Here is a 50,928-nt window from a genome sequence, read left to right on the forward strand (position 1 = left end):
GGGTAGACGTGGGTGGAGGCGGGCCCCGGGTGTCGTGGGCTCGGGATCGTGGTCTTTTGCCCAGTTGTGATTGATTCTGGGGACTGCGGGCCCGGCCCGTTGGTGTTTTGGTGGGTGTTGGACATTCCCGGTGATGTCGTCACGGAGGTGTGCGTCATGCCCGAAGCCGCGTCGCGGCTCCAGAGCCTTGCCGAACAGTTGCTGGGGGCCCCGCTCCCGGTGCGTATCCGCGCCTGGGACGGTTCGCAGGCCGGGCCGCCCGGCGCTCCCACCCTGGTCGTCCGCAACCGCCGCGCCCTGCGCCGGCTGCTCTGGAAACCCGGCGAACTGGGCCTCGCCCGGGCCTGGGTCGCCGGTGACCTGGACATCGAGGGGGACTTCTACGCCGCCCTCGATCACCTGTCCGACGTGGTCTGGGAGCGCGAGGAGGACGCCCGGAGTCTCGCCGAGGCGCTGCGCGACCCCGGCGTACGGGCCGCCGCGCGCGGGCTCGTGAAGATGGCCGGGCTGCCGCTGCCCCCCGTACCGCCCCGCGAGGAGGTGCCGCGCCGCCGCCGACGGCTCCACACCAAGCGCACCGACAAACGCGCCGTCAGCCACCACTACGACGTCGGCAACGACTTCTACGAACTCGTCCTCGGCCCGTCCATGGTCTACTCCTGCGGTTACTGGGAAGCCCCCGGCGGAGACCTTGAGGCCGCCCAGCGCGACAAGCTCGAACTCGTCTGCCGCAAGCTTGCCCTGGTGCCCGGCCTGCGTCTCCTCGACGTCGGCTGCGGCTGGGGGTCCCTCGCCGTCCATGCCGCCCGTGAGCACGGCGTCCAGGTCGTCGGCGTCACCCTCTCGCAGGAACAGGCCGCGTACGCCCGTAAGCGCGTCGCGGAGGAAGGGCTCGCCGACCGGGTCGAGATCCGGGTGCAGGACTACCGGGATGTCACCGACGGGCCGTTCGACGCGATCGCCTCCGTGGGGATGGCCGAGCATGTGGGGACCGAGCAGTATCTGACGTACGCGCGCGATCTGTATGCCCTGCTCAAGCCGGGCGGGCGGCTGCTCAACCACCAGATCGCCCGTCGGCCGCGGTCGGACGAGGACGCGTACAGCCTCGACGGGTTCATCGACGCGTACGTCTTCCCGGACGGGGAACTCGCGCCCGTCGGCACCACCGTCACCCAGCTCGAACGGGCCGGGTTCGAGGTGCGTGACGTCGAGTCGATCCGGGAGCACTACGCGCTGACCCTGCGCCGGTGGGTCGCCAGTCTGGAGGCCGGCTGGGCGTCGGCCCTGCGGCTCGTCGGCCCGGGGCGGGCCCGGGTCTGGCGGCTGTACATGGCGGCCTGCGCCCTCGCCTTCGAACGCAACCGGCTCGGCGTCAACCAGATCCTCGCCGTGCGCACCTCCGCCTCCGGCGCCTCCGGGATGCCCTTGCGCGCCCGTACCTGGAACTGACGGTCGTACCTGGAACAGGAACTGACGGTAGGGGGAAGACAGGGGGCCCAACTCCCCCTGTCTTCCCCCCTCTTCCATGGTTGCCGTTACTCCGACTTGATCGCCGTCAGCATGTTCAGGCCCGCCGCGCGGCGGGCCGGCCACAGGGCCGCCAGGACGCCCACCGTGCCGGCGAGGAGCAGGAAGAGCGCCATCCTGGCCCAGGGCAGGACGAGTTCGTACGTCGGCATGCTCGTGCCCAGCAGTTCGCCGGCCGCCCAGCCGAAGAACACGCCCAGGCCGATGCCCAGGACGCCGCCGAAGAGGGAGATGACCAGGGACTCCAGGCGGACCATCCGCTTGATGCCCTTGCGGTCGAGGCCGATCGCGCGGAGCATGCCGATCTCCTGGGAGCGTTCGAAGACCGACATGGCCAGGGTGTTGATGACCCCGAGGACCGCGACCAGGACCGCCATGGCCAGCAGGCCGTAGAGCATGTTCAGGACCAGCGTGAACATGTGCGCGATCTCGTCGGAGAGGTCCTGCTTGTCCTGGATCTTGATGGCCGGGTTGGAGCCCAGGGCCTTCTCCAGCCCGTCCTTCGTCGCGTCCGTCGCACCGGCGGAGGTCTTCACCATGACCTGTGCGTCGGTGTTGCCGGCCGGGCCCGTCCGGTGCGCGGCCAGCAGGGTGCCGTCGAGCAGGATGCCGCTCATCACCTCGTTGCCCTCGTACACGCCGGCCACCGTCAGCCGCTGCTTGCGGCCGTCCTCGTAGCCGACCGTGAAGTCCGAACCCGCCTTCCAGCCATGGGACTTGGCGGTCGAGTCGTCCACGACGACCTGCGGCCCGCCGACCTTGAACGTGCCGTTGTCGACCGTCAGCCTCGTCAGCTCGCCGATCGTGGCGCCGTTGACGCCGGTCACGGACTCCGTCGTCCTGTCGATGCGTACGGGGGCCTTGCTCAGGGCGCTGACCGCGCTCACCCCGGACGTCTTCGTCAGCGTCCGGGCGACATCGGGGGAGAGCGCGTTGCCGTTGGCCATCGAGACGATGTAGTCGGCCCGGATCGCGGCCGTGGCCATCTTGTCGATCGACGTCTGGAGGCTGCCCGCCATCACCGTCATACCGGTGATGAGGGTGAGTCCGATCATCAGCGCCGAGGCCGTGGCCGCCGTACGACGGGGGTTGCGGACCGAGTTCTGGCGGGCCAGCTTCCCGGCGACGCCGAACACGCGCATGAGCGGGCCGGCGGCGGCGATCAGCGGGCGGGAGAGGAGCGGCGTGAGGATGAAGACGCCGATGATGAGGAGTACCGCGCCGATGCCCATGGGGGCTTGGCCGTCCGTGCCGTTCATCGTCGTGGCCGCGAGGACCACGGCGACGCCCGCGCCCGAGAAGAGCGCGCCCAGCGTGTTGCGCAGCACCAGGGACTTGGTGGTCGCGGTCGCGTGGACGCTGCTCATGGCGGCGACCGGCGGGATCTTCGCGGCGCGGCGGCCGGGCAGCCAGGCAGCCAGCATGGTGATGAGGATGCCGACCGCGAGGGCCGCGCCGACGGTGCCCGGTGTGACGACCAGCGGTCCGTCCGGCATGGTCGCGCCGATCGTGCCCATCAGGGCCTTCAGACCGACGCCGATGCCGATGCCCGCGATCAGCCCGGTCACCGCCGCCACCGCGCCGACCACGAACGCCTCGATCAGCACGGACCGGGTGACCTGGCCGCGCGAGGCGCCGACCGCCCGCATCAGCGCGAGTTCCTTGGTGCGCTGGGCGACCAGCATGGTGAAGGTGTTGGCGATGATGAACGTACCGACGAAGAGCGCGATGCCCGCGAAGACCAGCAGGCCCTGCTTCAGGCCGCTCATCGAGGCTGAGATGGCCTTCGCCTGGTCGTCGGCGAGCCGGGCGCGGGTCGTGGTCTCGACCGTGTCGCGCGGCAGGGCCTTGTCGAGGGCCGCCTTGAGCGCGCTCTGGCTGGTGCCCGCCGCCGCCTTGACGTCGATCTCGTCGTACGTGCCCGCCTTGCCGAACAGTCGCTGCGCGGTCGCCGTGTCGAAGAGGGCGAGGCTGCCGCCCGCCGTCACGTTGCCGTCGTCCGTGGTGAAGATGCCGGAGAGCGTGGGGGAGAGCACCGGGCCGTTCACCGACAGGCGCACGGTGTCGCCGACCTTGTAGCCGCCCCGGCCGGCGGTCTTCGCGTCGAGGGCGATCTGGCCGGCGCCCTTGGGCGCGGCGCCGTCCGTGAGCGGGTACCGGGCGTCCTTGGTGCCCCAGTAGTTCCCGCCCTGGGACTGGAAACCGCGGCCGATGAGCTTGCCGTCCTTGTCGGCGACGGCCGTGAAGCCGTTCACGACCCCGATGACGGACGCGGCGCCCTGGACCTTGGCGCTCTTGTCGAGCAGCGCCTGGGTCAGCTCGGGCGTCCTGCCGATCGTGTCGCCCGCGTCGTCCCGGGCCCGCGGCTGCACGGCGACGTCGACCTGGTCGAAGCCCTTGGCGGAGCTGTTCTGGAGGGCGTTCGAGAGGGTGTTGGTGAAGACCAGCGTCCCGGACACGAAGGCGACGCCGAGCATCACGGCGAGCACGGTCATCAGGAGTCTGGCCTTGTGCGCGAGCACGTTGCGCAGGGCGGTACGGAACATGGGTGTGTGTCGTCTCAGTCCGTCGGGATCGGGATCGGGATCGGGATCGGGATCGGGTATCAGGCTGGGGGGCGAGGTCCCCTGCCGAGAGGGCTGCGGGCGTACGGGAGTTGACCGGACGTCAACCCGGAGCGCGCCGGGCGGTGGTGATGCGTCAGTTGGTGCGGATCTTCCTGGTGTCCAGGCGCTTCATGAGGTCCAGGACGCCGTCCGCCGTCGGGCCGTACAGCTCGTCCACGATCCTGCCGTCGGCGAGGAAGACCACCCGGTCCGCGTACGCCGCCGCCACCGGGTCGTGGGTGACCATCACGACCGTCTGCCCCAGTTCCCGTACGGAGTTGCGCAGGAAGCCGAGCACCTCGGCGCCCGCGCGGGAGTCGAGGTTCCCGGTCGGTTCGTCGCCGAAGATGATGTCGGGGCGGGAGGCAAGGGCGCGGGCCACGGCGACACGCTGCTGCTGGCCGCCGGAGAGCTGGGACGGGCGGTGGGAGAGGCGGTCGGCGAGGCCGATCATCGAGATCACCGAGTCCAGCCACTCCTTGTCCGGCTTGCGGCCCGCGATGTCCATCGGGAGGGTGATGTTCTCCAGGGCGGTCAGGGTCGGCAGCAGGTTGAACGCCTGGAAGATGAAGCCGATCTTGTCCCGGCGGAGCTTGGTGAGCTGCTTGTCCTTGAGGGAGCCGAGCTCGGTGTCGCCGATGCGCACGGAGCCGGACGAGAAGGAGTCCAGGCCCGCCACGCAGTGCATCAGCGTGGACTTGCCGGAGCCGGACGGGCCCATGATCGCGGTGAACTCCGCCTGCTTGAAGTCGACGGAGACGCGGTCGAGGGCGACGACCTGGGTCTCTCCCTGTCCGTAGACCTTGGACAGTTCCGTGGCGCGGGCGGCCACCGTGGTGGTGGTCCGGTCGGCGAGGGGCGTTGAGGTCACGGGTGGGGCTCCTGTCGGGACGGCGACGGTGCGCGGCGATGGGCCATGGACGTACACGGATGTACTGGGTTCGATCAGAGGTCCGAGTCCGGAACGAAGGTCCGAGTCCGGAACTGGGAGGTCAGAGTCCGGAACTGGGAGGTTCGAGTCCGGAACTCTGAGATCCGAGTTCTGAGCTCAGAATTCGGAGTTCAGACCTCGGAGCTCCGAACCCGTGAATCCATCGTCATGGCCAGGAGCCGCCGTGTAGTCAGCCGCTGTTCCGGTTCCGGAGACAGCCTCGGGAGGTAGCCGGAGAGCCCGTGTCATACCTGGGGATGACGGTCGTCCCCTAGGTCCTCCTGTCGCGGGGTGGCAAGAACAGGTGGAGCCCCCTTGTTCGGACGGTGAAATTCCGTCATTCCGCATGCACGCCGAGCCGCCTCACGAAAGGCTATTGGCAAGTGCGGATGGCTCGTTCCAGGTGCTGATGCACCCTCAGAAGTCAATAAAATAAGACAACATCGCGACCCTCACCCGCAGTTCGGGTGGGGTGTCCCGATAGGCTCGGAACCTCGATGCGGAGCCCAGGGCCTGCCCGGATGGTGGAATGCAGACACGGCGAGCTTAAACCTCGCTGCCCCTTCGCGGGCGTGCCGGTTCAAGTCCGGCTCCGGGCACCACGCATGCCTTACTACCCTGACCTGGCGGAACGGCGGGAGGGGCGTCGCACCTTTTCCGTGCCGTGGGAGCATGGCGGGAACGCCGGCCCCTGATGTCTCGTCAGACATCGGTGCGTTCCCGTGAAAACGATGCCTGCGCGGGTGACATGCCGTCCACGGTACGGTCTGCCACTGGCAGCCGGTCAGGCGTGGGCGGCCTGCCAGGATCGGGCCCGCTCGTCGAGGTCGCGGGCGGCCTGCACGCCTCGCTGGTCGAAGACGCGGAGCAGCCTGCGGATGCTGCTGATCTGTTTGGTGGCGCGGGAGGACCGGACGCCGCCGAACATGTCGAGGCTCCGGGACCAGGTGGAACACGCGGCTTCGAGGTGGCCTTGGGCGGCTTGCGCCCGTCCCTGGGCAGCGAGGTCAAGTGCGGTGATCCGCTGGTGCCCGCCATTGGGTCGTGCACGAGTCGAGTCGGCATAGTGCTTTTCGGCGTGGGCGTGGTCGCCCAGAGCCTCGAAGGTCTTCCCTGTGTGGCTGGCCACTGTGGCGCGGGGCGCACCCCACAGGGCGGCCCAGAAGGGCATGTCGGCGGGGTCGCCGGTCAGGGCGAGGTCTTGTGCCCGGCGGATCTGGGCGGTGGCTTCCGGGCCGCGATCGGCGGTGGCGAGGGCACGGGCCCGGGTCACGGCGAAAAGAGACTCGGTGACCGGGCTGACTCGGCCGCGTACCCGGTCGAGTGCTGCTTCGGCGAGGTTCAGGGTGTGCTGGGGGCGGCGCAGATCCATGCCGTTGTGCGCCATGATCCGCATCATCCACGCGGTGTGCAGGTCGTTGTCGGCCTCGCGGGTGAGGGCCAGGCCCTGAAGGTAGTAGCGCTGGGCCAGCCCGTGCTCGTTGGCGTCGTAGGCTTTCCAGCCGCACAGGTAGACCAGGTTGGCGGCGAGGGAGAGCGCCTCCCGGTGCTCGTCCTCGGTGGCGAACGTCGCGCGGCACAGGTCGGCTACGTCGGATCGCAAGTACTGGACGACAGCGCTGCGGCCGTGCTGGCCGCCGTGGCGTTCGTCGAGGGCGGTGAACACGCTCGTCATGTCGCGCAGGGCGTCGAGTTCGGCGCGGCCTGCGCGCGTCCCGCCTGCCGCACGGGCGCGGTATGCAAGAGCCTGGTCCAGGCCGAGAGGAAGGGCGGCTGCGACGACGGAGTACGCGGCTCCGGTGAGGAGTTTCCGGCGCTGGATGTCGGCTTCGCCGATGCGCCGCAGGGTGTCGACCGGGTCCGGTCCCAGGTGCGCCCCAAGCGCGCTCTGGGACTGAGCTGTCTCTGGGGCCGCCAACTCCAGGTCGTGCGGTTGCAGTTGGCGGCCGAGCCGACGACTCAACGCTTCAGCGACGAACGAGGCGGTGCGGGGCTCGATGGTCCGTCCGGCGACCCAATGGGCGACGGCGGACCGGTTTGTGCGGAGACTGTCGCCTGATTCGGCGGCGATGGCGCGCACGTCGGTGGCGAGCTGCTCGTACGTCAGCCGCGCTTCTCTCAGGGCTTCGAGGAGCGCGTCGTTGCGCGCGCGGGGGTGATTCATCGGCTGTCGCCACCCTCCCAAGCAGGGCGTTAAACACGCTAAACAGGTTCGCGCCCGCAGGCACTAGCTCTCTCACCATACGGCCCGCTGTACTCGCCGGGACCACAAAGGAGCTAGCCGCTTGGGGGCTGCCCAGCCATGCCGAATGCACGTTCCAACCCTGTGGGAAATTGGCTGACCTTACCGGGAGGCCCCGGGGAGAACCCGGCACGGCGACGCTCCGGCCATCGTGAGCCGCTCGTGACGTCCCGTGCGGAACGCCTGCTAGTCGTAGAGCAGTGGCTCATGTCCACGGCGCAGGACCCGATGACAGCTCGCGAGCACTGGGCGGCAGGTCGTACCGTGCTCCTCAGGTGCGGGGGCCTGTTCACGGCCGTCCGTATTCCGGGGGACGTCGTCCGTGCCGCTGCCGGGAGCGACGACCGTACGACGGTTGATGCCGGCCTCGCCGACATCCTGCGCGGCCCGGTGTTCACCGACTCCGGCCTGACCCGCTACTACGTGCTTGTACCGGCGAGCACCGCCCGTCACTGGCGACTGCCGGAAAGCGAGTGCCTGCAACGGAATTACTACCTGGGCGTGCCCTCGCCGCGCTGCACCGAGTACGAGGAGGGGTTCGCGTACTGGCCTGTCCCGATGGACAGTGCCGGTGTGCTGTGCGACCCGGTCCGCGTGAGCAACCTCGTGCTCCGAGGCCGTCCGCCCGCTACCGCGAGGGCAGCCCAGTGAGCAACGCCATCACCGACCACAACATTGCCGTACGGACGTGGCTCGTGAGGGCCGCACAGGATGAGATGAGCGCCCGTCGGGACTGGGCGAATCGTGGGGTGACGCTGCTGAAGTGCGGTGTTCTGTTCCGTGCCGTTCGTATGTCCGCCGGTCTGGTCCATGCGGCCGTCGGCACGACGGATCCCGCCGAGACGGACGAGCGTCTGCGCCGGGCGCTCCTCGGTGGACCTGTCGTGCACGACATGGCCGCCCGGAACTACTCCGTGCTGCTCCCGGCCTGTGCGGGCCCGACGCCTGCCCTGAAGCCCCATGCCCTGTAGCCCCCCGATGTGTGGTTCCTCGGCAGCGACTTCATCGGGCTTCCCGATCCCCGCCTGACGCGGGCCGGGGAGGGCCTCCGCTACTGGGCGGTGCCGATGAACGAATGCCTCGACCTGTGCTCTGGTCCGGCAGTGGCTCAGTTCGTGGAGATCGGCCGGCTTCGACTCCTTTCCGGACAGCGGGTGCAGGCGTGACAGACACCACCGAAGCCACCGCGACCGAAGGCAACGCGATCGACTTCGACGCGATCCGACATGCCGCCAAGGGCGTGCCGAAGTTCACCGACGACCAGGCCGACGAGGCTGCCGCGTGCGCCGAACGGCTGTGCGGGTACGTGAGGCAGCTCCTGGTCGTGGTCGAGACCTCGCCGCAGCCCGTTGGCGCGGACGCGGCTCACCTGCGTGAGGCGCGCGGGAAGCTGGTCCAGTGGGCCCGCGACACACTGGAGGGCGACGAGCCCACCAGCACCTTCTACCTCGAAAACCTGGCACTCCACTGCCGGCTGCTGGTGAGCCTCGCGGCCAAGGCGGCGGACCGCGTGGAGTACTGCTGCTGGTGCAACTCGTACAAGACCGGCACACGCGTCATCCACTCCGTCGAGGCCGGGACGGGTCCGGGCGCTGTGCTGTCCGCGTGCCCGAAGTGCAGGGAGAGCTACGGCCTGATCCCACTCTCGGAACGACCCGCCGCCGTGTAGCGGCCGGCCCCTCAGACCTCCGGTCGTCCACCGTCCCCCGTCGGCGGGCGGCCGGAGCCCAAGCTCTCACGTCCGGCTGTCTTCACGCACGCGTCTTCCCGCCTGCGGCCGGGGGCGGGGTTTCCCTGCTGGTCTTCGGAGGACCGTATGAGCGCACGACCGATCGGCACCGACGCGCAGGCCGCGTCCTGCTAGTTCAGGACGACCGTCACACACCCCTACCGGAAGGCACTCCTCCAGATTTGTGAGCCCTGCAACGAGCGGTGTCCACATGGACGGGCGCCGACCGGGTTCCCGTAGTAACCGGACTGAAGGAGACAGGCATGACCATCCCCACCCCGGAGCGGGCGCTTGAAGCGTTCCCGCTTTCCGCAGGCAGGCTTTCCTACAGCGCTGAGGAACCGTCTGGGCCGCGGACCCGGCCGTTCGTGCTGCGGTTCGCCCGCACCCCCGACTCGACCGGGGCCGCTGACATCCCGGCTCACTTCTATGACACCGATCGGCAGGTCAACCTGTCCTACGACGGGGGTCTGCTGACGTGTATGGCCAACACCCACAGCCCGACGGTGCCGGACGGCTCCACAACCAACCCGCCGCCGTTGGACGAAGGACCGAAGGACTGACCCATGTCTCTGCCCGTGCTGGTGATCGCGGCGAATGACGACTGGCCGACCGATCGAGTCGTGACCGAGCTGACCGGCCGGGGAGCCGAAGTGTTCCGCATGGACACCGCCGACTTCCCCCAGCAGCTGTCACTGACCGGCCGGATCGACCGTGCACACGGATGGAGGGGCGAACTGGCCACCGTGCACCGCACGGTGGCGCTGCCCCGAGTCGGCGCGGTGTATTACCGCGCCCCCGGGGCGTTCCAGTTCCTCAAGGCCATGACCGGACCCGAGGAGCGGTTCGCTGCCGCGCAGGCCCGCGCCGGACTCGGCGGCGTCCTGTCCGTGCTGGACTGCCGATGGGTCAACCATCCGACGTTCATGGCCCGCGCCGAGTACAAGCCGGTGCAGCTCGATGCGGCCCGCGCGTGCGGGCTGCGTATCCCGGCCACCCTGATCACGAACCGGGCGGATGCGGTGCGGCGGTTCGCCGCCGACATTTCCGGCCCGCTGATCTGCAAGCCCGTAGCCTCCCCGGTGCTGATCGAGGACGGCCGGCTCAAAGCCGTCTACACCCACCGCCTCACCCCGGACGATCTCGCCGATCTGCGAGGCATCGACACCACTGCCCACCTCTTCCAGGCCTGGATCGACAAGAGCCACGAAGTCCGCCTGACGGTCGTCGGCTCACGCATGTTCGCCGCCGAAGTACACGCCGGCAGCGACGCCGCACACGAGGACTGGCGAGCCGACTACGGCTCCCTCACGTATGCCACCACGACAGTTCCTCCCGACGTGGAGTTCGGAATGCGCCGTCTGATGGAACGACTCCAACTCGTCTACGGGGCAGCCGACTTCGTCGTTGACCCCGCTGGCCGGTGGTGGTTCCTTGAGGTGAATCCCTGCGGGCAATGGGACTGGATCGAGGGTGCCACCGGGCAGCCGATCGCCGCGGCCATCGCCGATGAACTGCAAGGAGTCTCCTGATGGAGTGGAAGAAGCACGCTGCCGCACTCGCCCGTACGGCGGTGCACTCCACGTCCCGCTGGTACCCGCCGGTCATGGCCACCCCTCGTCACCTGTGTGTGCCTCGCTGGTACGCCGCCGGCCCCGAAGGCTGGACACCCGTGGACGGCCCCGCGGACGAGGAAGCGTGGGCGCGAGGGGCGTACGGGGACCAGACCCTTGTGACCCGAGTCGGTCCGGTGCACGCCGACCACGCCCCCGACGGCGAAGCGGTGACCGGTCGGCCCACCTCGTCCAGCACCCTGCCGAGCCTCGTGGTCAAGATGCTCTCGTACGGGCGGCTGGACGAGAGCCGAGATCTCCTGGACGTCGCGACAGGCTCCGGCTACAGCGCCGCCCTCGCGTGCGCGCGGATCGGGGACGACCGCGTGACCACGGTGGACGTCGACCCCTATCTGAGCGAGGCCGCCGCCGAACGGCTCGATGCCCTCGGCCATCACCCGAAGGTGCTCACGCAGGACGCGGCCGCACCTCTTCCCGGCGAGTACGACCGGATCGTGTCCATGGTGTCCGTGCCCAGCGTCCCGGCATCGTGGCTGCCCGCGCTGCGGCCGGGCGGGCGCCTGGTGACCACGATCGCCGGAACCGGACTGATCCTCACCGCCGACAAGACCGACGACGGGGGCGCTGCCGGACGGATCGAGTGGGACCGGGCCGCGTTCATGGCCACCCGCACGAGCGAGGACTACCCGCCGTTGCTCGACGAGCTGTACAGGCAGGTCGGCGATCAGGATGGTGACGAGGTCACAGTGTCCCCGTTCCCGGTCCTCGACGTCATGCAGGCATGGGAGGTGTGGTCGATGCTCTCCCTCGCCGCCCCCGGTATCGAGCACCGCACCGGCACCGACGACGAGGGCGGCCGGATGGCATGGATGCTGCACCCGGACGGCTCCTGGGCGCGCGCACGCACCACCCCGGGCAGTCGCACCACGACCATCCACCAGGGCGGATCCCGCCGTCTCTACACCCTGCTCGAGGACATTCGGTGGCGGTGGATCGAAGCCGGTGAACTGCCCGTGTACGGGGCCCGGGTGACCATCACGCCGGACGGCGCGACCACTCTGGCCCGAGGCGGCTGGACCGTCACCGTCTGACCCGCCGGGGTTCCGGCGCCGGCACCGGCCCGGGCAGACTGGCACGACGAGCGGGGAGACGAGCAGGGAGGGGAAGCCCATGGGCAAGGATGACGAGCCGTTGGCTGAGTGGACCGCGCGCCGGGACGCACGCCGGCCTGCACCCGGCGACCGCAAGGCCGTCCCCCTCGGCGACGGCCCCGGGAGAGGCGGCCATGTCGACCCGGACGCCCCACGCGGGGTGCTGGAGTGGGACGGCCACCAGTGGACCCCCAGCGCCGTGGCCGACGACCAGGCCACGGCCGTACGGGAGACCGGTCCGTGGGACGCGGCGGGGCGGGTATGCCTCCCGCGTCTGGCCGCCCTGCCTCCCGCCCCGGAGCGGCCGTTCCGTCCCACCGAGGTGTTCCGCCGGCCTTGAGCCCCCGGAACCGTTGACAGCGGGCGTGTGCGGTCGGACACTCGGCACAGAATATCGTGAAGAAAAGTTCACCACGCGAACATGAATGCGCTGGGTGACCGTACCGCATGACCACGCCACTGCATGAAGGGAACGACCGATGCGTACCACCGTCGGCATCATCGGAGCCGGGCCCGCCGGGCTTCTGCTCGCGCGGCTGCTTCACAACGCCGGTATCGAATCGGTCGTCCTGGAGAGCCGCGACCGGGAGTACGTGGAGCACCGGCAGCGTGCCGGGATCCTGGAGCAGGGGACCGTGGACGTGCTGCGCGCGGCCGGGGCCGGTGCGCGTATGGACCGGGAGGGGCTCCGTCACGACGGCATCGAGTTGCGTTTCGATCGGAAGCGGCACCGCGTCGACTTCCCCGCCCTCACCGGCGGCCGGTCCGTGATGGTGTACGCGCAGACCGAGGTCTGCAAGGACCTCATCGCCCTTCAGCTCGCCGAGGGCGGTCCGTTGCTCTTCGAGGCGGAGGCCTTGGCGGTGGAGGGCGCCGACAGTGGCAGCCCCCGCGTTCGGTTCCGGTATCAAGGGCGTGAGGACGTGCTGGAGTGCGATTACGTCGTCGGGTGCGACGGGTTCTGGGGCGTGGCGCGTGCGGCCGTCCCCGCTGAGCTGACGCGGGTGTTCGAGCGGGCCTATCCCTTCGGGTGGCTCGGCATCCTCGCCGATGTGCCGCCCTCCCACGACGAACTGGTCTACGCACGCCACGATCGCGGTTTCGCTCTCCTGTCCATGCGGTCTCCGTCCGTCTCCCGGCTCTACCTCCAGGTGCCCGAAGGCACCGACGCCGAGGACTGGAGCGACGAGGAGATCTGGGACGAGCTGGAACGGCGCTTCGAGACCACCGACGGCTGGCGGCTCGACCGGGGGACCATCACCCAGAAGTCCGTCACACCGATGCGGAGCTGGGTCCATGAGCCGATGCGGTACGGACGGCTGTTCCTGGCCGGGGACGCCGCGCACATCGTGCCGCCCACCGGCGCCAAGGGGCTCAACCTCGCCGTCGGGGACGTCGTGACCTTCGCGCGCGCACTCACGTACGAGAAGGAGACGGGGTCGGCGGAGCTGCTCGACGCCTACTCCGAGACCTGTCTGCGCCGCGTCTGGCAGGCCGAGCGGTTCTCGTACGACATGACGACCCTCCTGCACCGGACCCCGGACGCCACCCCCTTCGAGGACCGGCTCCAGGTGGCCCGGCTGGATCGGATCGCCGGCGCCCGTTCGGCGGAGACCGACCTCGCCGAGGGGTACACGGGCTTCCCCCTGGAGTGAGCTGGAGAGCGACCGGAGTGAGGGGCCGTCACCCGCTGGTCAGGGGGCGGTCTCGGGTCTGTACCGGGTTGGTCCCGGTATCGGGGCTTCCTGGCAGGGAATCAGGGGGGCGCGTAGCGTGTTCGCGACAGGACGAGGGAAAGATCCTCCCCAAGCACTAGGGTCAATCCTTTGCCCACCTATTACTCTTGAGCCCAAGGCCACGCACAGTGTCCATGGAGGAGTGAAATGAGGAGCAGCAACCCGGTCTTCTCGCGACGGGGGTTCAGCCGCGACAACGGCTACGCGGGCTTCAACACCGCGCCGCAGGCCGGGGGCACCGCTGTCGGTACGCAGCCGGGCAACCCGTACGCGGGCCAGCAGGCCGGCAACCCGTACGCGACCAACCCGTACGCCCAGCAGGACCTTCAGCACGGCGCACCGCCGCAGGCCCCGGTCTCCACCGGCCGGATGACGATGGACGACGTCGTCATGCGGACGGCCACCACGCTCGGTGTGCTGATCGTCACCGCGGCGCTCGCCTGGGCGCTGCTGCCGGTGGACGACGCGAACATCGGCCGGTCCTACGGCATCGCCATCGGGTCCGCTCTGGTCGCGATGGTCCTGGGCCTCGTCCAGTCCTTCAAGCGCAAGCCCTCGCCCGCGCTGATCGTGACGTACGCGGCGCTGGAGGGTGTCTTCCTCGGCGTCGTCTCCAACGTCGTCGACAACCGCATCGCGAGCGGCGCGGCCATGCAGGCCGTGATCGGCACGCTGGCGGTCTTCGCCGCCGTACTCGTGGCGTACAAGGCGGGCTGGATCCGCGTCAACCGGCGCTTCTACGGCTTCGTGATCGCGGCGGCGCTCGGCTTCATGCTTCTCATGGCCGTGAACCTGCTGTTCGCCGTCTTCGGCGGCGGTGACGGCCTCGGCTTCCGCAGCGGCGGCCTCGGCATCCTGTTCGGCGTCATCGGCATCCTGCTCGGTGCGTGCTTCCTCGCCCTCGACTTCAAGCAGGTCGAGGACGGCATCGCCTACGGCGCGCCGCGCGAGGAGGCCTGGCTCGCCGCCTTCGGCCTCACGATGACCCTCGTCTGGATCTACCTGGAGTTCCTGCGACTCGTCGCCATCCTCCAGGGCAACGACTGATCAGGTTTTTGGATCAACGGGTCCGGCCCCTGTCGCTCACGCGGCAGGGGCCGGACCCGTTGTGCGGTGCCCTTGGCTCAGTTCAGCGTGTCACCGGCCAGGGCGAGGTTCTCGATGGCCGCGAGACCGTACAGCGCCGTGGAGTTGGTGCTGATCCAGGGGGCGTCGGTGCCCGCGTTGAGCACGGTGGGGCCGTTGACCGGCGTGGTCGTCCACGGGGTGCTCGCGTCCGGATAGCCGTCGCCCGTGGTGAACTTCTTCCAAGCTCGGGCGGCCAGCGCGGACTCACCGGTCAGGCTCGCCGCGTACGAGTCCAGGCGTGAGTGGCCCTGGACCAGGCTCACCTTGAAACTCGCGCCGTAGCGGGCCTTCTGCTCGGCGGAGGTGGCGTTGAAGTAGCGGCAGTAGTCCAGCCAGGCGGCCCGGAAGCCCGGGATGTCGCTCTCGTCGAGTGCGCCGATCAGCTCGGCGGCGAGTTCGGGCAGGCCGAAGCTCGCGGAGAGGTGCGAGACGGCGATGACGGGCGCGGTCTGGATGGCGAAGGCGCCCGTGTCGAGGTCGTACAGACCGCTGCCCTGCACGAAACCGTTGGGCTGGGCGGCGATTGTCGAGGCGCTGGCCAGCAGCTTCCTTCTCGCCGTCTGCCATTTGGGGCCGCGCCGCTCCCACTCGGTCCACCAGGCCCAGCCGAGGCCGCTCCAGTCGGTGCCGAAGCCGATGGACAGGGCATGGCGGTCGCCGGCGGTGTAGCCGTCGGTGCGGACCTTGCGGTTGGGGTCGAGAGTGAGGAAGGTCCTGTCCGCGTCGACCTGGGCGTGCATCAGGTCGCCCGTGCGCTCGTCGGCGGTGAGGTAGTAGAAGAGGCGGCGGTAGACGGGCGTGGAGATACGGACCTGCTTGGCGCTGTCACCGAAGTGCTGGACGCCGTGCCGGGTGCCCAGGCCCGCCCATTTCCCGAGGTGATAGACGTCGACCTCGCCGGTGTGACGGGTCATGGCCTCGGCGAAGCGGTAGATGTCGGCCCGGCCCGAGCGCAGATAGGCGAGCCAGAGCCACAGGTCGGTGGACAGCTCGGAGTTGTCCCAGCCGTAGCCGCCGACGTCGTAGGCCCAGGTGTGGCGGGCCGGATCGTAGGTGTGCTGGACGTCGCCGTAGTCCAGGAAGCCGTACCAGCGGCGCTGTTCGCGCTGGTCCCGGTAGTAGGTGAAGAGCAGGTCGAGACGGTCCTCGAGCTGCTTCCTGGCGGGAGTCGAGCGGTCCACGGGGGACCAGAGACCGGCGAGGACGCCCGCCTTGTGCAGGGTCTCGGGGGCGGCGACGAGCTGCGGCGGGGCAGTCAGCGCGTCCTTCTGCGCGACCAGTGCGGCGGCGGTGGGGGTGGCGGCGTTGGCCCACAGGTAGAGCTCGGAGGTGCGGGCGATGCCGTACGGGGTGCCGAACCCGGGTTCGTAGTCCTCGTAGGTGATGTTGAGCCCGGCGGTCTGCTCGTCGTAGGTGTCCTGGCCGAGGCCGTCGTGGTAGAAGCGCAGGTCGAGCGGCTGGGCCTCGGGCGACCAGAGCCACAGGGTGACGGTCGCCTCGTCGGAGGTGGCGCCGCGGATGTCGAGCTGGGCGGGGTGCTTCTGCCAGAAGTCCCGCAGGCCGAAGGAGAGCCCGCCGCCGGCCCCGCCGATGTAGCCGAAGCCGGGGGCGCGGGTGCCACCGGTGGTGTGGATCCAGCCGTGGCCGGCCTTGGTGCGCTTACGGACGGTGAAGCCGTCGGCCGACAACTGGGCGAGGGAGTAGTCGCCCCAGGTGGGGACGTACTGGAGGGCGGAGGAGACCCGGGTGTCCCAGGTCGAGATGTCCGGCAGCCGCTCACCCTTGACCTGCGCGGCGCGCACGGCCGGGCCAGGGTCGCGGCGCAGACCGGTGACGCCCTGGACGGCCTCGGTGAGGAAGCCGTCGTCGGCGCCGGCCAGGCGGACGTGGCGGTTGTAGAGCTCGTCAGTGAGGGGGACGCGGATGCGCAGGCCCAGGCCCTTGATGAAGTCGCCGCCCGCCTTGCCGGCTCTCTGGCTGCCGTCGTACGTGATGGTGTGGACGACGCGGATCGCCTCGGACCCGGCGTACAGGTAGAGGCGGAGGACGAAGGGCAGCCAGGAGCGTTTGCCGCGCTCGTGCTCGCCCTCGATACGGATGACGGCGCGCACCGGTCCCCGCTGCTCGACGGTGACGGAGTGGACGCGGCCGGTGCCGCCTCCCTGATCACCTTCGCCCACCCCTCCGACTCCCGCGCCGCCGCCTGGACGGCCGGCACCTACGTCATCGGCTCCTCGACGGCCTCGGCCTGGCCCGCCTACCAGTTCAAGGAGATCAACCAGGGCCTGCTGGTCTCCTTCACCCTCACCGCTACCCAGGCCGCCACCGACCGCACCCTGCGCATCGGCATCACCACCGCCAAGGCGAACGGCCGTCCCCAGATCACCGTCAACAACACCTGGACCTCCGCGCTCCCGGCCGCGGCCCCCGAGCCGTCCACCCGGACCCTGACCGTCGGCAACTATCGCGGCAACAATCACACGTACGAATACGTCATCCCCGCCGCCCAGCTGCTGACCGGCACCAACACCCTGCGCATCGGCGCGGCCAGCGGGTCGGCGGGAGGCGGGGGCTACCTCAGCCCGAGCTACGGCTTCGACGCGCTCGACCTGCTCTGAGGGCGGGGCCCGTAGGCAGCAGGCCGTAGGGCAGTGGAGAGGGCCCCGGGGTCACTTCCGGGGCCCTCTCCGTGGTGTCGGTGCGCGGCTTTCTCCCTCACAGGAACTTGCGCGCGGCCCTCCTCAGGTCGTACTCGTGAATGATCGCCTTGGCGTGGCCGTACGCGAGATCGTGCTCGTGACGGAGCCAGCTCACCTTTTCCTCGAAGCGGAAGAGCGAGGGGCCCTCGTCCACGGTGCGCAGCCAGTCGGCGACCTCACGACCGGTGCACTCGGGGATGCGGGCGAGCATGTTGCGGTGGGTCTCCTCGGAGAGGACGTGGGACATCGGCGCCTCCGGACGCAAAAGGGATGTAAGCCGGTCCTTCATGTCACCGTGCCTGTTCGTTGGGCCGTTGGCAACAGTGCCGCCACGACGGTTAGTCTCACGGCGTGCTGGATACCTCGTCTTTGACGCTCGCAGTGGATCACTTCGCCGAACGGTTGCGGGCGGCGCCGCAGAGCCGGCTGCAGCGGGGAGCCGCGGCCGAGGCGCTGGGGCTGGCCAGGGAGTTGGCACGGCGTGCCCAGCTTCTGGAGTCGCCCGGCGACGAGCCCCGGGTGATGCCCGACGTCGGCATGTTCGCCGCCGCGGACCAGGTGACTCTTGCCGCGCACGATCTGGCGCTCGTCCTGCGGAACGAGGGGGAGCTGGCCTCGGCGCTGGCCCTTGTCGCGGAGGCTCAGCAGCGGGCCGCGGTGTAGGTACGGCGGCTGCGGCGACGTACGGCTACAGGGAAGCTATGACCCTGTCCGCCAGTACGTACACCGTCTCCTCGCCGCATTCGAAGGTCAGGGCGTAGGCGCCCGAGATGCCCGAGCCGCCGAGGAGGACCGGGGCCTCGCCGGAGCGCAGGGCGGCGGAGAGACGTTCCGCCGTCTCGCGGTGGCCCGGGGTCATGCAGAGGGTCGTACCGTCGGTGAAGACGTAGACGTCGAGGGTGCCCAGCGGGCCCGGGCGGACGTCGGACAGGGCGGTGCGGGACTCGGCGAGCTCCTCCAGGCAGGCGACCGTGCGTTCGTGGTCGTTCACGACGGGCGACTGGGCCGGGACGAAGTCGGGGTGCGAGGGGTGCCGGCGACGGGCGGCGGCCAGTTCGGCGGACTCCCCGGCGAACTCGTCGGCGTCCGTGCTGGGCTCGGTCACCGGCTCCAGGGACTCCAGGCCGGCGAAATCCGCCGGGCGCGGCAGGAACAGCTCGCTGTCGGGGAGGCCGAGCAGCGAGGGCGCGTCGGAGGCGTCACGGGCCTCCTGGGCGGCCCAGAAGGCACGCGCCTCGGCGAGCTCACGCTCCCGTTCCTCGGCGAGCGCCTCGGCCACGGCGGCGCGTATCCGGTCGGTGTCGCCGGATGTACGGGCCTGCGGCACGAGACCGTGCGCGCCGACGGCGAGACTCTGGGCGGCGAGCTCCGCGTGCAGGGCCGCGATCTGTCGGCGCAGCCCCAGCAGGGTGCGCAGAACGGCGACGCCCACAGCCGTGGTGACGGTGGCTGTGGCGAGCAGCAGAGCAAGAGGGACAGCGCTCACTGACGTACTCCCGGTTCAAAGTCGGCCCCCGACTTCCTACATCAGCTTGAAGGATGGACTAACCACCTGTCAGTGCGTAACGTCACGAAACGGACAGGACTTTGGGCCCGGGGGTGGGTGTCGAACCTACTGTGACCTGCGCATATACCCCGCCGGAGCGAGATAGGTCACATCCTGGGGGAGATTGGATCACAAAACAGCCCAGAACCCCGTTGGTTACGGGGCTCCGGGCTGTTTTCTCACGCAGCGCGTTCGCTCGACTACCGAGGCGATTCCGCCGGTTGGGGATCCTCGGGACGGCCTGGGTCGCCGGGTCGGCGGCCGGTGAGGTGGGTCAGCTCAGGCGCTCGATGACCATCGCCATGCCCTGGCCGCCGCCCACGCACATCGTCTCCAGGCCGAACTGCTTGTCGTGGAACTGGAGGGAGTTGATGAGCGTGCCGGTGATGCGGGCACCCGTCATGCCGAAGGGGTGGCCGACCGCGATGGCGCCGCCGTTGATGTTGACCTTCTCCAGCGGGAGGCCGAGGTCGCGGTAGGAGGGGATCACCTGGGCGGCGAACGCCTCGTTGATCTCGGCCAGGTCGATGTCGTCGATGGTGAGGCCGGCCCGGCGCAGGGCCTGGCGGCTCGCCTCGACCGGGCCGAGGCCCATGATCTCGGGGGAGAGGCCGGAGACACCGGTCGACACGATCCGGGCCAGCGGGGTGAGGCCCAGCTCGCGCGCCTTGGTGTCGCTCATGACGACGACGGCGGCGGCGCCGTCGTTCAGCGGGCAGCAGTTGCCGGCCGTGACCAGCCCGTCCGGACGGAACACCGGCTTCAGGCCCTGGGTGCCCTCCAGCGTGATGCCCGCGCGCGGACCGTCGTCCTTGCTGACGACCGTGCCGTCGGGCAGCGTCACCGGGGTGATCTCGCGCGCCCAGAAGCCGTTCTTGATGGCTTCCTCGGCCAGGTTCTGCGAACGGACCCCGAACTCGTCCATGTCGAGGCGCGTCACGCCCTTGATGCGGGCGAGGTTCTCGGCGGTCTGGCCCATCGAGATGTAGGCGTCCGGCACGAGACCGTCCTCGCGCGGGTCGTGCCAGGAGGTGCCCTCCTGCTCGGCGACGGCGGCCGTACGGGCCTCCGCCTCGGCGAAGAGCGGGTTGTGCGTGTCGGGCAGCGAGTCCGAGTTGCCCTTGGTGAACCGGGAGACCATCTCGACACCGGCCGAGATGAAGACATCGCCCTCGCCCGCCTTGATGGCGTGCAGCGCCATGCGGGACGTCTGGAGGGACGAGGAACAGTAACGGGTGATCGTGCAGCCGGGCAGGTGGTCCATGCCCATCTGTACGGCGACGATCCGCCCGAGGTTGTTGCCCTGCTCGCCACCGGGCAGACCGCAGCCGAGCATCAGGTCGTCGATGTCGCGCGGGTCCAGCTCGGGGATCTTGGCCAGCGCGGCCTGGATGATCGTGGCGGTGAGATCGTCCGCGCGCAGTTCCTTGAGGGAGCCCTTGAAGGCGCGCCCGATGGGGGAGCGGGCGGTCGAGACGATGACGGCTTCCGGCATGACGGCTCCATTGGCGACGTGGGTGTAAAGCGGAGTGTGCGGACTACGCAGACCTGCTTGGGAAGTTACCCGTACGTATGGCCTCGGTCACGGGTGTGGCGGTGTGACGCGGGCCGCACTTTTCTAAGCGCTTGCTCAGGGGAGCCCGGGGGGTCGGGGGAGTCCCGCCGAGTCGGTCGGGACCCGGCCCCTGCTCTCCAGCCACTCCCAGTACACACCCGCGCGCCGCGCCTCGGCCCAGTACGCCTTCGTGAGCGTCTCGTGCAGCGCGGGCGCGTGTTCGGCGAGGGGGCTGCGGGCCGCCCACACCAGCCGCTGTCGTATGTGCATCGGGTCGCCGGTCAGCGGCCGTACGACGACACCCTCCCGCTCGGTCACCAGCGGGTGCGCGAGGGCGACCCCGTGCCCCTGCCCGACCAGCGGGAACACCACGCTTCCGCTCAGCCGCTGCACCCGGCGCGGGGTGAACCCGGCCCGTCGGCACGCGGCCCGGAACTGCGCCCGCATCCGTACGTCCTTGTACTCCCCGGTCAGCCAGGGCTCACCGGAGAGCGCGGCGAGGGGGATGTCGGGCCGGTCGGCGAGCGGATGCCGCTCCGAGATCAGCACGAAGATCGGGTCCACGGCGACGAGGGCGTCGCTGAGTCCGGGGCGCGGGGCCAGCTCGTACTCCGGGTAGTCCACGACCAGCCCGAAGTCGAGGCGGCCGGTGGCCAGCAGTTCGAGCTGCTCCTCCTCGGTGTCGCAGGTGTGCAGGGTGATCTCGGCCCGGGGGAGCAGCCGGCGCGCGGTGGTCACCAGTACGGCGGTCAGCGGGCCGGGGACCGAGCCGAGCCGTACGGCGGTCAGGTCGGAGTCGCCGGGCCCGCGCTGCCGTACGTCACGCATGAGATCTTCGTGGGCCGTGAGGATGCCGTGCGCGTGCGAAAGCACCATCGCGCCGAACGCCGTCGGCCGGGAGCCACCGCCGTCCCGTACGAACAGGGGGCCGCCCAACAGCCGCTCGATGCGCTGGAGTTGGGCCGTCAGCGCGGGCTGGGTGAAGCCGAGGACGGCGGCGGCACGGGTGATGGAGCCGGTGTCGGCGATGGCGTTCAGGACGCGTAAGTGACGGACCTCCAGATCCATAGCGCGATGTTATGGGCGGTTGGGAGTACCGGGAAGATCGCGCCGGGCGGAAAGTCGGTCGCTACCCGAGTCACCACCGTCACCACCGCACCAGTGGAGGCCCTATGTCCCGCATGTCCCGAAGACTGAGCGGCGCACTGGTAACCGCCTTGTTGGTACAGGGAGTTGTGGCGAGCACGCCGGTCGCCGCCGCGACGGGCGAGCCCGCCCCCTCCGCCTGGACCTCCGGCACCGGACGGCAGGCCGTCACCCACACAGTCACCCTCGTCACCGGCGACCGTGTGAACCTGTCGGGCACCGCCGTGGCCATCGAGCCCGGCGCGGGCCGCGAGGCGATGGGCTTCCAGCAGTTCGAGCGCGACGGCCACCAGTACGTGGTCCCGAACGACGCCCTGCGCCTGGTCGCGGGCGGGCAGGTGGACCGGCGGCTGTTCGACGTGACGGGCCTGGCCGCGGACGGCTACGACGACGCCGCCACGGCCGTACTGCCGACGATCGTGACGTACACCGACGCGGCCCTCGCCCGCCGCAGCCTGCGCGCGACCCACGGCGCCCGCGTGACCCGCACCCTGCGCACGGTCGACGGCGCGGCGGTGGCCGTGGAGAAGAAGGCGGCGGCCGGCTTCTGGGCCGGTGTCACCGCCGGTACCGGTACGAGAGGACTGCGGACGGCCGGCGGTATCGCCAAGCTGTGGCTGGACGGCAAGCGGCGGATCAGCCTCGACAAGAGCGTGCCGCAGATCGGCGCGCCCGTCGCCTGGCAGGCCGGGTACGACGGTACGGGTGTCACGGTCGCCGTCCTGGACACCGGTGTCGACGCCGGCCACCCGGACCTGGCCGGGCGTATCAAGGAGGCCGTGAACTTCACGGACGCGCCCGACACCGACGACAAGGTCGGCCACGGCACCCATGTCGCCTCGACGGTGGCGGGCGGCGGTGGCAAGTACAAGGGGGTCGCGCCCGGGGCCTCGCTGATCGTCGGGAAGGTGTGCGTCGACCGGAACTGCGCCGAGTCGTCGATCCTGGCCGGTATGGAGTGGGCCGCGCCGCGCGCCCGGGTGATCAACATGAGCCTCGGCGGCGACGACACCCCGGGCGAGGACGTCCTTGAGGAGGCCGTGAACAAGCTGACGGCGCGGACCGGTGCCCTCTTCGTGCTGGCCGCGGGCAACGACGGCAGCGCGGACGGCTCGGTCGACTCCCCGTCCACCGCCGACGCCGCGCTCTCCGTGGGCGCCGTCGACAAGCGGGACGTGATGGCCCCCTTCTCCAGCCGGGGCCCGCGTGAGGACGGCGCGATCAAGCCGGAGATCACCGCTCCGGGCGTCGACATCGTTGCCGCCCGTGCCGTGCACGCGAGCAGCGAGTACGTGGAGGTGGAGCCCGGCTACACCTCCCTCTCCGGTACGTCCATGGCCACCCCGCACGTGGCCGGGTCGGCGGCGCTGCTCGCCGGGCAGCACCCGGCCTGGCGGGCGGCCGAGCTGAAGGCGGCACTGATGGCGTCGGCGACGCCCACTCCCGGCGCCAACGTCAACGCGCAGGGCGCGGGCCGGGTGGATGTGGCCCGCGCCGTCCACCAGGCCGTCCTGCCCACGCCGGGTTCTCTGCCCCTGGGCACCCAGCCCGCCCCGGCCGACGACGACGTACCGGTGGTCAGGACGGTGACGTACCGCAACGACGGCACCGACCCCGTGACGCTCGATGTCACGGCGAAGGTGACGGGCCCGGACGGTTCGCCCGCCCCGGCCGGCATGTTCGAGGTCAGCCCGGACAGGGCGACCGTCCCGGCGGGCGGGGCGGCCACGGTGACGGTGACCGCCGACACGCGCGTGCCGAGCGACTCGGGCGTGTTCGAAGGCGCGCTGGTGGGGGTGGACTCGGCCTCCGGAACCTCGGTGCGCGTACCGCTCAAGATCGCCAAGGCCGCGTCCGTTCACAAACTGACGGTCAGGGCGTTCGACCGCACGGGCAAACCGGCGTCGTCCTACTGGACCGACATCACGAGCCTGGACGGCTCGGTCTACCGCTTCGTCTACAACCCGTCCGGCTCGGGCACGGTCTCCCTCCCGGAGGGCCGCTACACGGTCGACGCGTCGGTCATCACACCGGCGGACGACAGTACGACCCTGCTGGTCCGCCCCAGCCTCACGGTGACCGGTGACAGCGAGATCGTCCTCGACGCACGCAAGGGCACGCCCATCTCGGCGACCGTCCCGCGCAAGGACGCGAGCCTGCGCTTCGCGGCGGCCGGCTTCCGCCGCGAGACCACCAACGGCATGGGCTTCGGCATCCGGGCCACCGCCAACACCTTCGGCAAACTGTTCACGGCCGCGCTGGGCGACGACGTCGGCCCCGGGGAGGGCACGCTGGTCGCGGACGTACGCGGCTCCTGGGCCAAGAAGGGCGCGGACGGCACGTACAACGACTCGCCGTACGAATACGTGCTGGCGTGGTTCGAACGGGGCCACCTGCCGACGAACTTCAGCCGGGTGGTCAGGCAGAGCGAACTGGCGCAGGTGACGCACCGGTTCCACTCGGTGACGCCGTCGAAGCCGGGAGCGCCCTCGCGGGCCTTCCTGTACCACTTCGGCTACCCGCCGGAGAGCGGCACCGCGATGTCGGCGGGCGCGATCTGGTTCGACAACCCGGGACGGCAGACCGTCTACTACAAGGCCGACGACGTCACGTGGCAGTCGCGCTACACCCAGAACGCGCCCGGCGGCACCTTCCAGACCCAGTTCTGGTCGGACGACGCGGTCTACGAGCCCGGCAAGCGCTACACGGTGACCTGGCAGAAGGCGGTCCCCGGCCCGCGCTTCAGCGGCCTGACCTTCGTCGCCCGTGAGGGCAACCGCCTCTCCTTCAACGTCCCGATGACCGGCGACCAGGCGGGCCACACCGGCTACTCGGTGTTCGACAGGAGCAAGGTCTCCCTCTACCACGGCGACCAGAAACTCGTGGAACTCAGCTACCCCTGGACCGACGCCTCGGGCTCGGTCCCGGCGGCCGAGGCGACCTACCGCCTGGAGTACTCCGCCGTGCGCGGCGCGTCCGACGGCGCCTTCGACATCGGTACGAGCGTCAGCGGGTCGTGGACCTTCCGCTCGGGCGAGACGAGCGGGCGTACGGCGGCCGGTCTGTCGGCGTTCGACTTCGCGCCGGCCGTCGACCGGACCAACACCGGGAGCCTGTCGGCTCTGCCGATGCGGTTGCTGAGGCAGCCGGGGGCGACCGCCTCGGCGGTGCGGTCGGTGTCGGTGGACGTGTCGTACGACGACGGGGACAACTGGCGCGAGGCGCGGCTGGTGGAGACCGGACGGGACGCGTGGGTCGTGGAGTTGCCCGAGGAAGGGCGGCCCGAGGGCGGGGGGTACGTGTCGCTGCGGGCGAGTGCGGGGTTCGCTGATGGGGGCGCGGTGGACTACCGGGTGATCCGGGGGTACCGGGTGAGGTAGGGCACAGAACGGCGATCGACCCGGCACCTTGGCCAAGGTGCCGGGTCGACAAACCGCCTGAACCGGTTGACATCTGAACAATCGTCGGAACGAAGTAACCAGCCTCTCCCGCCACAAGGGCCTACTCCCGGGTTCCGGTTGCCTATGCTGAGCGCCCAACTGCTCCGCAGGGGAAGGGGACCGGGTCGGTGGCTCTGCGCAAGGACGACCCGAGCACGCTCGGCGGCTATCGGATAGTGGACCGGCTCGGGGCCGGCGGCATGGGTGTGGTCTACCGCGCCCAGTCCCGCTCGGGGCGCGAGGTCGCGCTGAAGGTGGTGCACGCGCAGTACGCCGAGGACAGCGTGTTCCGCGCCCGCTTCCGGCAGGAGATCGAGGCCGTCCGCAAGGTCAGCGGCGCCTTCACCGCCCCGGTGCTGGACGCCGACGCGTATGCCCCGCGCCCCTGGATGGCCACCCAGTACGTGCCCGGCCCCTCGCTCTCCGCCCGGATCCGCGCCGACGGCCCGCTGCGCGGCGCGGCGCTGCGGCACCTCGCACTCGGGCTGGTGGAGGCCCTGCGGGACATCCACCGGGCCGGAGTCGTGCACCGGGACCTCAAACCCGGCAACGTCCTGATCGCCGAGGACGGCCCCCGGGTCATCGACTTCGGGATATCCCGGGGCGCCGAGAACCTGACCCTCGCCCTGACCGAGACCGGGGAGATGATCGGCACCCCGCCGTTCATGTCCCCGGAGCAGATCACCAACGCCCGGTCGGTCGGCCCCGCCTCGGACGTCTTCTCCCTCGGCGCCCTGCTGACGTTCGCCGCGACCGGCCACGGCCCCTTCGACGCGGAGACCCCGTTCGTGACGGCGTACCGCGTGGTGAACGACGAACCGGCCCTCGACGCCGTCCCCGAACCACTGCGCGCGGTGCTGCTCCGCTGCCTGGTGAAGGAGGCGGCGGACCGGCCGGGACTCGACGAACTCGCCCTGCGGTTCGCCGAGGTCCTGCCGGAACCCGTCCCGGGCGAACCCGACACGATGTTCCTGGGCCCGACGGGCCCGGGGACCGACGACCAGACCTTCGCCCTGCGCTCGGGGACGGCGTCTTCCGGCCGTTCGGGTTCGGAGACGTCCTCCGGCCGTCACCAGCGCCGAGAGCGCCGGCAGCAGCGCAGACAGCGCCGACAGCGGCTCCCGGCGGTGCTGGTCGGCGTGGCAGCCGTCACGGCGATGACGCTCACCGGCTATCTCCTCTTCGGCCCGCTGACGGGCGACGGCGCCGCGCAGGGCGTACCGGGGGGCGACCGCTGGGCAGGCCTCCCGGCCGACTGGAAGCCCTGGCAGACCACCGTGTCCAACAACGCGGAGACCGGTGTGCGCAAGGCCCCGGAAACGAAGGACAGCTTCCCGTCGCCGTCCTGTCTGGTGGACCGGGGGGCCGTGTACTGCGGGGGCAGCGCGCTCCTGCCGGAACGGATCGACGGGGCCACCGGCCGGACCCTGTGGCGCGCCGACATCAGGCCCGGCAATGCCCCGGCCGGGCAGTACGTCACGTCCATCCTCGGCGCGTCGGACGGCGTACTGGTCGTACAGCTCCTGGTCACCGACGCGAACGGCGTGACGCTGTCGCAGACCGTCGTCGCCCTGGACGGCGGCACCGGCCGCACGGTCTGGAGCCGCCAGGTGACCAACGAGAGCAGGGGGTCGGTGTACGCGGCCGGGCTGGTCTTCCTTCAGGAGGACGACGTCCGGTCGGTGACCGTACGCTCGGCGCGCGACGGCACGGCGCGCTGGAAGTTCACGCTGCCCGCGCAACGCGAGTGCACGTTGACGGCGGTGGCGGACCGCCCGTACGCGGAGTGCGTCGCGGAGACCGGGAACGGGGCCGGGGCCGGGGGTTCCGGCGCGGCGGATTTCCTGGTCGTGGACCCCGCGGGCAAGTCCGTACGGCGGCTGACGGCGCCGTCCGCCGGGAGCAGCTTCGTGGGCACCCTCGACGGGCGGCTGGTCTTCGCGGAGACGGACATCGACGCGAGCGCCAACGGCGCCGACTCGCTGTACACGTCCGTCGTACGGATCGACCCCAGGAGCGGTGAGCGGAAGGTGACCGAACTGGACGGCGGCGACGGGTACCGGGGGAACGTGACGCTGGGCGGCGGACGGCTCTGGTTCTCCCGGTCCGGCGGGGCGGTCACCGCCGTCCTGCCCAGCACGGGCAAGCGCGTGTGGGAGAGCCCCACCACCCTCGAATCGCCGGGGACGATCACGGCCGACAGCGGCAGCGGCACGGTGTACATGGCCACCGGCAGCGGCAGGGTGGCGGCCCTCGACGCGGCGAAGGGCACCGTCCTGTGGGAAACGACCTCACGCGCCGACCTCCCCCTCTCGGGCGGCCAGCCGACCGTCCTCCTCAACGGCGGCGCCCTGGTGGTGACGACCACGGACGGCACGGTCTTCACGCTGGACCCGGCGGGGCCGGACCGGAAGGCGGTTCTGGTGAGGTGAGGACGGGCCGGGGGCGAGCGCGGGAAGGGGCGAGCCGACCGGCAGGGTGCCGATGACCGACGCCCGCAGCCGCTCAATACACTCCGACGATGAACAACATACGGTGCAGCCAGTGCGGTGCGGTGGGGCTGGAGCCGGGCTTCGTCGAGGACTCCGGACAGGGCGCTCAAGGGTTCTCGCGGTGGATCGCGGGGCCCCTTGAACGAGGCCCGTTCGGCGGCGCCAAGAGGATGGGGCGACCGCGCTGGCAGATCGACGCCTATCGGTGCCCTGTCTGCGCACACCTGGAACTGTTCGCCGCGCAGCCGGACTAGAGGCTGTCCCGGCGATCGCGGGCGGAGCCGGATGACGAGTGCTGCTGCGGCGGCGATGGTGCCGAGGCGGACGCAGGCGTGCACTCCCCTGGCCGCCGCCGCCGATAAATTGGCTGTCCGGCGGCCGGAGCGCCGTGATACACAACCGCCGTGCGAAACAACTTGGAGTTCCCCGAGGTCCTGCGGCTGATCGAAGACCGCTCGGCCGCGTTCCGCGCCGCGATCGCATCCGCCCCCGACCTTGACGTCCAGGTCCCGACCTGCCCGGACTGGACGCTGCGCGAACTGGCGCAGCACCTCGGTGACGGCCGCCGCCGCCAGGCCGCCATCGTCGCGGCCGGCCCGGGCGCCGAGCCCCCGGCGAGGACGGACCCGAAGGGCGCCCCGACCGCGCCCCGCGACCGCGAGGCCCTGGACGCCTGGCTCGACGAGTCGACCGAGCTCATGCTCGACGCGATGCGCGAGGCCGGCCCGGACCGCGGCTGCTGGACCTGGTGGGGCCGCTCGCAGGCCCCGGAGACCAGCGGAGCCGTGGCCCGGCACCAGATCCAGGAGATCGCCGTCCACACCTACGACGTCCAGCTCACCCAGGGCGCCGCACTGCCGCTGCCGACGGACGTCGCGGTCGAGGGCGTCGACGAGTTCCTGACGACCGTCTCGGCGACGACCGTCCCCTGGCCGTTCAAGCCGGCAACCATCGACCTGCATACGACCGAGGGCCACTCCTGGCGCCTGACCCTCAACGCCGACGGCGTCCGCTGCGACGACCTCGCCGCCGACGCGGAGCCGGGCGACATGGCGATGCGAGGCACAGCGAGCGAACTGGTCCTCTACTTCTACGCGCGCGTCCCGCTCGATGGCCTGGAGCTCACCGGCGACACCGAGCCGATGGAGCAGCTCGCGGACTGGGACCCGAACGAGTAGAACGCGCACCCTGGCGGCGCGGTGGTGTACCGCTTCGCCGCGGACGTGGTCGTGTTCGCGGACGCCGACGCCTTGATCGAGGCGGACGCGCTGTACTGGATGCTGTTGCAGCCGGGGAGCGACCTGGACGAGTTGCTGGCGATGGGCGCGGTCAAGGCCCGCAGTCGGGCCCGGACCGTGCTGGAGCAGGTACGCAAGGCCATCGGGATCGGGTGACCGCACTTCGGCTTCGTCGCCCTGGTCATCCCCGAAGGTGAGCCGGAGGTGGTGCAGCGGTGACCGGCCACACCACCCCGTCGCTACGGGGGACTCACGCAGCGGAACGACGTGTCGTTGTCCTTCATCGCGGCGTTCGCCGCATTCCGCAACGAGGGCGCCGCGCGCTCGAATGGGCTGGTGAACGCGGACCCCTTCAGCTCGTACCGTCCGGTCTCCTCCTCGGTGGAGCACCATTCCCAGGTGTTCCCGCACAGGTCGAAGACTCCGTACACGCTGGCTCCGGATCGGTAGCGTGAGACGGGAGTCGTCCTCCCTATCTCGGCCTCCCCGACATTGCACTTGGCGGCCGTGGGCTCGTCCCCCCAGGGGAATGTGCGGCCCTTCGAGCCGCGGGCGGCCTTCTCCCACTGCTGGGCGGTGGGCAGTTGTTTGCCGCACCAGCGGGAGTATGCGGTGGCGTCGTGCCACGTCACCCACACCACGGGGTGGTCGAACAGGTCATCGGGGCATCGGCCGTTCGGCCAGTGTCGCGGCGGCCGGTGGCGCGTGGCGTGTACGAATCGCGCGTAGTCGAGGTTGGTCGTCGGGTAGACGTCGATGCGGAAGCCGTCCAGCCAGGTCGGCGTGTTCGCCGGGCCGGACAAGTAGATGCCTTCCGCGACCAGCACCATGACTTTGCCGTCCATGGGGTGCTTGACGGTGCGTGGGTCGCTGCGCAGGAGTTCTTCGGCACGCTCGTCGTGCTCGACGGCGGCCCTCTCGGTGAGGAACTGCGCGAACCGCTGCTGGACGACGGGGGCAGCACGAGCGAGGAGCGTGTCCAGGGCCTCCTGAGTGCCGGGGAAGGGAGTGATGGTTTCTCCCCGGCCCTCCCAGGTGGTCAGTTGTCGTTGGCTCACGGGAACCATGGCGGCGAAGTCGCGCTGGTTCTTCCGCATGGCGGTGCGTAAGAGGAAAATCTCGCGTCCGGTCCACCTATTGACCCCCGTCATGCCGGCGCTCCTTTACAACTCCTCGCCGCGGACGGAGAGGTATGTCTCGCGCAGCATGCTCAGCACCGGGTGCTCGACCTCCATGGGTGTGTCATCGATGGCCGAGAGGGAGCGGACACCGATGGAGGTGTTGGTGGCGAAGGCAACCGGCATGGCCTTGGCCTCGTCGAGGGTGACGGAAGCGACCTTGTACTCGGTGCGTTGCTGGAGCAGCGCCGCGGTCACGCCAGGCAGTACTGGGCCTTCGGGCCAGATGATGGTGCCGTTCTCGTCGATGAAGCCGACGTTCCACGTTCCGCCCTCGGACACCCGATTGTCGGGGCCGTAGAACAGGGCGTCGTCGAAGCCCTTGAGCCGTGCCGTGCGCCGGACGTGGAGGGCACCGAAGAGGCCGCAGTGCTTGACCTCGGGAAGGTCACGCTCGTACTGCACGCTCATCGCGGTCAACGGCGGCGGGGGAAGTTCGCCGGCTGCTCGCACGGTCACCAGGATCTGCGGATTGGTGGCGCCTTCGGGGTGCCCCATCTCGACCATTGGGTCGAAGTGGGTGACGCGGACGACGCAAGGACCCTCCTGCCCATCCAAAGCCCTGCCGACCAGGTCACGGACTCGACTGGTGTCCACGTCCGCACCGAACACGATCCTGCTGTCCCGTACGAGTCGCTCCAGGTGCAGGGAGAGACCGCGGACACTGCGATCGGCATCGACGCGCATGGATGTGAAGTGCCCGTACGACGTCAGCGCCAAGGGAAGCAAGTGCTCGGCTGTTGCGGGCTGTTCGTTCAGTGTCGCCATGTCCCTCAGCATGTCAGCCCCTACGTGGCTGTTGGCACCCCGTCGCGGGTTACTGACGGGTCAACGTCGTCAAGACTTCCTTCCCTCTTCCATCCTCCTGCTGTTCTCTTGTCACCATCCGGATACGTTCGGTGACAGGAGAGGTGGCGAGACCTCCGCGCAGAGCTCTGCCCTCGACCGGTCTTCGCCGTCACGAACCGGCCCACTGATCCGCACCCCGAGGTGATCAGCCCCAGCGCCGTATGAAACGCCTGCCCCGGCTCCCCGTGTGCAACCACAGCTTGGGGCGGGTCTCCTGCCCGGCGGCCCGGACGACTTCCGTTCCAGGTCGTTGCGCAGGTACACCACCGCCCTCCGATTGGAGCCTCATGCTCACCACCCCCGAGTTCACCAGTGTGGAAGGCGCCTACCTGGCCCTTCTCCGGCTGGCGGCCGAGGACGCCGAACACCACATTGCTGCCCGCGGTAACGAGGCCAGCGAGGTCATCGGTGTGGGATTCCGCCTCACCGACCCCCGCCAGCGCCTTCCCTATCTGTCTGAGCGCAAGGTGAACCCGGTGTTCCAGTTCGCCGAAGCGCTCTGGTACCTCGCCGGACGCCGCGATCTGGAGATGATCGGCTACTACGCGCCGTCCATGCGCGCCAGCAGCGCCGACGGCATCCACCTCGGCGGATCTGCGTACGGTCACACCCTGTTCAGCCAGGCCGACGGCGCCCAGCAGTCCCCCTTTGACCAGGTGATGCGGCTGCTGCAGAGAGAGACGGACAGCAAGCGCGCCTACATGCCGGTGTTCGCGGCGCACGAACTCAGCGACCGCGACAACCCCGACGTCGCGTGCCTGGCCGGCCTCCACCTGCTATTGCGGGACGGGCAACTGCACATGGTGTGCAACATGCGTGCGAACGATCTCGACTGCGGCCTGCTGTCCGACGTGTTCTCCTTCACGATGATCCAGGAGTACACCGCCGTCCAACTCGGCCTGCGCCCGGGAACGTACACGCACTTCATCGGCTCCGCTCACGTCAACGACCGCAATGCCGAACGCGTCAAGCGCGTCCTGGACGAGGCCGACTCCCGCCCCGCCGTGCCCTCCTTCGAGTTCCCGGAGATGCCGGCGAGCACCACCGTGGCGACCATCGCCGACGTACTGGACCACGAAGAGGCACTGCGCAGGAACGAGGTCCAGTACAGCGCCGACCACATCCGGAACCTGGGCCTGGAACCGTACTGGCAGCAACCGGTGGTCCTGTTCGAGCTCTACCGGCAGATCACGCACGACCAGACCGCGGCCGTCGCCCCCGACCTGCTTGCCGCACTCGATCCGGGCCTGCGATGGCTCATGGCCCGCAAGTGGCCGGTCTGCGCCGTTTCCCCCGAGGGGAGTGTGCGATGAGCGGGAACGGAAGGCCCATGAGCGGCGCCGTGGCGGAGGGCGTCGACTTCGAGCGCTGGGCGGTCGTCCTGTGCAAGCCGGACGCTGTGGCACGCGGTCTGGTAACCCGAATCCTGGGAATGGTCTCCGATGCGGGTTTCGCAGTCTCGGACCGCATGGACGTGGTTGCGCAGCCGTGGCAGCCGCACGTCGTGTACCGGGACATGCTCGCCGACACCGGTCGCCGGAATCTGCGTGACCTGCCTGCCTACATCGATGCCGCGTACGCGAACCGGACGGTCGCCGTCGCCCTGGCGCACGGCGAACCCGGTATCCACGCCAAACTGCGGCAGCTCATCGGCCACACCGACCCGACCCGGGCGGTGCCCGGCACCATCCGCGGTGACCTCGGTGATGACAGCCTTGCCGTGGCGAATGCGGAGAACCGCCTCATCCGCAACCTGGTCCACACGTCGGACGATCCGGCCTGCGCCCGCCGCGAGTACGGCACTTGGTGGGGACCCGGCCGCAGGCTGCTGGAGTCCGACTTCGACACCTGCTCCGTGATCCTGTGCAAGCCGGACGCGGTGGAGCGCGGCCTGGTCGACGCCGTACTGGAGCGGATCGAGGCCGCCGGCGTCTCCGTTCGTCGCCGGACCGACGTCACGGTGCAGCCGTGGCAGGCCCATGTGCACTACTGGGATCTCCTCGTCGACGCCGACTACTTCCCCGACCGCGATATCCCCGCGTGCCTGGACGATGCGTACGCGGGCAAGAAGGTCACGGTCGCGCTCGCGTACGGCGAGCCGGGCATCCACGCCCGGCTGCGGCAGGTCATCGGGCATTTCGACCCGATCCGGGCCGCCGCCGGCACGATCCGCGGGGACTACGGCAACGACAGCCTCGAAGCCGCCCTCGCGGGGCGACGCCTGGTGCACAACCTCGTCCACACGTCGGACGACCCGGATGCGGCCCGTCGTGACTTCGGGACCTGGTTCGGCGCCGACCGCCGCCTGCTGCTCACCTCTCCGGCCGGCGTGCCGCGCCAGCCCACGCCCGCCGACCGCTGACCCCCATTCCCCTGGAGGTTCCCCGTGACTGCGCCCATCGTCGCCCGTCGCCCGCTTCCGTTCCTGACCCCGGCTCAGATCAGCGGGCTCAAGCCCGGACTTGCCGATGTGATCGAATACCGCAAGTCGGGCCTGTCGGTAAACCACATCGTCGGCTGTCCGCTGGAGTGCGGATACTGCGTCCGTCACCTGTTCGACAACTTCAGCATGAAGACCCCGCGGCGGCTGATGAGCGACGTGGCCGCGGTCGCCCAGCTCGTCAATCACCCGTACTTCCGGCCTCACAGGACGCCGATTCAGCTTCTGAACCGGGCCACCGACCCGATGCTTCCGCAGGTCAAGCCGCACGTCTTCGCGGTGCTTCGACTGCTCGATCAGCAGGGCCTGACCAACCACGTTCTGATCATCACCCGGTGGCGGGTGAGCGCTGAGGACTGCGCTGTCCTCAACTCCTTCGAGAAGCTGCGGCTGACTGTCCTCGTCACCCACTCCGGCATAGAGCACCCCGCCATTGAGCCGGTGAACTCCTCGATCGCCGCCGACAGCCTGCGCACGCTGTACGAGCACGCCGAGCGGTACAAGACGGTGCTGTACTGGCGGCCGATCGTGCCGGGACTCAACGACTCCGACGAGCACATCGAGCGGGCCCGCGAACTGTCCCTGCACGCGCACGCCACGGTGTTCACGGGCCTGTTCTTCCGGGAGGAGATGGCCGCGTACTACGAAGAGCATGGGCTGCCGATGCCGTACGAGGGCACGGCTCGGCGGAAGATCATGCCGGAGGACGCGGAGCAGCGAATCCTGGACGCCTTCGACTCGGCGCAGTCCCACGGAGGAGCGCCGTGGGGGGTCTTGTTCCGCAAGACGAGCTGCGGGGTCGCCCACGCCCACGGGGAGGCCGACTACAACGGCCATTACGGGGTGCGGGAGTTGTGCGACATCTGCCCGCCGGAACAGATCGCCCTGTGCGCGAGGGCGTGGGTCAAGCCCGATCTGGCAGAGGTCACCCGCGAAGCGCACGCCCTCGGGGCGGTCGGCGACGTTGAGGTCAACGACCGTGCCATCGTCGTGGAGGGACTGGACGAGCCGCCCCGCTACTACCTCCAGCACGGGTTCGGCTACCAGTGTCACGACCGCGCCAAACCCCACCTGTACCGCCAGCACGGCCGGGCCCCCATCGGCTGGGAGGCGGAGAACGGACCCGACACCCCGTGAACGACTTCTCCTCCTGGCCCGCGCTGCTCGTCGTCGATGTCGAGGGCAACGGGACCAACCCGCCTGACCTCGTCGAGATCGCCGCACTGCCCGTACGCGCCGGACAGCCGGACACCAGCGTGGCCGGGGCGTGGCTGATCCGCCCCGCGCGGCCGGTGACGGCACGCGCGGCCGGCATCCACGGCCTGACCAACCCCGTCCTCGCCGACAAACCGGCCTGGGCGGAACTCGCCGACCAGGTGCACGACTTCCTCGGCCAGGAGTGGATCTGCGCTCACAACGCGCACGTCGACTACCGGGAATTGCTCCGACACCTTCCTGAGTGGGAGCCGGCCGGGGTCATCGACACCCTTCGCCTCGCCAGGGCGACCTACAAGAACTTGCCCTCGTACACCCTCGACGCCCTGATCGAGCACGTGGCGCCAGACCTGTCACAGGCCCCGCTCGTGGGCCGACACCGCGCGACCTACGACGCCTACGCCACGGCGCAGCTTCTGCTCGCCATGGCTGACCACTACGAGACCTGGGACCAGGTGGTTGCCGCGGCTGTGCCGCCCGGCCTGCCCGGCGCCCCCGAACCAGAACAGGAACCCACCCTGTGGTGACCACCGTCCGGCCCATCCGTATCGGGGTGCTCGGCACCCACTCCACCGGCAAGACCATGCTCCTGCGGCGTATCGAGATGGAACTGCGCGCTCAAGGGGTCGCCGTGGAACGCACTGGCCGTCTCGGCAAGCGCGCCGCAGCGGCCGGCCTGCCGAAGATGCAGCACCACACCGTCCAGTCCACCGAGTGGATCATCACGCAGGGCATCGCCGACGAGATCGGCGCGGCTGCCCGCGGCGTCGAGGTTGTCCTCCTGGACCGGGCCGCCCACGACGCCATCGCCTACTTCCACGCCGCGCTGGACTACCGCGGCGGCACCGTTCCCCGGCTGGAACGCGAGCGCCTTCTCACCCTTGCCGCCACCCAACTGCCCAAGTACCACCTGCTGTTGGCGACGGTCCTCGACGAGAGTCTGCCGGTCGACACCGGTCACGACTACGACGCCCGCTACCGACGCCTCGTCGACCGGCACGTGCACCAGCTCCTGGACCGCGACGGCATCCCCCACCTGCAGGTGACCAGCGACCCCGACAACCAGGCCCACATCGTCGAAGAAGCCGTGCAGAGCTGTCTGAAGGAGAGCCTCGTATGACCTTCACTCCGCCTGGGGGCACCATCACCATCACCATCGCCGGGAAGACGGTGTCGCGGCTCGGGTTCGGCACCATGAGCCTGACGGGCCCCGGCACCTGGGGCGACCCTCCGGACCGCGACGCGGCGCGCGGCATGCTCGTCCAGGCCGTGAACACGTACGGCATCAGCCACATCGACACCGCCGACGGCTACGGACCCCACACTGCCGAACATCTGATCCGTGACGCGCTCTACCCGTACCCGGACCACGTGTTGATCGCCACGAAGGTCGGCATGGTCCGCCCCGGGCCGGGCCAGTGGAAGCCACTCGGTAATCCCTTCTACCTGCGGGCCTGCGTGGAAGCGAGCCTGCGGCGTCTGAAAGTCGAGCGCCTGGAGCTGTGCTACCTGCACCGCATCGACCCCGAGGTGGATCTCGACGACCAGATCGATGTCATGCAGGCCTTGCAAGACGAAGGCAAGATCGGGCACATCGGCCTGTCGAAGGTCACTCCCAGCCAGGTCCACCAAGTCGGCGAAGAGCTGACCATCGCCGCGGTGCAGAACGTCCTCAACACCACCGACCGCTTCGACGATGTCGTCGAGCTGTGCGCCGAGTTCCGCATTCCGTACGTGGCCTACCGCCCGCTCGACGCCGGCCGCCTCGCCAGTGCCAACGGGCCGACCAAACCGCTGCAATGGCTCCTCGACTACGGCAGCCACGTCGCCCCCATCCCCAGCACCAGCCAGCCGCGCCACCTCGCGGAGATCGTGGCTGCTGTGGAGGTCGGCGACTGATGTCGACCATCACAACCGTCGTACCAGCCTTACGCAGCGACGACCCCGATCCTGCGCGAAGGACTGCTCCGTACGAGAACTGGCGCCCCCCCAATCATCGGTGTCAGTGTCCTGGTACCCGTCGCCGCGCATGAACTCGCCCTCGCTTGCGTGTCAGGCAGGATGCTGGTGCTGCCCGCGGGGGCAGTCGAACACGACCAGAGCCCTGAAGAGGCCGCGCAGGCGGTCCTCACTGGCCTTCCCGATGGGCTGCCGGTGCGGCGCAGAGTCGCCGTCGACCAGGTGCAGATGTGGCGCCGCAAGGTCATCACCCACATCGTCGTGACCGCTCCTCTCACGCGTGGACAGGCGGAAACGCTCACCTACCGCGACCCTCGTGCCGAGGTGCGCGTCCTGCCCACCGTGCAGGCTGTCGCCGCCTTGCCGGAACGCGCCGGCGCCCGCGCTCTGCTCGGCCTACAGGCCCTCGCCATCGGGGCGCTGGTCTACGTCCGCGATGGCGAGATTCAGCGACTCGAATCCGTTCCGCCCCTGTAGTGCCGAACACCACTGGTGGCCCCCGGCGCGCTCGCTGCACCCAGGGCCACCGCACCCGCTCGCCGTTCTCCGAACAGGGCTCGGCGTTTCCCTCTACGCAGACGCAGTACGGAGCCCGTGAGCCATGTCGACGTGCGTGCCTACCCCTTGCCGCTGGGGGCGTCCTCTACGAACGAGCCCTGCCCAAGCACCGTGCGTAGCCTGCCTTCCGCTCGCAGCGCGGCCACGGCCTTCTGGATCGCCGACGCCACTACGTCGAACTAGGCGGCGAGATCCACCACGGCGGGGAAGCGCGCACCGGGAACATACGTGCCCGCGTCGATCCTGCGGCGCAGCTCACCGGCGAACCGGGTCCATACGGGTTTGCCCCGGTCGAGGTCCATGGCTACTGCTCGTCCTGCCCGTTGTCGATGCCGGGCAGCTGTTCGACCACAAACGATCCGCGCGCTCTCACGGTCACGAGCAGTCCGCGTTCCCTCAGGATGTCCAGCGCCCGCCGGACCGTGTTGGAGCCGACGCCGTACTCCTGGGACAGGATCATCTCGCCGGGCAGGCGCGACCCTGCGGCGAACTCACCGGTCCGGATCTTGTTCTCGATGATCTTCGCGAGCTGCTCGTAGTGGTAGGACGCGGCGGCAGGATTGATCTTCTCTTCCACGCACTCGAACGTAAACGTCCGGCAACTTGCGTGCATCCTCGAAAACTGTCAACTGCTGTCAACCACTGCCGTCCACTGTCGAGCGCTGTCGAAAGTGGTTATGGTGACTGCGGTAAGCAAATGGAGCAGGCGAGACCCCCGCGACTGTGCGACCAGTCCGGGGGCGTGGCCCTCAACCGTTGGGAGGTTGACGACATGCGCGAGCGTAGCGCGGCCGTACTCATTGGGGTGTTGCTGCCCCTGATGGCCTGGATCCTGCCGGGGACAGGCAGACGGCGACAGGCGGCTTCGGAACCAGCCAGGACCGTCATGACCTGCGAGAACGTGCAGTACAAAGGGCATTTGATGGACCTGGTTCCGTTGCGGCAGCGGTCGCCGTACAGCGCCGACACGGCTCTCCTTGACGGTTCCGCGTCCCGGCTTTCGCGGCCGTACCTGCCCCACCTCGTCGACCAGGCAACGGAGTTGACCGTAGCGTCCCACGCGGCTCGCGTGCGGCCGTACTGGACCGCGCGCGAACGTCTGACTCGGTGGAGCCGTCGCGCTGTGATGGTTCTGGCCGCTGACTTCCGCGTCAGCCTCGACATCCGGGACATTCACTCCGTGCTGGACGGGGTGAGTTCCCGATGACCGGCGGACGGGTCGGATCCGCCGTACGGCAGGCCGAGTTGCCCATGCTGCGTGCCTATCGGCTCTGGTTCGAGCACGCCCGCAAGTGCGACGACTGCAAGCGTGTCCGCAAGGTGCAGGACGGGTGCGGGAGCGGGCAAGGGCTGTGGGACGACTATCGGCGGGCGTACGGCGGAGGTGTCGGATGACCGCCGAGCCAGCCAGCCTCACCGGCGCGACCGACAAATGCGGGACCGTCCGCGCCTCCCTGTTCTACGGGGCGCCGATCCTCAGCGAGAGCGGTGCCTGTGGGCTCCCCGAGGGGCATGAGGGTGACCACCAGGATTCCAAAGGTGCACGCTGGGGGCTCATTCCGCTCGTCGGGGGAGCGGACCTCGGCGGTGAGGGGAAGGGGCTGCCGGTGGCCCACGAACCGGCCGGGGCGGCTGAACCCCCGTACCGTTCCCCCCGCTGTGTCCTGAGCCGGCACCCGCACTGCCAGGACTCCGAGCCCCGCGACACCGGCGTACCCGGTGTGCGCTACCTCGTGTGTGCCTGTGTATGTCATCACCGGGTTCGGGCCGTGGCCCCGGCGGAGGAAGCTCGTAGCTGAACTCGACGGCCGGGCCGTGAACGGTTGGGGAGCAGGGTGTCGCACGCGCACCCCGCTCCCCAACTTCCGTTTCGAGCCGGGCTCTTCACAAGGGGCGTGTAATCCAGGTCACAGGAGCCGAGTGCAACGCGGGGCGGGCCCAACGGCTTTCCCTACGTATAGGGGAATGGCCGGATGAGGGGAGGCGCGGATGGAGCACCGTCAGGCGGAGAATTTCGATCGGTGTCGGCGCCCGTAAGGCCGGTGGACGCCTGGTAATGGGGGCCACGCCGACTTTTTCCGGCCGATCATCCGTAGGCTCTGACCACAGTACGTCCGTGGGTGACAACGTCATGCCTGCGGTAGGACACGAACCTGGATAGGCATGACAACATCGATGGATCAACTTCCGCTCCGCACCCCGCTGTCGGCGCACCACCGGGAGCCCGTCCTGGACGTGGTCGTGCCGGTGTTCAACGAGCAGGCGGATCTGGAGCCGAGCGTGCGGCGGCTCCACGCGCACCTGCGGGAGACCTTCCCGTATCCGTTCCGGATCACCGTCGCGGACAACGCCAGTACCGACGACACCCCCCGGATAGCGGCTCGGCTGGCCGCCGAACTGCCCGAGGCGGAGTGGCTGCGGCTGGCCGAGAAGGGCCGGGGCCGGGCCCTTCAGGCCGCGTGGGCGGGATCCCGGGCGCCCGTGCTGGCGTATGTGGATGTGGATCTGTCCACCGATCTGAATGCCCTGCTGCCGCTGGTCGCCCCCTTGATATCCGGGCACTCCGACATCGCCATAGGCACCCGCCTGGCCCGGGGCTCCCTGGTGGAGCGCGGCCCCAAGCGGGAGGTCATCTCCCGCTGCTACAACATCCTGCTGCGCTCCACCCTCTCCGTCGGCTTCTCCGACGCCCAGTGCGGATTCAAGGCCGTACGGCGCGATGTCGCCGAGCGGCTGCTGCCCCTGGTGAAGGACACCGGGTGGTTCTTCGACACCGAGCTGCTGGTGATCGCCGAGCGGGCCGGGCTGCGTATCCACGAGGTGCCCGTCGACTGGGTCGACGACCCCGACAGCAGGGTCGACATCCTCGCCACGGCCCTGGCCGATCTGCGCGGCATCGCCAGGATCGGCCGGGACCTGGCCCGTGGCAAGCTCCCCACGGCCGCGCTGAGCAGGGGCGCCGACGCACCAGCCGACGCACCACGGGACGGCGGCCTGTTCGGCCAGTTGCTGCGCTTCGGCGCCGTGGGAGCCGTCAGCACCGTCGGATACGTACTGCTGTACGCGGCGCTTCGGAAAGTGGCGGAACCGCAGGCCGCCAACGCCCTGGCGCTGCTGGTCTGCGCGATCGCCAACACGGCCGCCAACCGGCGGCTCACCTTCGGCGTGCGCGGCCGTGACGGCGTCCTGCGCCACCAGAGCAAGGGCCTGCTGGTCTTCGCGGTCGGCCTGGCCCTCACCAGCGGGTCGCTCAGCGCGCTGCACCACTTCGCGCCCGGCGCCGCGCGTGCCACGGAGGTCGGGGTGCTCGTCGCCGCCAACCTGGGCGCGACCGTCGTCCGCTTCCTGCTCCTGCGCGCATGGGTGTTCCCCGGCCGTCGCCGCCGACGAACGGAGTCCACGGCCGTATGAGCTCCATGAACCCCGTGAACCCCATGAGCCCCATGAACTCCAGGAACAACGCGACGCAACCGGTGGGCCGTCCCGACCTCGGTTCTTCCTGGGCCTCCGCCTCCGTCGTCGACGTTGACGCCGACTCCGGGCCGGGCGACGAGGCCCTGGCCCCGCGTCTGCGCCGTACAGTCCGGCACCACCTCCCCGTCCTCGCCCTCTACGGCGTGACGAAGCTCATCGGCTTCTCCGTCTTCATGTATCTGCTGGACTCCGCCGGGGAGTTCCGGAAGAAGAACCCGCGCTTCGGCGGCGGCGCCCACGCCTGGGACGTGCTGGCGAGCTGGGACGGCTGGTGGTACCAGCAGATCGCCGCAAACGGGTACGACCCCGCGCTCGTCCACATCCCCGGTGCCACCGGGATGATCACCGTCCACCAGAACTCGGCGGCCTTCTTCCCGCTCTACCCCGCGACGATGCGGCTGGTCTCCGAGTGCACGGGCCTCGGACTGTACGGCGCCGGAATGCTCGTATCGGTCGTCTGCTCGTTCGTCGCCGCCCTCGGCATCTACGCCGTCACCGTCCGGTTCGGCGGCAGGCGGGCCGGGCTGGCCGCGGTGGGACTGTGGGCCGTGTGGCCCGGTTCCGGCATGGAGTGGACGGCGTACTCCGAGTCCCTCTACATCGCCCTCGCCGTCTGGGCCTGCCACGCCGTGATGACCGACCGCTGGATCACCGCGGGCATCCTCACCTTCACCGCCGGCCTCAACCGCCCCACCTCCGTCGCCCTCATCGCCGCCCTCACGGTCGCCGCGCTGCTGACCCTCTACCGCCGCGGGGCGAACCAGGCAGGTCCGTGGATCGCGATGCTGATCGCGCCGCTCGGACTCGGCGGCTATCTGCTCTACGTCGGCAACGAGATGGGCAACCTCGGCGGCTACTTCGCACTCCAGAAGGGCGGCTGGGGCCACACCTTCGACTACGGCAGGCAGACGCTCGACGTCTTCACCTCCATCGCGGTGGGCCGCTTCGACTACCTCTACGCCTACCGCTTCGAGGACACCATCGGCGTGGTCGTCGTCCTGCTGGACCTGCTCCTCATCCCCCTCCTGATCCGCCTGCGCCCGCCGGCCGTCCTGATCGTCTTCACGATCCTCACCCTCACCCTGATCCTGAGCAGCCAGCAGATGTTCGGCAACGTCTCCCGCTACCTGCTCCCCCTCTTCCCCCTGCTCATCCCACTCGCCGTCCGCATGCGCACCCTCAGCCTGCCCACGCTGTTCACCCTGCTCGGCATCACGGCTGTCGCCTCGGGCTCGTACGCGGGGTACGCGCTCTTCGAACTGGGGATTCCGTAGATCCGTGTTCCGTGAAGACGCCGGTCAGGTCAGGCGTCGACGGCTTTCGCGATCAGCGCGGCCGCCTGTACGGGCGTGAGGTGCGTGGTGTCGACGACCTCGGCCTCGTCGTGCAGCCAGGTACGGGCCGCCTCCGCGTAGGGCGCGAGGTATTTGAGGCGGAATGTGGAGTTGGGGCCAACGACGGTGTCGTCCGCGATACGCCCCCGGAGGGTGTCCTGGTCGGCGTGGAGGACGAAGTGCCGTACGGGGATGCCGTGTTGGGCGAGGCCCGTGCTGATCTCGCGCCAGTACTCCTCGACCAGGACGGTCATCGGGATCACCAGAGTGCCGCCGGTGTAGTCGAGTACGCGGCGCGCGGTCTCCACGACAAGTGGCCGCCACGGCGGCCAGTGCTGGAAGTTGTCCGTCTCGGGCAGCCCCGGCGAGATGTCCATGAGCGTCTCGCCGACCTTCTCGGCGTCGAACACCCGTGAATCCGGGATCAGTTGCTGGACGAGCGGACTGGTCGTCGTCTTGCCCGAGCCGTGCGTGCCGTTGAGCCATACGATCATGGGAGCGACGCTAACGCTCCGCAGGGCGCCCGCGCTGCCCTTGCGGTCGGGCTCAGGTCGCGGATGATTGATCTCATGACCGTTCCGGACGCTGTCGGCGACGTGGACCATGACCTGGACGTGGACGTACTGATCGTCGGCGGCGGGCCCGTCGGCCTCACCGCCCGGGTCCTGCTGGAGCGCTGGGGGGTACGGACGCTGCTCGTCGAGAAGCGGGCCGAGCTGTCGCCCTTTCCCCGGTCGCGGCTGGTCAACGTGCGGTCGATGGAGATCTTCCGGCAGCTCGGGCTCGCCGACACCGTCGCGGCCCGCGCCTTCCCGCCGAAGTACGGACGTATCCGCTTCCGGGACACCCTCCTCGGCCGCGACTTCGCCACCGCCGCGATGATCGGGGTCGACGCGCCGGTGCCCGAGAGCCCCGTGACCGGCGTACTCACCTCACAGGACCGGCTTGAGCCCACCCTGCTCGCAGGGGCGGACGCGGTGGACGCGGAGGTGCGGTTCGAGGCCGAGGTCGTCGATCTCGTCGACGTCGAGGAGGCGGAGTACGTCGTCGCCCGGATCGTCGATCACCGGCGCGGTGTCCAGATCCGCGTCCGCGCCCGGTACGTCCTCGCCGCCGACGGCGCCAACTCCACCGTCCGGGGACTGCTCGGCATCGGCACCGCCGGTCCCGGTGCGCTCGGGCGCGTCACCACCGTCGTCTTCGACGCCGACCTCACCGCCTGGTCCGCCGCTCAGCCCGCCGGGGTCTACGCCACCGCGCACGGCATGTTCCTGCCGCTGTACCCGGAGGGCGGCTGGGCCTGGCTCGGGCCCACCCCCGAGGACACCACCGGGCGCGCCGACTGGGCCGGCCTCGTCTCGCGCGCCCTCGGGCCCGACGGACACGGCGTACGGGCCGACGTGCTGCGGGTCCAGCACTGGACGACCACCGCGTACATCGCCGAGCGTTTCCGGCGCGGGCGGGTCCTGCTGGCCGGTGACGCCGCGCACGCGCTGCCCCCGTCCGGCGGTCTGGGCATGAACGTCGGCATCGCCGATGCGCACAACCTCTGCTGGAAACTGGCCGGCGTCGTCCAGGGGTGGGCGGGTGCCGGGTTGCTGGAGAGCTACGAGCCGGAGCGGGAACCCGTCGCCCGTCTCAACCTCCGCCAGGCGGTGGCCAACGCCCAGCTCATGTCCCAGGCGCAGGAACGGCGCCGCGAGCAACTCCGGGCAGGGGCGGGCGCGATGGCCTCGGGCCCGGTCGAACTGCCCTGGTCGGAGCGGTACTTCGCGCAGCTCGGGCTGGTGCTCGGGGTCGCCTACGACGCCGACGCCGACCCCGACGGTGACCCCCACGGTGGCGGTCGCGCCCCGGGCGAGTTGCCCGAGCCCGGCACGGACTACGTTCCCACCGCCGAGCCGGGGCACCGCATGCCCCACCTCTGGCTGGCGCCCGGCCGCTCCACGCTCGACGCCCTCGGCGAGTGGTTCACCCTGTTCACCCCGGACCCCGCCCACTGGCAGCCGCAGGTCACCTCATCCCGGGCCACCTCGTCCGGGCTGCCCCTGCCCTTGCGCGTCGAGGCCCTGCCCGCCGGTTCCGCCGATTCCGCCGACCTGTTCGGCCTCGGGGCCCGGGGCGCGCTGCTCGTCCGGCCCGACGGGCACATCGGTGCTCGCTGGGCCGGAGAGGCGCCCGGCGAGTTCGCCCTCCGGGACGCCCTCGGCCGGATCAGCCGATCGACACTCAACTCGACGTGGTCGACGACGTAGGGGACGGGTCCGTGGCCGGTACCCGCCGCCTGCGCCTGCGCTTGAGGAGTGCCCAGGGGCCCCTCGGGCCCGTCGGCATGGCCGCCGTGACCTCCGTGCCCGGCTCCGACACCGCCTCCACCGCCGCCCGCGCCACCGGCAGGAAACCCTCGCGGCGCGACACGTCCGGACGCTCCTCGTCCGCCGGCCACAGGCCCAGGGCCGCGCACACCGTAGGGAGCACCGCCATCGCCGCCGTCGCGTAGCCCTCCGCCGAGGGGTGGAAGTTGTCCGGGCCGAACAGTTCACGCGGGTTCGCCTCGAACTCGGGGCCGAGCAGGTCGCCCAGCGACACCGTGCGGCCCCCCTGCTCCACGACCCCGATCGTCTGGGCCGCCGCCAGATGCCGGGACGCCCGCCGGGCCAGCCAGCGCAGCGGCTGCTGGACCTGCTCGACGGTGCCCAGGTCGGGACAGGTGCCCACGACCACCTCCGCGCCGGCCGTGCGGAGCCGACGTACCGCTGACGAGAGGTGGCGGACCGAGCGCGTCGGGGGCATGCGGTGGGTGACGTCGTTCGCGCCGATCATGATCACGCAGATGTCGGGAATCCGGCCGGAGTCCGAGACGGTCAGGCCCACCTGCCGGTCCAGGTCGTCGGACTGGGCGCCGGGCAAGGCCACGTTGAGCAGTTCCACCGGGCGTTCCGCGAACGCCGACAGACCGGACGCGAGGAGTGCGCCCGGGGTCTGGCGGGCCCGGTGGACGCCCTGGCCGGCCGCCGTGGAGTCGCCCAGCATGACGAGTCTGATCGGGGGCTCACCGGAGGCCGTGTATCCGCGCCCGTACAGGCCGTCCGCGCTCGGCGCGTGCGGACCGCCGCCGTTTCCCACCTGGCGTCTCGCCAGCCGTACCTCGGCCAGCACCAGACCCACGGCCGCCGCGCTCATCAGGCCGATCCCGCCACCGCCGTACGCGGCCCCGGCCGCGATCCGACGGGCCACTCTTGCCCTGGACATGCTCGTCATGCGTCGCCGCCACCTCCTCGTAGCCGTACAACCACTCCTTGCCCCGAACCTGCCGTCCGTCAATCGTGACGTGAGGTGAATGAGGGGGTGGACCCTTAGGCTGGCCGCACCAATGACAACCACTTTTATGTGCGGCAACCGGAGACAACGGTGCAATTCCACGACTCGATGATCAGCCTCGTCGGCAACACCCCGCTGCTGAGGCTCAACAGTGTGACCGCGGGCATTCAGGCGACCGTCCTCGCGAAGGTCGAGTACTTCAACCCCGGCGGATCCGTGAAGGACCGCATCGCCCTGCGCATGATCGAGGCGGCGGAGAAGAGCGGGGAGCTTCAGCCCGGCGGCACGATCGTCGAGCCGACCAGCGGAAACACCGGGGTCGGGCTGGCCATCGTGGCCCAGCAGAAGGGCTACAAGTGCATCTTCGTCTGCCCTGACAAGGTCTCCACCGACAAGATCAACGTGATGCGCGCCTACGGCGCCGACGTCGTGGTCTGCCCCACCGCCGTCGACCCCGAGCACCCGGACTCGTACTACAACGTGTCCGACCGGCTCGTGCGCGAGACGCCGGGCGCCTGGAAGCCCGACCAGTACTCCAACCCCAACAACCCCCTCTCGCACTATCACTCCACCGGCCCCGAGCTGTGGGAGCAGACCGAGGGACGGATCACCCACTTCGTGGCGGGCGTCGGCACCGGCGGGACCATCTCCGGGACCGGGCGCTACCTGAAGGACGCCAGTGACGGGCGCGTCCAGGTCATCGGGGCCGACCCGGAAGGGTCCGTGTACTCCGGGGGTTCCGGGCGGCCGTACCTCGTCGAGGGCGTGGGCGAGGACTTCTGGCCCACCGCCTACGACCGGACCGTGGCCGACGAGATCGTCGCCGTGTCCGACAAGGACTCCTTCCAGATGACCCGCCGGCTCGCCAAGGAAGAGGGTCTGCTGGTCGGCGGCTCCTGCGGGATGGCCGTCGTCGCCGCGCTGCGGGTCGCCGAGCGGCTCGGCCCCGATGACGTCGTCGTCGTACTCCTGCCCGACAGCGGACGCGGCTACCTCAGCAAGATCTTCAACGACGAGTGGATGGCCGACTACGGCTTCCTGGAGGACACCGGCCCCTCCGCGCGCGTCGCCGACGTCCTCGCGTACAAGGAGCACGGCCACATCCCCTCCCTCGTCCACATGCACCCGGACGAAACCGTCGGTCAGGCCATCGAGGTGCTCCGCGAGTACGGCGTCTCCCAGATGCCGATCGTCAAGCCCGGCGCCGGTCACCCCGACGTCATGGCGGCGGAGGTCGTCGGGTCGGTCGTCGAACGCGAACTGCTCGACGCGCTGTTCACCCAGCGGGCCTCCCTCGTCGACCCGCTGGAGAAGCACATGTCGGCGCCGCTGCCGCAGGTCGGCTCCGGCGAACCCGTCGGCGACCTGATGTCCGTACTCGGCGCCCATGACGCGGCCATCGTGCTCGTCGAGGGCAAGCCCACCGGAGTCGTCAGCCGGCAGGACCTGCTCGCCTTCCTCGCCAAGGGCAGCAACCAGTAGCGAACATCCGGTGTAGCGAACATCCGGTGAACGGGGCATGTCGGAGGCGAACTTGCGGCTTGTGCCGCGATGTCCCCTTCCGTTTCCTTTCGGATTGCTTTCGGACGGAGACTTCGTGGAAGTGGTACGAGGGTGTCACGTCCGCGCAGCACACGCTTAACACGCGACCGGCAGAGTAGTGGTTGTCGGCAAGGGCGGGAGCGGCTCCCCGCCCCAGCCGACAACCGAACGGCGTCACGGACCTCCGGAGCGGCTCCCGGACCTCCACCGACGCCCAGGACGCGCCAGCCCGGCCCTGACCCGGCCCGCGTCCCTCGCGGGGACCGCCGTCGTCCCGCCCTCCCGGCAACGGGGGGTGCGGCGGTCCCCGCGCTATCTTGCGCCTAAACCGGCGCCGCTCTCGCGGACGTGGTGCTGTCCGTTGGGGTTCCTCAATTGATGGTTGGGGGCGTCTGCTCCGGGAAGACGGATGCTGGGCGTGAGGCCTCATCGCTGAAACAAAGCGGGATGCTGAGGCCCCGACTTTCAGTTGCCGGACAGGCGGGTCAGGACGTCAGTCGTTCCAGGTGTCGCTGTTCTTGCTGGACCCGTTGTTTCGGCCGAAGAGCCACGCCGAACTGCCCACCGCCTGGAACGCGTTGACGCCCACGATGCCCGTCCACGCGACCAGCAGGCCGCCGATGCCCGAGATGCCCGCGGCGATGGCCGACAGGGGTATCGCCAGGACCAGGGAGACAATGGCGAAGCCGAAACGCTCGCCGAAGGTGTCGGTGGATTTCGGGTTGCGGGAGTCGCGTGCCGTCACCATCTGCTGCTCGGCCAGTTGGCGCCGTACCCGGCGCTCCACCGAGTCGTCTATCCGCTGGTCGACCTTTTCCAGGAACGAGTCGACCAGCGCGGACTCGTACTCGTCGCCCAGTTCCCTGCGGGCCTGCAGGGTGGCGTTGAGTTCCTTCTTCAGGTCGGCGTCGTGCGCGCCCGTGGTGTCCATACCGGTCATGCACACCACGGTAGGAGAAACCGCCGGGGCCTGGCACTGGGGATAGCCCCCCAGTCGACCCTGGGCCAGCCCCTAGGGTCACGACGATGCCGACAGGCTGGTGTCGGTTACTTCGTCAGGCCCTTTTCCTTCGCGTACGCGTTCGCCACGTCCTCCGGGTCCTTCTTGTCGTTGTCGACCTGGCTGTTGAGCTGGGTGAGCTGCTCGGTGGTGAGGACGTTGCCCAGCCGGGCGAGGGCCTTGCGGACGGTGTCGTCGGCCTTGCGGTCGGCGATCAGCGGCACGATGTGCTGGCTGGGAATCAGGTTCTTGGGGTCGGCCAGTACCACCCAGTCGTTGGCCGCGATGTCGGTGTCGGTGGTGAAGAGGTTCGCCACGTCGACGTCGCCCTTCTTCAACGCGCCCTTGACCAGCGGCCCGTCGGAGTCCAGCGACTTGAACTCCTTGAACTCGACGCCGTACACCTCCTGTAGCCCGACCGCGCCCACCCGCCGTTTCTTCACCTCGGGCGCGGCCCCGATCACCAGCTTGCCGTTCTGCTTGGCCAGGTCGGCGAGCGTGCTCAGGCCGTACTTCCGCGCGGTCGCCCGGGTGACGACGAAGCAGTCCGAGTCGGCCGCCTGGCTGTACGGCAGCACCTGGAGGCCGGCGGGCAGCGCGAGGGTGAGCGCGTTCTGCATGGTGCCAGGCTCGGAGGAGTTGTCCTTCGGGGCCAGGTAGTTGAGGAGGGCGCCCTGGTACTCGGGGAGCAGGTCGATGTCGCCGGCCTTGAGCGCGGGGATCACGATCTCCCGGGTGCCGAGGTTCGGGCGGACCTTCACCTTCACACCGGCCTCCTGGAGCACGGCCGCGTAGAGGTAGCCCAGCACCTGGTTCTCGGTGAAGTTGGCGGTGCCGATGGTGAGGCCGCCCTTGCTGGAGCCACTGCCTCCGCCCGTGCTGCCGGAGCCTTGGTCGAGGGAGGTGATGCCACCGCTGCACGCGGCGAGGGCGGGGACGGAGGCGGCTGCGAAGAGGCCGCCGAGGAGGGCGCGTCGGTTCATCGGAAGGGCCATCGGGAGGGCTCCTGGGCGGGGTGGGCCGGCTGGGCGGGATCGGTGAGTGGTCTTGTGGCGCGGGTGGTCACAGCGGGGGTGTCACGCCGGGCGGTGGCGGAAGAGGAAGCGCTGGATGCCGGAGAGGGTCAGGTCGAGGACGACGGCGACGGCCGCCACCAGTACCGCGCCGCCCATCACCTGGACCAGGTCGCGCTGGGCGAGGCCGTCGAAGACGTAGCGCCCCAGGCCGCCGAAGGAGACGTACGCGGCGATGGTGGCCGTGGCGACCACCTGGATCAGCGCCAGACGCAGGCCCGTCATGATCAGCGGGAGCGCGAGCGGCAGTTCGACCTGGAAGAGGACCTGGTGCCAGCGCATGCCCTGGCCGCGTGCCGCGTCCTTCACGTCCGGGTCGACGGCGGTCATACCGGCGTACGTGTTCGTGACGATGGACGGGACCGCGAGCGCGACGAGGGCGATGTACACCGGCCACATCGACAGGCCGCTCGCCAGGAAGACGAGAACGACCAGGCCGACCGTCGGCAGGGCGCGGCCGAAGGAGGCCAGGTTGATCGCCACGAACGCGCCCCGGCCCGTGTGGCCGATGAGCAGGCCGAGCGGGAGGCCGATGGCCGCCGCGATGAGGGTGGCGAGGAGCGAGTACTGGAGGTGTTCGGCGAGGCGGTGCGCGATGCCGTCGTAGCCGGACCACTGATGGCCGCTGGTCAGCCAGGCGCCGAGATTTTTGAAGAGTTCGTACATGTCAGGCTCGCCGCCTCGTCCACGGGGTGAGTACGTACTGGACGGCGACCAGCAGCGCGTCCGCGACCACCGCGAGCAGGAGGGTGAGGACCACTCCCGCGATCACCGGGGTCGGGAAGTCGCGCTGGAAACCGTCCGTGAAGAGCTGGCCGAGACCGCCGTCGCCGATGTAGGTCGCCACCGAGACGAGCGAGATCGACATGACCGTCGCGATACGTACCCCCGCCATGATCACCGGGAGGGCGAGCGGGAGTTCGACCGTGAGCAGGGTGCGCAGGGGGCGCGTGCCCATCGCCTTGGCCGCCTCCTTGGTCTTCACCGGCACCGAGTCCAGGCCCTCGACCGTGTTCCGCAGCAGCACGACCAGGGTGTAGACGGTCAGGCCGATCACGGTGGTGGTGCGGGTCAGACCGCTGATCGGGAGCAGCAGCACGAAGATCGCGATCGACGGGATCGTGAACAGGATGTTCGAGAGGCCGAGGAGGAAGCCGCGCAGGGGGCGGATCCGGTGGGCGATCACGGCCAGCGGGAGGGAGATCAGCAGGCCGAAGAAGACCGCCGAGAGGGCCGCCTGGAGGTGGGAGACCGTGAGGGAGGTCAGGTCGTCGGTGTGGTCGCCTATCCACGACCAGTCGATGGTCATGCCTCGACCTGGGCTTCTGCCCGGCCCTTTGCCTGGGCATCGGTGTGGGCGCGGCCCGCCTGTGCGTGGATGTCGTCGCGGGAGGAGACACCGGTGAGGGTGCCCGTCGCGTCGACGCGGGCTATGAGCCCGGTGGGGGAGGCCACCGACTCGTTGAGCGCGGCGAGAAGTGAGTCGCTGTCGCGGAGCGGCCGTACGGGGATGACGGGGATGTCAGGGTTCCCCGTACCGGCCGCGTGCCAGTGCAGGGGCCTGCGGGCCTCGTCGAGTACGAGGGTCCAGGTGCCGCCCTCGGGGGCCGGGCCCTGCGGGAGGTCCGCGAGGGTCTTCAGGGAGAGCAGCTTCAGGCCGCGCTCGGCGCCCAGGAAGTCGGCGACGAAGTCGTCGGCCGGGCGGGCGAGCAGCTCGGCGGGGGCCGCGCACTGGACCAGATGGCCGCCGGTGCGGAAGATCGCGATCTGGTCGCCGAGCCGGACGGCCTCGTCCACGTCGTGCGTGACGAAGACGATGGTCTTGTTCAACTCCTTCTGCAGGCGCAGCAGTTCGTCCTGGAGCTGGGTGCGGACCACCGGGTCGACCGCGCCGAACGGTTCGTCCATGAGGAGGACGGGCGGGTCGGCGGCGAGGGCGCGGGCCACACCGACTCGCTGCTGCTGGCCGCCGGAGAGCTGGTGCGGGTACCGCTTGCCGGCGTCGGCGGCGAGGCCGACGGTCTCCAGCAGTTCGGCCGCGCGGGCTCGGGCCTTCTTCCGGCCCCAGCCCAGCAGCAGCGGTACGGTCGCGATGTTGTCGAGGACCGTGCGGTGCGGGAAGAGGCCGGACTGCTGGATGACGTATCCGATGGATCGGCGCAGATCGGCGGCGTCCTGTCGGAGAATGTCCTTGCCGCCGACCTGGATCGTGCCGGAGGTCGGGTCGACCATCCGGTTGATCATC

At 70.0% G+C, this 50,928-nt stretch carries 47 protein-coding genes, 1 tRNA gene and 1 pseudogene; 30 read left to right on the forward strand and 19 right to left on the reverse strand.

Annotated elements, in window-relative coordinates; translation table 11 throughout:
* Positions 1–156 precede the first annotated feature (156 nt).
* On the forward strand, positions 157–1,449 hold the full coding sequence (locus AOK08_RS09695; protein WP_055525070.1) for a class I SAM-dependent methyltransferase: 1,293 nt from the start codon (positions 157–159) through the stop codon (positions 1,447–1,449).
* A gap of 86 nt (positions 1,450–1,535) precedes the next feature.
* On the opposite strand, the gene AOK08_RS09700 is transcribed toward AOK08_RS09695, so the two are convergent.
* Positions 1,536–4,073 (reverse strand): ABC transporter permease, encoded by a 2,538-nt coding sequence (locus AOK08_RS09700; protein WP_055525071.1) that lies wholly within the window; start codon positions 4,071–4,073, stop codon positions 1,536–1,538.
* A gap of 154 nt (positions 4,074–4,227) precedes the next feature.
* Complete coding sequence (locus AOK08_RS09705; RefSeq protein ID WP_055525072.1) at positions 4,228–5,004, reverse strand: ABC transporter ATP-binding protein; 777 nt, start codon at positions 5,002–5,004, stop codon at positions 4,228–4,230.
* Between the two features lie 575 nt (positions 5,005–5,579).
* Between AOK08_RS09705 and AOK08_RS09710 the strand changes: the two genes are divergently transcribed.
* Positions 5,580–5,666 (forward strand) — tRNA-Leu (locus AOK08_RS09710).
* A 182-nt stretch (positions 5,667–5,848) separates the two neighbouring features.
* Here the strand turns inward: AOK08_RS09710 and AOK08_RS09715 are convergent.
* Positions 5,849–7,228 (reverse strand): NsdA family TPR-like regulatory protein, encoded by a 1,380-nt coding sequence (locus AOK08_RS09715; RefSeq protein ID WP_055525073.1) that lies wholly within the window; start codon positions 7,226–7,228, stop codon positions 5,849–5,851.
* Positions 7,229–7,513: 285 nt separating this feature from the next.
* Between AOK08_RS09715 and AOK08_RS09720 the strand changes: the two genes are divergently transcribed.
* The 9 genes from AOK08_RS09720 to AOK08_RS09765 all read left to right on the forward strand — a co-directional run bounded on the left by AOK08_RS09720 (position 7,514) and on the right by AOK08_RS09765 (position 14,543).
* Positions 7,514–7,957 carry a hypothetical protein gene (locus tag AOK08_RS09720; protein WP_157876628.1) on the forward strand — a complete coding sequence of 148 codons (444 nt, stop codon included), beginning with the start codon at positions 7,514–7,516 and terminating at the stop codon, positions 7,955–7,957.
* A complete protein-coding gene (locus AOK08_RS09725) occupies positions 7,954–8,277 on the forward strand; it encodes a hypothetical protein (protein WP_055525074.1) in 324 nt (107 codons plus the stop codon). Before AOK08_RS09720 ends, AOK08_RS09725 begins: the two co-directional genes overlap by 4 nt.
* 191 nt (positions 8,278–8,468) lie before the next feature.
* Positions 8,469–8,975, forward strand: a complete 507-nt coding sequence (locus tag AOK08_RS09735) for a hypothetical protein (protein ID WP_055525076.1) — start codon at positions 8,469–8,471, stop codon at positions 8,973–8,975.
* Positions 8,976–9,298: 323 nt separating this feature from the next.
* The gene (tgmA, locus tag AOK08_RS09740; RefSeq protein WP_055525077.1) at positions 9,299–9,598 is read left to right on the forward strand and encodes a putative ATP-grasp-modified RiPP; all 300 of its coding nucleotides are present in this window, start codon (positions 9,299–9,301) and stop codon (positions 9,596–9,598) included.
* Positions 9,599–9,601: 3 nt separating this feature from the next.
* Positions 9,602–10,567, forward strand: a complete 966-nt coding sequence (tgmB, locus tag AOK08_RS09745) for an ATP-grasp ribosomal peptide maturase (RefSeq protein WP_079053945.1) — start codon at positions 9,602–9,604, stop codon at positions 10,565–10,567.
* Positions 10,567–11,700: a methyltransferase domain-containing protein gene (locus AOK08_RS09750; protein WP_055525078.1), complete on the forward strand. Its 1,134-nt coding sequence runs from the start codon at positions 10,567–10,569 to the stop codon at positions 11,698–11,700. Before tgmB ends, AOK08_RS09750 begins: the two co-directional genes overlap by 1 nt.
* A 79-nt stretch (positions 11,701–11,779) precedes the next feature.
* A complete protein-coding gene (locus AOK08_RS09755) occupies positions 11,780–12,100 on the forward strand; it encodes a DUF6087 family protein (protein ID WP_055525079.1) in 321 nt (106 codons plus the stop codon).
* A gap of 139 nt (positions 12,101–12,239) precedes the next feature.
* Entirely contained in the window at positions 12,240–13,415 is a 1,176-nt protein-coding gene (locus AOK08_RS09760) for a 4-hydroxybenzoate 3-monooxygenase (protein WP_055525080.1), read from the forward strand.
* 228 nt (positions 13,416–13,643) lie between these two features.
* Positions 13,644–14,543 (forward strand): Bax inhibitor-1/YccA family protein, encoded by a 900-nt coding sequence (locus AOK08_RS09765; protein ID WP_055525081.1) that lies wholly within the window; start codon positions 13,644–13,646, stop codon positions 14,541–14,543.
* 77 nt (positions 14,544–14,620) lie between these two features.
* On the opposite strand, the pseudogene AOK08_RS09770 reads toward AOK08_RS09765, so the two are convergent.
* Positions 14,621–16,774 (reverse strand): annotated as a pseudogene (locus AOK08_RS09770) (exo-rhamnogalacturonan lyase family protein); the annotation flags it as partial.
* On the opposite strand from AOK08_RS09770, the gene AOK08_RS42970 reads away from it, so the two are divergent.
* Positions 16,763–17,242 (forward strand): polysaccharide lyase family protein, encoded by a 480-nt coding sequence (locus AOK08_RS42970; RefSeq protein ID WP_241826898.1) that lies wholly within the window; start codon positions 16,763–16,765, stop codon positions 17,240–17,242. The pseudogene AOK08_RS09770 and the gene AOK08_RS42970 overlap by 12 nt on opposite strands.
* Positions 17,243–17,339: 97 nt before the next feature.
* Here the strand turns inward: AOK08_RS42970 and AOK08_RS09780 are convergent, their stop codons facing one another.
* Positions 17,340–17,570: a DUF4287 domain-containing protein gene (locus tag AOK08_RS09780; RefSeq protein ID WP_055525083.1), complete on the reverse strand. Its 231-nt coding sequence runs from the start codon at positions 17,568–17,570 to the stop codon at positions 17,340–17,342.
* A 122-nt stretch (positions 17,571–17,692) separates the two neighbouring features.
* Between AOK08_RS09780 and AOK08_RS09785 the strand changes: the two genes are divergently transcribed.
* Positions 17,693–17,986: a hypothetical protein gene (locus AOK08_RS09785; RefSeq protein ID WP_107100906.1), complete on the forward strand. Its 294-nt coding sequence runs from the start codon at positions 17,693–17,695 to the stop codon at positions 17,984–17,986.
* Positions 17,987–18,011: 25 nt separating this feature from the next.
* Here the strand turns inward: AOK08_RS09785 and AOK08_RS09790 are convergent, their stop codons facing one another.
* From AOK08_RS09790 to AOK08_RS09800, 3 genes are all read right to left on the reverse strand, one after another.
* Positions 18,012–18,809 (reverse strand): hypothetical protein, encoded by a 798-nt coding sequence (locus AOK08_RS09790; protein WP_055525085.1) that lies wholly within the window; start codon positions 18,807–18,809, stop codon positions 18,012–18,014.
* Positions 18,810–19,143: 334 nt separating this feature from the next.
* Positions 19,144–20,364, reverse strand: a complete 1,221-nt coding sequence (locus AOK08_RS09795) for an acetyl-CoA C-acetyltransferase (RefSeq protein ID WP_055525086.1) — start codon at positions 20,362–20,364, stop codon at positions 19,144–19,146.
* A 135-nt stretch (positions 20,365–20,499) separates the two neighbouring features.
* Positions 20,500–21,492, reverse strand: a complete 993-nt coding sequence (locus AOK08_RS09800; protein ID WP_055525087.1) for a LysR family transcriptional regulator — start codon at positions 21,490–21,492, stop codon at positions 20,500–20,502.
* 167 nt (positions 21,493–21,659) lie between these two features.
* On the opposite strand from AOK08_RS09800, the gene AOK08_RS09805 reads away from it, so the two are divergent.
* The 5 genes from AOK08_RS09805 (at position 21,660) to AOK08_RS09825 (ending at position 28,896) form a co-directional block, all read left to right on the forward strand.
* A complete protein-coding gene (locus tag AOK08_RS09805; RefSeq protein ID WP_055525088.1) occupies positions 21,660–24,950 on the forward strand; it encodes a S8 family serine peptidase in 3,291 nt (1,096 codons plus the stop codon).
* A 188-nt stretch (positions 24,951–25,138) separates the two neighbouring features.
* Complete coding sequence (locus AOK08_RS09810) at positions 25,139–27,442, forward strand: protein kinase domain-containing protein (protein WP_055525089.1); 2,304 nt, start codon at positions 25,139–25,141, stop codon at positions 27,440–27,442.
* 89 nt (positions 27,443–27,531) lie between these two features.
* Positions 27,532–27,756 carry a hypothetical protein gene (locus AOK08_RS09815; RefSeq protein ID WP_198539225.1) on the forward strand — a complete coding sequence of 75 codons (225 nt, stop codon included), beginning with the start codon at positions 27,532–27,534 and terminating at the stop codon, positions 27,754–27,756.
* A 150-nt stretch (positions 27,757–27,906) separates the two neighbouring features.
* Positions 27,907–28,680 carry a maleylpyruvate isomerase N-terminal domain-containing protein gene (locus tag AOK08_RS09820; RefSeq protein ID WP_055525091.1) on the forward strand — a complete coding sequence of 258 codons (774 nt, stop codon included), beginning with the start codon at positions 27,907–27,909 and terminating at the stop codon, positions 28,678–28,680.
* Positions 28,681–28,704: 24 nt separating this feature from the next.
* Complete coding sequence (locus AOK08_RS09825; RefSeq protein ID WP_157876629.1) at positions 28,705–28,896, forward strand: hypothetical protein; 192 nt, start codon at positions 28,705–28,707, stop codon at positions 28,894–28,896.
* 83 nt (positions 28,897–28,979) lie between these two features.
* Here the strand turns inward: AOK08_RS09825 and AOK08_RS09830 are convergent, their stop codons facing one another.
* Positions 28,980–29,891 (reverse strand): formylglycine-generating enzyme family protein, encoded by a 912-nt coding sequence (locus tag AOK08_RS09830; RefSeq protein WP_055525093.1) that lies wholly within the window; start codon positions 29,889–29,891, stop codon positions 28,980–28,982.
* A 12-nt stretch (positions 29,892–29,903) separates the two neighbouring features.
* The gene (locus tag AOK08_RS09835) at positions 29,904–30,686 is read right to left on the reverse strand and encodes an aminotransferase class IV family protein (RefSeq protein ID WP_055525114.1); all 783 of its coding nucleotides are present in this window, start codon (positions 30,684–30,686) and stop codon (positions 29,904–29,906) included.
* Between the two features lie 368 nt (positions 30,687–31,054).
* Here AOK08_RS09835 and AOK08_RS09840 point away from each other — a divergent pair, with 368 nt between their 5' ends.
* The 7 genes from AOK08_RS09840 to AOK08_RS09870 all read left to right on the forward strand — a co-directional run bounded on the left by AOK08_RS09840 (position 31,055) and on the right by AOK08_RS09870 (position 36,858).
* Positions 31,055–32,080: a thymidylate synthase gene (locus AOK08_RS09840; protein WP_055525094.1), complete on the forward strand. Its 1,026-nt coding sequence runs from the start codon at positions 31,055–31,057 to the stop codon at positions 32,078–32,080.
* A 17-nt stretch (positions 32,081–32,097) separates the two neighbouring features.
* On the forward strand, positions 32,098–33,129 hold the full coding sequence (locus AOK08_RS09845) for a nucleoside-diphosphate kinase (RefSeq protein WP_079053947.1): 1,032 nt from the start codon (positions 32,098–32,100) through the stop codon (positions 33,127–33,129).
* Between the two features lie 24 nt (positions 33,130–33,153).
* A complete protein-coding gene (locus AOK08_RS09850; RefSeq protein ID WP_055525096.1) occupies positions 33,154–34,344 on the forward strand; it encodes a hypothetical protein in 1,191 nt (396 codons plus the stop codon).
* Complete coding sequence (locus AOK08_RS09855) at positions 34,341–34,949, forward strand: 3'-5' exonuclease (protein WP_055525097.1); 609 nt, start codon at positions 34,341–34,343, stop codon at positions 34,947–34,949. The genes AOK08_RS09850 and AOK08_RS09855 overlap by 4 nt, the downstream gene beginning before the upstream one ends.
* A complete protein-coding gene (locus tag AOK08_RS09860) occupies positions 34,943–35,542 on the forward strand; it encodes an AAA family ATPase (RefSeq protein WP_241826899.1) in 600 nt (199 codons plus the stop codon). The genes AOK08_RS09855 and AOK08_RS09860 overlap by 7 nt, the downstream gene beginning before the upstream one ends.
* Entirely contained in the window at positions 35,539–36,321 is a 783-nt protein-coding gene (locus AOK08_RS09865; RefSeq protein ID WP_055525098.1) for an aldo/keto reductase, read from the forward strand. The genes AOK08_RS09860 and AOK08_RS09865 overlap by 4 nt, the downstream gene beginning before the upstream one ends.
* Before the next feature lie 150 nt (positions 36,322–36,471).
* Positions 36,472–36,858 (forward strand): hypothetical protein, encoded by a 387-nt coding sequence (locus tag AOK08_RS09870; protein ID WP_157876630.1) that lies wholly within the window; start codon positions 36,472–36,474, stop codon positions 36,856–36,858.
* A gap of 260 nt (positions 36,859–37,118) precedes the next feature.
* Here the strand turns inward: AOK08_RS09870 and AOK08_RS48385 are convergent, their stop codons facing one another.
* Positions 37,119–37,241: a hypothetical protein gene (locus AOK08_RS48385; RefSeq protein WP_277816016.1), complete on the reverse strand. Its 123-nt coding sequence runs from the start codon at positions 37,239–37,241 to the stop codon at positions 37,119–37,121.
* Between the two features lie 2 nt (positions 37,242–37,243).
* Positions 37,244–37,516 carry a GntR family transcriptional regulator gene (locus AOK08_RS09880; RefSeq protein ID WP_241826900.1) on the reverse strand — a complete coding sequence of 91 codons (273 nt, stop codon included), beginning with the start codon at positions 37,514–37,516 and terminating at the stop codon, positions 37,244–37,246.
* A gap of 626 nt (positions 37,517–38,142) precedes the next feature.
* On the opposite strand from AOK08_RS09880, the gene AOK08_RS09890 reads away from it, so the two are divergent.
* From AOK08_RS09890 to AOK08_RS09900, 3 genes are all read left to right on the forward strand, one after another.
* Positions 38,143–38,334 carry a hypothetical protein gene (locus AOK08_RS09890; protein WP_055525102.1) on the forward strand — a complete coding sequence of 64 codons (192 nt, stop codon included), beginning with the start codon at positions 38,143–38,145 and terminating at the stop codon, positions 38,332–38,334.
* A gap of 780 nt (positions 38,335–39,114) precedes the next feature.
* On the forward strand, positions 39,115–40,350 hold the full coding sequence (locus tag AOK08_RS09895; RefSeq protein ID WP_055525103.1) for a bifunctional glycosyltransferase family 2/GtrA family protein: 1,236 nt from the start codon (positions 39,115–39,117) through the stop codon (positions 40,348–40,350).
* Positions 40,347–41,687, forward strand: a complete 1,341-nt coding sequence (locus AOK08_RS09900; protein WP_241826901.1) for a glycosyltransferase family 39 protein — start codon at positions 40,347–40,349, stop codon at positions 41,685–41,687. The genes AOK08_RS09895 and AOK08_RS09900 overlap by 4 nt, the downstream gene beginning before the upstream one ends.
* A 29-nt stretch (positions 41,688–41,716) precedes the next feature.
* On the opposite strand, the gene AOK08_RS09905 is transcribed toward AOK08_RS09900, so the two are convergent.
* Complete coding sequence (locus tag AOK08_RS09905) at positions 41,717–42,241, reverse strand: AAA family ATPase (protein ID WP_055525104.1); 525 nt, start codon at positions 42,239–42,241, stop codon at positions 41,717–41,719.
* 75 nt (positions 42,242–42,316) lie between these two features.
* Here AOK08_RS09905 and AOK08_RS09910 point away from each other — a divergent pair, with 75 nt between their 5' ends.
* Positions 42,317–44,002 carry an FAD-dependent monooxygenase gene (locus AOK08_RS09910; RefSeq protein WP_055525105.1) on the forward strand — a complete coding sequence of 562 codons (1,686 nt, stop codon included), beginning with the start codon at positions 42,317–42,319 and terminating at the stop codon, positions 44,000–44,002.
* Here AOK08_RS09910 and AOK08_RS09915 read toward each other — a convergent pair.
* A complete protein-coding gene (locus AOK08_RS09915; protein WP_079053949.1) occupies positions 43,977–45,008 on the reverse strand; it encodes an SGNH/GDSL hydrolase family protein in 1,032 nt (343 codons plus the stop codon). The genes AOK08_RS09910 and AOK08_RS09915 overlap by 26 nt on opposite strands.
* 150 nt (positions 45,009–45,158) lie before the next feature.
* Here AOK08_RS09915 and AOK08_RS09920 point away from each other — a divergent pair, with 150 nt between their 5' ends.
* Positions 45,159–46,550, forward strand: coding sequence for a cystathionine beta-synthase (locus AOK08_RS09920; RefSeq protein WP_055525107.1), 1,392 nt, complete (start codon positions 45,159–45,161; stop codon positions 46,548–46,550).
* Between the two features lie 553 nt (positions 46,551–47,103).
* On the opposite strand, the gene AOK08_RS09925 is transcribed toward AOK08_RS09920, so the two are convergent.
* From AOK08_RS09925 to AOK08_RS09945, 5 genes are all read right to left on the reverse strand, one after another.
* Positions 47,104–47,550, reverse strand: a complete 447-nt coding sequence (locus tag AOK08_RS09925; protein ID WP_055525108.1) for a hypothetical protein — start codon at positions 47,548–47,550, stop codon at positions 47,104–47,106.
* Positions 47,551–47,657: 107 nt separating this feature from the next.
* Positions 47,658–48,593, reverse strand: coding sequence for an ABC transporter substrate-binding protein (locus tag AOK08_RS09930; RefSeq protein WP_055525117.1), 936 nt, complete (start codon positions 48,591–48,593; stop codon positions 47,658–47,660).
* Between the two features lie 93 nt (positions 48,594–48,686).
* Positions 48,687–49,349 (reverse strand): ABC transporter permease, encoded by a 663-nt coding sequence (locus AOK08_RS09935; protein WP_055525109.1) that lies wholly within the window; start codon positions 49,347–49,349, stop codon positions 48,687–48,689.
* Between the two features lies 1 nt (position 49,350).
* Positions 49,351–49,992 (reverse strand): ABC transporter permease, encoded by a 642-nt coding sequence (locus AOK08_RS09940; RefSeq protein ID WP_055525110.1) that lies wholly within the window; start codon positions 49,990–49,992, stop codon positions 49,351–49,353.
* A partial coding sequence (locus AOK08_RS09945; RefSeq protein ID WP_055525111.1) for an ABC transporter ATP-binding protein occupies positions 49,989–50,928 on the reverse strand: 940 nt, incomplete at its 5' end. The genes AOK08_RS09945 and AOK08_RS09940, both read right to left, overlap by 4 nt.

This window comes from Streptomyces graminilatus, assembly GCF_001418565.1.
Taxonomy (GTDB): Bacteria; Actinomycetota; Actinomycetes; order Streptomycetales; family Streptomycetaceae; genus Streptomyces; species Streptomyces graminilatus.

Excerpts from the sequence above, each read along its gene's own strand:
- AOK08_RS09835 (WP_055525114.1), bottom strand. The coding sequence starts at position 30,686 with ATGGCGACACTGAACGAACAGCCCGCAACAGCCGAGCACTTGCTTCCC.
- AOK08_RS09925 (WP_055525108.1), bottom strand. The coding sequence starts at position 47,550 with ATGACCGGTATGGACACCACGGGCGCGCACGACGCCGACCTGAAGAAG.
- AOK08_RS09780 (WP_055525083.1), bottom strand. The coding sequence starts at position 17,570 with ATGTCCCACGTCCTCTCCGAGGAGACCCACCGCAACATGCTCGCCCGC.
- AOK08_RS09895 (WP_055525103.1), top strand. The coding sequence starts at position 39,115 with ATGGATCAACTTCCGCTCCGCACCCCGCTGTCGGCGCACCACCGGGAG.
- AOK08_RS09700 (WP_055525071.1), bottom strand. The coding sequence starts at position 4,073 with ATGTTCCGTACCGCCCTGCGCAACGTGCTCGCGCACAAGGCCAGACTC.
- AOK08_RS09830 (WP_055525093.1), bottom strand. The coding sequence starts at position 29,891 with ATGACGGGGGTCAATAGGTGGACCGGACGCGAGATTTTCCTCTTACGC.
- AOK08_RS09795 (WP_055525086.1), bottom strand. The coding sequence starts at position 20,364 with ATGCCGGAAGCCGTCATCGTCTCGACCGCCCGCTCCCCCATCGGGCGC.
- AOK08_RS09845 (WP_079053947.1), top strand. The coding sequence starts at position 32,098 with ATGAGCGGCGCCGTGGCGGAGGGCGTCGACTTCGAGCGCTGGGCGGTC.
- AOK08_RS09800 (WP_055525087.1), bottom strand. The coding sequence starts at position 21,492 with ATGGATCTGGAGGTCCGTCACTTACGCGTCCTGAACGCCATCGCCGAC.
- AOK08_RS09915 (WP_079053949.1), bottom strand. The coding sequence starts at position 45,008 with ATGACGAGCATGTCCAGGGCAAGAGTGGCCCGTCGGATCGCGGCCGGG.
- AOK08_RS09750 (WP_055525078.1), top strand. The coding sequence starts at position 10,567 with ATGGAGTGGAAGAAGCACGCTGCCGCACTCGCCCGTACGGCGGTGCAC.
- AOK08_RS09910 (WP_055525105.1), top strand. The coding sequence starts at position 42,317 with ATGACCGTTCCGGACGCTGTCGGCGACGTGGACCATGACCTGGACGTG.
- AOK08_RS09755 (WP_055525079.1), top strand. The coding sequence starts at position 11,780 with ATGGGCAAGGATGACGAGCCGTTGGCTGAGTGGACCGCGCGCCGGGAC.
- AOK08_RS09865 (WP_055525098.1), top strand. The coding sequence starts at position 35,539 with ATGACCTTCACTCCGCCTGGGGGCACCATCACCATCACCATCGCCGGG.
- AOK08_RS09940 (WP_055525110.1), bottom strand. The coding sequence starts at position 49,992 with ATGACCATCGACTGGTCGTGGATAGGCGACCACACCGACGACCTGACC.
- AOK08_RS09765 (WP_055525081.1), top strand. The coding sequence starts at position 13,644 with ATGAGGAGCAGCAACCCGGTCTTCTCGCGACGGGGGTTCAGCCGCGAC.
- AOK08_RS09720 (WP_157876628.1), top strand. The coding sequence starts at position 7,514 with ATGTCCACGGCGCAGGACCCGATGACAGCTCGCGAGCACTGGGCGGCA.
- AOK08_RS09760 (WP_055525080.1), top strand. The coding sequence starts at position 12,240 with ATGCGTACCACCGTCGGCATCATCGGAGCCGGGCCCGCCGGGCTTCTG.
- AOK08_RS09930 (WP_055525117.1), bottom strand. The coding sequence starts at position 48,593 with ATGAACCGACGCGCCCTCCTCGGCGGCCTCTTCGCAGCCGCCTCCGTC.
- AOK08_RS09905 (WP_055525104.1), bottom strand. The coding sequence starts at position 42,241 with ATGATCGTATGGCTCAACGGCACGCACGGCTCGGGCAAGACGACGACC.
- tgmB (WP_079053945.1), top strand. The coding sequence starts at position 9,602 with ATGTCTCTGCCCGTGCTGGTGATCGCGGCGAATGACGACTGGCCGACC.
- AOK08_RS09695 (WP_055525070.1), top strand. The coding sequence starts at position 157 with ATGCCCGAAGCCGCGTCGCGGCTCCAGAGCCTTGCCGAACAGTTGCTG.
- tgmA (WP_055525077.1), top strand. The coding sequence starts at position 9,299 with ATGACCATCCCCACCCCGGAGCGGGCGCTTGAAGCGTTCCCGCTTTCC.
- AOK08_RS09900 (WP_241826901.1), top strand. The coding sequence starts at position 40,347 with ATGAGCTCCATGAACCCCGTGAACCCCATGAGCCCCATGAACTCCAGG.
- AOK08_RS09815 (WP_198539225.1), top strand. The coding sequence starts at position 27,532 with ATGAACAACATACGGTGCAGCCAGTGCGGTGCGGTGGGGCTGGAGCCG.
- AOK08_RS48385 (WP_277816016.1), bottom strand. The coding sequence starts at position 37,241 with ATGGACCTCGACCGGGGCAAACCCGTATGGACCCGGTTCGCCGGTGAG.
- AOK08_RS09840 (WP_055525094.1), top strand. The coding sequence starts at position 31,055 with ATGCTCACCACCCCCGAGTTCACCAGTGTGGAAGGCGCCTACCTGGCC.
- AOK08_RS09890 (WP_055525102.1), top strand. The coding sequence starts at position 38,143 with ATGACCGGCGGACGGGTCGGATCCGCCGTACGGCAGGCCGAGTTGCCC.
- AOK08_RS09935 (WP_055525109.1), bottom strand. The coding sequence starts at position 49,349 with ATGTACGAACTCTTCAAAAATCTCGGCGCCTGGCTGACCAGCGGCCAT.
- AOK08_RS09715 (WP_055525073.1), bottom strand. The coding sequence starts at position 7,228 with ATGAATCACCCCCGCGCGCGCAACGACGCGCTCCTCGAAGCCCTGAGA.